Here is a 57,671-nt window from a genome sequence, read left to right on the forward strand (position 1 = left end):
AGGCACGGCGCGAACGTCCACGGGACGCCCGTGCCGCGCACCTCATGCGCGGTGACCTGCTGGACGCGCTCGACGAGGTCCGCGTCGCGCGCCGCTCCGAGACCGGTGTTGTGCGGGAAGATCGTCGCTCCGACCACGTTGTTGTGGCCGTGCACGGCGTCCACGCCGTACACGATCGGGATCTGGAGCCGGCTCGCGAGCGCCTCGCGCTGGAAGCCGTCGACCATGTCCGCCCAGCCCGCCGGCGTGTTGTCCTGCGGCACCGAGCCGCCGCCCGAGAGCACCGAGCCGAGGCCCAGCTCGCCGATCTGCGTCGACGACCGAAGGCCCAGGCGCTCGGCCTGCGTCATCTGACCGACCTTCTCCGCGAGCGTCATGCGGCCGAGCAGGTCCTCGACGCGCTCGGCGGTGGGCCGGTCGCGGTCGAGGTACGGCGCGCCGACGGCGTTGAGCACGATCCGCGGGTTCCGGTCGACCGCGGCGCCCGTCGCCGTGAGCGCGAGCTCGAGCGTGCGGGCGTCGTCCTGCGCGGCCGTGGCGTGCGTCGTGACGTCGACGGTCTGCGTCGTGCCGGACGGGGTGCCGGCGGCGAACGTGAGGGTGCCGTCGGCGGCGTCGTAGTGCTCGCCCGCCGTCGCGGTCCCGTTCGTCGTGGCGTAGGTGAGGGTGACGTCCTCCGGCAACGGTGCGCCGTCGGTGGTGGTCAGGGTGAGCGGCACCTGCGCGGTCTCCCCCGGGTCGACGAGGACGACGTCCTGCGCGGGCGTCACCTCCGCCGTGGGGGCCGGGACGGCCGAGCCGTAGAGCTGCACGTCGTCGACGGCCCAGCGCACCGCGTTCGCCGTGTTCGGCACGAACGTCAGCGCGTAGCCCCACGCCGACGTCAGGTCGAGCGTGCCGTTGCGGGTCGCCTCGTCACCCGGCTGGTAGCCGCCCAGCGTGAACTGGTCGAACGGCAGCTCGACGAGCTTCCAGCGGCTGCCGTCGGGCGACCAGTTGTCCTTGAACGTCGTCGCCCACAGCTCGGAGTGCTCGCCGTCCGGACCGCCGTCCTTGAGCTCGACCTTGATGTCGTCACCGGCCGTCGGCGACGCGGGACGCGTGTCCTGCGACGCGTACCAGAGCAGCCGGATGCCGCGGAACGACGACCAGTCCTGCGCCGCCGCGAGGTTCTGGCTGAAGCCGCCCCAGCCGCCCGACGGGATCAGGTACTCGCCCGACAGGACGTGGTTGTCCGCGGGGCCGCCCTCGCGGTCCTGCTGCGTGACGTCGAGCGAGACCTCCGCGCCCGCCGAGCCCCACGTGAACAGGCCGACGGTCGTGCCGGGCTCCGCGATCGGGACGTCGCCCTCGGCGTCCTCGATCGTCGTCACCCGGTCGTAGAGGGCCACGTCGTCGAGCTGCCACGCGCCCGCGCCCAGGTCCGTGAGGGTGACCGCGAAGCCCGTCGACGCCGTCGGGTCGAAGCGCGCGTCGCTCGCCGGGTCGTTCTTCAGGCGCAGGTTCGCGAACGCGACGCTCACCTGCCGCCAGCCCGCGGTGTCGTCGACCACGCGCTCCTCGAACAGCTGCCCGCCGCTCTTGAGCTCGTAGCGCAGCAGCCCGCCGTCGCCCGTGCCGCGGAACCAGAACGTGAACCCGTCGTGGTCCGACCAGTCCGTCGGCGCGAGGTCGTGCGTGAAGCCGAACCAGTCGCCCGGCGCGGGCGTGCCACCAACCGTCGCGACCAGCACGTCGCCGCCGTCCGGCCGGTCGCCCGGAGCCGTCGTGAGCACGGGCGTGACGGGCGCGCTGATCCCCCACGTCGTGTAGCCCTGCGGCACGCCGTCCTCGTAGTCGTCGAGCACCGTGACGGCGCCGACGTCGGGCAGGGAGCCGTGCGGGGTGATCGTGAGCGTCGTCGTCGCGCGGCCGCCCAGGACCAGGCCGTCCGACGCGTCGCTCAGCGTGAGGACCACCGTCCGGGCCGGGGCGAGCGGGCCGTGGTCGACCGTCGCGACGTCGACCGTCGCGCTGGTGGCGCCGGGCGCGAACGTGACGACCTGGTCGACGGCGGCGTAGTCACCGCCCGCGGTCGCCGTGCCGCCCGTGCTGGTGACGCGGACGCGTCGCTCCGCGTCGGCCGCGGTCGCCAGGACCACCGGCACCTGCGCCGTCTGGCCGGCAGGGACCGTGGCCGTCGACGCGCCGAAGGCCACCGGGACCGCCTCGGGCGTGCCGAACACCTCGACCGAGAACAGCGAGTAGCCGTACCAGTGCAGGACCGGCGCCTCCCAGTCGAAGCTCGTGCGCTCGTTCATCTGCACCCGCACGTAGCGGGCGTCCGTGGGCGTGGCCAGCGTGACCTCGTCGGTGCCGCCGTCGCCCGCCGGCTCGGTGTGCACCGTCGTCCACGACGCCGGGTCGTCGGGCGCGGTCGTCGCGACCTGCACGTCGTAGGCCGTCGCGTATGCCGCCTCCCACGCGAGCACCACGCGGTCGACCTCGGCCGTCGTGCCCAGGTCGACCTGCAGCCACGCCGTGAACTCGACGTCCTCGTCCGGGCCGTTGCCGCTCGCCCAGCGCGTCGCCGGGTCGCCGTCGACCGCCGCGGACGCCGGGAACGTGCCGTCCGCGTCCGCCTGGGACTGCGACGCCGTCGCCGTGCCGGTGTGCGCGAGGTCGCCGGGCGTCGCGGCCGCTGCTGCCGGCGGCGCGACCGCGGTGGCGGTGACCGTCGCGACGAGCGCGAGCGGGGCGGCCAGGGCCAGCGCCGCGAGGGCGGCTGTCAGCGGGGACCGCTGCGGGCCGGAGCGGACGCCGGTCCGCGTGGCGCCGAGCGGGTGGGCGGGGGCCCTGCGGGTGCGCAGGGTCGGACGGGCACGCAGCACGGTCACTCCTTCGTGACACCACGGCCGGGCCCCTGACCGGCCGGAGACCGCGGCCTGCCGTCGACGGGCTCCCTCGCCCGCCCGGCATCGCGTACGCCCGCGGCTGGCCTCAGTCGACCACAAAGACTTACAGGGCAGTAAGTGCAGAAGGTCACGATTCGGTCACGACGCCGCGCCGCCCCGCGCGCCCGCAGCGGCCACAGCAGGACCACCTCACGCTCCCCCGCCACCCCGCCGGCAGGCAGGATGGGTGGTCGAGCAGGAGGAGGGGCAGGCAGGAAGAGTGGTCAGGCGGCAGAAGGGAGCAGGCAGGACGAGTGGTCAGGCGGGGAGGACGCAGGTGGGCGACGGAAGGTCGAGGGTCGAGACGACCTCGCCCGAACCGGCCAGCACCACCAGGCGGTGCGCGCGTTCCAGGGCGACGACGACCCACGGGCCGACGACCGCGAAGTGGCGCGGCCAGTGCCCGCCGAGCGGGTGCGAGCGGCCGTCGGACAGCTTCCCGTCCGGCCCGATCGCGTACCGCGTGAGGACGTCGGCGCCGCGGACCGTCACGAGCAGCTCGTCGCCGTCGACGGCCAGGTGGGACGGCAGAGCACCCGCGGGGTGGCGCACCGGGTCCGTCCGGCCGGTGTCGTCGCCGGTCGCCGCGCCGACGACCGCGGGAACCGTCTGCTTCGCGGTGCCGGTCGCGGTCTCGGGGTCCCACGTCAGCACGTGGACCTGCACGTCGAGCTCCCCGGCGACGTACGCGGTGCGGCCGTCGGTGGCGAAGCCCACGTGCCGCGGGCCGGTCCCGGGCGGCAGGGTCGCGGCGATCCCGTCGGGCTCGACCCCGCCGTCGACGACGCGGTAGCGGCGCAGCTCGTCGGTCCCGAGGTCCGCGACGAGGAGGTGCCGCCCGCCGGGCGCGAGGATCGCGTAGTGCGCGTGGGTGCCCTCCTGCCGGTCGGTCACCGGGCCGCTGCCCTCGTGGCCGTACGCGGCCGGTGCGGCGTCGTCGTCCGACGGTTCGGCCGCGAGCAGCCCGAGGTGGCCGGACCCGTAGTTGGCGACCGCGACGAGGCCGTCGACGTCGGTCGACACGTGGCACGGGTAGGCGCCGCCCGACGCTCGACGCGACCGCTCGGTCAGCCCGCCGTCCTCGTCGACCGCGAGCGTCACGACCTCGCCGTCCTCGACCTCCAGCGCGGCGTGCAGCGTGCGCCCGTCGGGCGAGGCCGCGACGAACGACGGCGACGGCAGCGTGACCACGAGCGACGCGTCGCCGAGCGCACCGGTCGCGTCGTCGAGCGTCACCCGCCAGATGCCCTCACCGAGCCCCACGGGGGTGCCGGCGCCTGCCTCGGGGTACGTGCCGATCCAGAGCTGAGTCACGGCCGTCGAGCCTAGACCTGGCCGCAGCACCGCACCCGACGACGTCCGCGCCCGAGCGGTGGCGACGCCGACGGCCGGTCGGCGGCCTCGTCAGGCGAGGACGGAGGCAGCGGTCGCCGTCCGGCGGAGGCGGCGCGCGCGGGGCGTCGCGGTCAGGCGGGGTCGGTACCGTCGACGAGCCAGGCCGACGGGTCGGAGACGACGGCGCGCAGGACCGTGAGGGCGGCGCCCGTCATCGCGGCGTGGTCGCCGGCCCGTGCGACGTCGACCGTGGGCTCGGCCCAGGGGGCGCCGATGACGTGCCGGTGCAGCGCGGCGAGGACGGGCTCGCGGACGTGGTCGGCGAGCGACGCGTACGTGCCGCCGAGGACGACGTGACCGACGTCGACGAGGTTGACGACGTTGGCGAGCGCCGCGCCCAGGACCGCGCCCGCGGCGGTCAGGGCGTCACGCACCCCCGGGGCGTCCGCGGCGGCCGCGGCGACGAGCGCGTCGAGGCCGTCGTGCGGGTCCAGACCCGCGGCGCGCAGGAGCGCGTCCTGCCCGGCGACCTGCTCGAGCGTGCGACCGTCGCCCACGAGCGTGTGGCCGAGCTCGCCCGCCCAGCCGTGGCGTCCGCTGAAGAGGTCGCCGTCGAGGACGAGCGCGCCACCGACGCCGATCTCCCCGGAGACGTAGACGAACGACGGGCGCCGGCCCGGCGCGCGGCGGACGTCGGCCTCGGCGCGCGCGGCGAGGTCGGCCTCGTTGGCGAGCCGGGGCGGGTGGGCGGCGAAGGTCCGCGAGGCGCGGGCGGCGAGCGTGGCGACGTCGACGTCGCGCCAGCCGAGGTTGGGGGCGTAGCGCAGGGCACCGCCGCGCGCGTCGACCAGACCCGGCAGCGCGAGGCCGACGCCCGCGAGCCGGAGCGGACCACGCGGCTGGTCGGGCTCGCGTGCCACGGCGAGTGCGGCGAGCTCGTCGACCGCGGCATCGACGAGGGCACCGAGGCGGGGAAGGACGTCGGTCGGGTGGCTCCCCCGGAAGTCGCCGTGCTCGACGTGCTCGACGAGGACGCCGCGGGACAGGTCGAGGACGCGGACGCCCAGGTAGTCGACGTTCACCTCGGCCCCAAGGGCGGCGAGCGTGCCGGCGGCGGCGGTGAGCGGGACGGCGGGACGACCCGCGCGCTGCGTCGGGACGGGGTCGAGCTCGGCGACGAGCCCCCCGGCGACGAGACGGTCGACGAGCGACGAGACGGTGGCCCGGGTCAGTCCGGTCGCGGCGGCGACGTCGGCGCGCGACGGTGGGGTGGCACCGGTCGCCGCCGCGTCGAGCACCTGGCGCAGCACGAGCCCGAGGTTGTGCTCGCGCAGGCTCCCCTGCCGCGCCGCCGTCGCCTTCACGGGGTTGACCCTAGCCGGGATCCGCCATAAGTTCATCCATACAACAAATCTCGTGCGGCAGACCCCGCCGCGCGAGGGCACTCGACGACGAGAGGTCCGTGATGGTCCGCAAGCCCACCCGCGACGACAAGTTCTCCTTCGGCCTGTGGACCGTCGGATGGAACGCCCAGGACCAGTTCGGCAGCGCCTCGCGGCCGTGGCTGGACCCGGTCGAGTCGGTCCACAAGCTGGCCGAGCTCGGCGCGGCGCACGTGACGTTCCACGACGACGACGTCGTGCCCTTCGGCTCCGACGCGGCCGAGCGCGACCGCATCCTCGACCGCTTCAAGCAGGCGCTGTCGGACACCGGCATCACGGTCGAGATGGTCACGACCAACACCTTCAGCCACCCGATCTTCAAGGACGGCGCGTTCACGTCGAACGACCGCCGCGTGCGCCGCTACGGCCTGCGCAAGGTCGTCCGCAACGTCGACCTCGCCGCCGAGCTCGGCGCGTCGACGTTCGTCATGTGGGGCGGCCGCGAGGGCGCCGAGTACGACTCGGCGAAGGACCTCAAGGCCGCGCACGACCGCTACGCCGAGGGCATCGACACCGTCGCCGCGTACATCAAGAGCAAGGGCTACGACCTCAAGATCGCGATCGAGCCCAAGCCGAACGAGCCCCGCGGCGACATCCTGCTGCCGACGATCGGCCACGCGATCGCCCTGATCGACCGCCTCGAGAACGCCGACATCGTCGGCCTCAACCCCGAGGTGGGCCACGAGCAGATGGCCGGCCTCAACTACACGCAGGGCATCGCCCAGGCGCTGTGGGCGGGCAAGCTCTTCCACATCGACCTCAACGGCCAGAAGTCCATCAAGTACGACCAGGACCTCGTCTTCGGCCACGGCGACCTGTTCTCCGCGTTCGCGACGGTCGACCTGCTCGAGAACGGCTTCCCGGGTGGCGGCCCCCGCTACGACGGCCCGGTCCACTTCGACTACAAGCCGTCGCGCACCGAGGACTTCCAGGGCGTGTGGGACTCGGCGTCGGCCAACATGGCGACGTACATCCTGCTCAAGGAGCGCGCGCAGGCGTTCCGCGCCGACCCCGAGGTGCAGGAGGCGCTCGAGGCCGCCGGCGTGCTCGAGCTGTCGCAGCCCACGCTCGCCGAGGGCGAGACCCTCGACGACCTGCTCGCCGACACCTCGTCCTACGAGGACCTCGACGTCGACGCGGTCGCCGAGCGCGGCTTCGGCTTCGTCCGCCTCAACCAGCTCGCGCTCGAGCACGCGCTCGGCGCTCGCTGACCCGCGCGACGGCGCCCGCCCCGGCTCCGCACCGGGCGGGCGGCGTCGTCGGCCGTCCGGACGACCCGGCCCCGTCCCCCGGGGTCGGGTCGTCGCGGCACCGGCCCCTCGCTCCACCCCTCACCCGGCCCCGCTCCCGGACCGCGCGACGTCGCCGGTCCGCCCGCCGAAGGAAGCCTCATGACGCTCGTCGCCGGCGTGGACTCCTCCACGCAGTCCTGCAAGGTCGTCGTCCGCGACGCCGACACCGGGGAGCTGGTCCGCCAGGGCCGCGCCTCGCACCCCGACGGCACGTCCGTCGACCCGCGCCACTGGTGGGACGCGCTGCAGACCGCGATCGCGGACGCCGGCGGCCTCGACGACGTCGACGCGATCTCCGTCGGCGGGCAGCAGCACGGCATGGTCGCGCTCGACTCCTCGGGCGAGGTGGTCCGCGACGCGCTGCTGTGGAACGACACCCGTTCCGCGCAGGCCGCTCTCGACCTCGTCGAGGAGCTCGGCGACGGCGACGCCGAGAAGGGCGCGCAGGCGTGGGCCGACGCCGTCGGCTCGGTCCCGGTCGCGTCGCTCACCGTCACGAAGCTGCGTTGGCTGCGCGACGCCGAGCCGGAGAACGCCGACCGCGTCGCCGCCGTCGCGCTCCCCCACGACTGGCTGACGTGGCGCCTCAGCGGCAACGGCGCCGGCTCGGGCGGCGCGGGCCTCGACCAGCTCGTGACCGACCGCTCAGACGCGTCCGGGACGGGCTACTGGTCGCCGGTGACGAACGACTACCGGCTCGACCTGCTCGAGCGCGGGCTCGGCCACCGGGTGCACCTGCCCCGCGTGCTCGGCCCGTCCGAGGCGGGTCCGCGGGCCGTCGTCGGCGGGCGCGAGCCGGTCCTCGGCCCCGGTGCGGGCGATAACGCGGCCGCCGCGCTCGCGCTGGGTCTCGGCCCGGGCGACGTCGCCGTGTCGATCGGCACGTCGGGCGTGGTCTCCGCGATCGCCTCCTCGCCCACCGCCGACGGCTCGGGCCTGGTGACGGGCTTCGCCGACGCGACGGGCGCGTTCCTGCCGCTCGCGTGCACGCTCAACGCGTCGCGCGTCCTCGACGCCGCCGCCCGCATGCTCGGCGTCGACCACGCGGGCCTGTCCGAGCTCGCGCTGTCCGCGCCGGCCGGTGCCGACGGCCTCGTCCTCGTCCCCTACCTCGAGGGCGAGCGCACCCCCAACAAGCCCGACGCGACCGGCGCGCTGCACGGCCTGCGGCTCGCGAACACGACGCCCGCGCACCTCGCGCGCGCCGCCGTCGAGGGCATGCTCTGCGCGCTCGCCGACGGCATCGACGCGCTCCGCGCCCAGGGGGTCGCCGTCGAGCGGCTCTTCCTCATCGGCGGTGGCGCGCAGTCGCGGGCCGTGCGGGAGATCGCGCCGACGGTCTTCGGCCTGCCCGTCCACGTGCCGACGCCCGGCGAGTACGTCGCCGACGGTGCCGCGCGCCAGGCCGCGTGGGTCCTGTCGGGCTCCGCGACCGCCCCGTCGTGGACCGCCGCCGCCGAGGCGGCACTGCACAGCGCCGACCCCGTCGCGCGCGTCCGCGAGCAGTACGCCGCCGTCCGCGAGCTGACCGGCACCCGCCCGCTCTGACAGTCGCGAGCACCGACGCACGAGAGCCCGGCCCCTCCGAGGGACCGGGCTCTCGTCGTGGGGTGGGCGGGCGCCGGAAGCACGACGAGGGCCCGGCCTCTGCGGTGGCCGGGCCCTCGTCGTCCTGCGGTGCGTCAGGCCACGTGCGTCCCGCGGCGGCGAGAGCGCACCATCGCCGTCCCCGCGCCGAGCAGCGCGAGAGCCAGGAGCACGAGACCCGCGACCTGCGCGCCCGTGGTGGCGAGGCTGCCGCCACCGGACCCGCCGGTGCCGCCCGACGCGCCGCCGCCGGGAGCCGCGGCGACGACGTCGACGACCGTGGCCGCGAGGACCTGGTCGTCGACCGCGGCGGCGATGCCGTAGCGGCCGACGGCCGTGGTGGCCGGGATCCTCACGGACCCGGAGGCCCCGCCGGACGCGTCGACGGTGAAGGACCCGACGACGAGCCCGAGCGGCCCGGTGCTGCCGACGGCTCGGGCGGCCATGAGCCGTGCGCCGCCCTGGACCTGGCCGACGAGCGACTCCGCCCCGAGCACCACGTCGACGACCGTCCCGGGCGTGAACCCGGACAGCGCCACGGGCACGGTGCCGCCGCGCGCCACCTTGCCGGCCCCGAGGACGACGGTCGGCGCCGACGGCTCCGGCTCCTCGCCCGCGGCCTCGACCAGCCGGCCGACGCCCCAGCGCTCGGTCGTCTGGTAGCCGGTGCCGGTGGGCTCGGCCCAGGTGTGGATCGACGTCCGCGCACCGTCGGCGGTGGCGTCGTTGACCTGGAAGTCGAGTCCGTGGAACGTGCCGGCGCCGCCCTGGTCGTGCAGGCCGATGGCGGCCTCGACGACGTAGCCCGACGCGGTGCGACGCGTGGCGCTGGTGAGGTTGGCCTTCTGGTAGGCCTCGTCACCCGTGCCGACCGACACCACGTTGTCCGCGCTGATGCGCAGCTGCGTGTCGTCGTAGCGGTAGGAGCCGTTCTTCGCGTTGCCCGGGTCGACGAAGATCTCGACCGAGTCCTGCGTCCACGGGTCGGAGCCGGCCGTGTTGACGACCGCGTCCGTGACGGTGGCGAGGACGTAGAGCGTGTCGTCCTTCCACAGCGTCCTGACGTCCGCGACGGCACCCGCCGCGTCCGACCCGGCGCCGACGACCTTGGTCGTGCTGACCGAGGCCGCGTCGGCCCAGACCGCGTCCTCCTCGCCGTCGACCGTCGGCGCCGACGACGCCGGCGCGACCTCGAGGTACGACAGCGGCTCGACGAGCGTGAGCGTGCCGGTCGCGCCGAGCTTGTTCCAGCCGACCGTGGTGCTGCCGTCCGTCGCCGTGACGTCGAACGCGAGCTGGTCGCCGACCGCGGCGGCGTCGAGCGGCAGGTGGACCACCGCGGCCCAGCCGTCGCCCAGCTCCGTCGCGACACCGTCGACGTCGCCCGCGCCGTCGCGCCCGAACGCGTACGTCTCACCGTCGAGCGAGAACGTGAGGCCGTCCGACGCGGCCGGGGTCGCGTCCGGCACGACGACGAACGCCGTCAGGTGGTCGGCCTCCCAGCGGAGCTGGAACGCCGCCGACTCGTCCATCGGGAGCAGCGGGAGCCGGTCCCAGTCGGGCGCGGAGGTCGCGTCGTCGTCCAGCGGCACGGTGCCCTGGAAGACGTTCGCGGCCCGCATGGGAGCAGGCAGCGTCGAGGCGTCGACGATGCCGTGGTACGCCGGCTTGGCCTTGACCTGGTCGTCGAACACCAGCGGCGCGCCCGAGTCGTTGCGCCACGAGCGGCCGTCGACGAGACCCCACACGGTCGCCGAGAAGACCTGGTCGGTCTCCGCGTGGAACGCGCGGAACGCGTCGAAGGCGTCCTGGTAGTAGTAGCCCTGGTCGACCAGCTTGGCCTCGGTCACGGGGGTGCCCGTCGTGACGTCGAACTCGGTGATCGCCTGGACCTTGCCCAGGTCGGCCATGCGGTCCAGCGCTCCCGCGAGCGTGCTCACGGGCGTCGCGAGGCTCACGTGGAACTGGTGCCCGATGCCGTCGAACTCGACGCCGCGATCGATCATGCGCGCGATCAGGTCGTGGTAGCGCTGCTGCTTGCCGGCCTGCTCGGTGTTGTAGTCGTTGATGAACAGCGTCACCGGGTGCGACTGCCCGGGCGCCGCGTACGTGCCGTTGAAGGCGTCGTTCGCGTACTCGAAGGACAGGTCGACGAACTCCTCGCCGAGCACCTGGAACCACCGGCCCGTGCGCATGCCGCCGGGGGTGCCGCTGCCGTCGGAGACGACCTCGTTCACGACGTCGAACGCGTACAGCGGGTTGGTCGCGCTGCCGAACTTGCCGTACTTGTCGCTGAGGTACTGCGCGACGTTGTCGATGTGCGTGCGCAGGCGGGCCTTCAGCACCGCCTGGTCGGCAGGGCTGTCGGTGAGCCAGCGACCGGAGCCGTCCTGGAAGAACCAGTCGGGCGTCTGGCTGTGCCACACGAGCACGTGCCCGTAGACCTTGAGGTCGTGCTCCGCCGCGTACGTCATGAGCGCGTCCGCCTCGGAGTTCGTCGTGACGAACGTGTGGGTCGGGTCGTTCGCGTCGTACCACGCCTCGGGCTTCATGAAGTTCTCGGGCGTGATCTGGTCGAAGTGCTTCGTGAGCAGCCGGCCGTACGGGTCGACCGTGTCACGGGCCTGGATCGCGGCGCCGAACGGGAAGTCCAGCGTGTCCTTGATCGGCGTCAGGCCCTCCTCGATCGACAGCGGCGACGCGACCGTGACGACGATGTCGTCGACCAGGAAGTCGGACGTGTTGCCGTTGTTGTAGTCGGTCTCCAGGTAGAGCAGGTCGGAGCCCTCCGGCAGCCGGATCGACGCCGTGAGCTCGACCCACTGGCTGTTCGACTGGCCGGACACCTGCGCGAGCGTCGTGAACTTCTGCGTGCCGCCGTCGTCGTGCCGGACCGTGAGCCACACGTCGTCGGCCGGCTGGCCCGCGGCGAAGCGCACCCACGCGGACAGCTCGTAGAGCGTGCCGGGCACGAGGACGCCGTCGACGTCGAACGCGAGGCCGTGACCCTGCGACGAGCGGTTGGCGACGAGCGCGGCTTGCGCGCCGCCGTGGGCCGCGGTCGTCGTGACCGTCGCCGTCGGCGTACCGCTGCCCGTCTCGCGGACGAACCAGCCGTCCATGCCGTCCTCGAAGTCGGCGTCGATCACCGTGGACCCGACGGGCTGCGACGGCGCGAGCGTCACGGACGGGAGCGTGAACTCCCAGCCGGCGTCGAGCCGCTCCTGCACGACGGCCTTGAGCGCCGCGACGGAGTTGGCGCGGTTGCCGCCGCCGTCGTGGACGAGCACGATCTCGCCGTCCTTCATCGCAGCGCGCAGGTTGGCCTTGAGCGCCTCGACGTCGGACTGCACGGTCGCGTCCCAGTCGTTGATGAGGTTGGTGACGGCGAGCGGCTGCATGCCGAGCGACACGGCGGCTGCCGGCGTCTGACCCCACGCGCCGTTCGGCGCCCGGAAGAACGGCACCTGCGCGTTCGCGTCGCCGAGCGCGGTCCGGATCGTCGTGAGGTTCTGCGCCATCTTCTGCGCGGCCTGCGCCTGGGTCAGCCCGTCCATCGCGCTGTAGTCGGTGGAGTGGTTGCACAGGGTGTGGCCGTCGGACACGATCCGACGCAGCACGCTCGCGCCGTCGCCGGTCGTGACGTTCTGGCCGATGACGCAGAACGTCGCCGGGACGTCCTTCGCGGCGAGGAAGTCGAGCAGCTCGGTCGTGGCGGCGCCGTTCGGGCCGTCGTCGAAGGTGAGCGCGGCCCGCTTCACGCCGGGAGCGGACCCGGCCGCGGCGGTCGCGACGGGCGTCGTCGTCGGGTTGAGCGCGCCGCCCGGCGGGACGTCCGGCACCTCGCCGGGGCCCGTGGACGCCTGGCCGGTGATGACGACGTCGTCGACGAGGAACGAGGCGGTCGCGCTGTCGGACTCGACGTAGAGGTTGGTCGGCGGCGTCGCCGGGTCGACGGTGTACGTGCCGGACAGCTTCGTCCACTCGCCCGCGGTGACGGCGACGCGGCCGCCGACCCACGGGTACTCGTTCGCCGCTCCGGGCGTCTGCATGCCGAGGTTCAGCTGGGCCGGGCCCGCCTCGCCGTCGGCGAGCCGCACCCAGGCCTCGACGTCGTAGGTGCCTGTCGTGAGCAGGCTCGACACGTCGTGCTGCGCGCCGTTCCAGCCGGCGGTGCGGCCCGTGACGAGCAGGCTCGACGTGCCGCCGTGCGCCTGCGTCGTGGTGGTCGCGACGGTCGTGCTGCCGGAGCCGCGCGCGGTCCAGCCGTGGCCGGCGGACTCGAAGGTGCTGGTCAGCACGACGCTCGGACCGCCGGCAGCGGCCGGGCCGGTGATGACGAGGTCGTCGACGAGGTAGGTGTACGCGCCCGTGAGGTCACCGGTGCCGAGGTAGAGCTGGAGGTCGGATGGCGCCGTGCCCGTCGCGGGCACGGTGTACGTCCCGGCGACGGTGGTCCACGCGTCCGCGGTCATGGTCGTGCTGCCGATCCACGTGTACGCGGGCTTCATGACGAACCGCACGCCGGCGGGGCCGCCGGTGGTGCCGTCGGCGAGGCGCGCGCGCATCGAGATCGTGTACTCGGTGCCGGGCACGAGGTCGGCGAGAGCACCGGGCGCCGTCTGGACGCCCTCGTAGTCCGCCGCGCGGTTCGCGACCTGGAGGACCTTGCCGCCGTCGACGTCGACGACGCTCACCGTCGGGTTGCCGCTCTGCTGCCAGATGCCGGTCGTGCCGTCCTCGAAGGTCGTCGACGACACGACGGTGGGCGACGCCGCGGCGGCGGTGGTCGCGGTGGGCAGGATGCCCACGATCGGGGCGGCGATGACGCCGACGGCGACGATGCCGATCCCGATAGTTTCGAAGCCTCTCGGCTGTCTCATCGACGCTCCTTTGCGCAATGCTGACAGGTGACCGCGCCAACCTATGCGTCAGGCTGCGGCTCCGGTATCAGCCGGAGGAGCGAATTATCGGTTCTGTCGCCGCAAGTATCGAAACTGTGACGCGTCCGTGACCGTCCGAACGACTCCCCTCGACGATCCCGGACGCCATCGACGGGACGACGAAGCCCCCGGTGCTCGTCGGCACCGGGGGCTTCGGGAGTCGTCGCGTCAGTGCGCGGCGTCGTACGCGGACTTCACCTCGGCGGAGATGCGACCCCGCTCCGAGACGTGGTGCCCGTTGGCCTTCGCCCACTCGCGGATCGCCTGGGCGTCGCCCGAGGAGCGACGTGCGTTGCTGCTGCCGCCGCGGCCGGCGGGGCGCGCCGACGACGAACGGCCACCGACCTTGCGGGCGTGGCCGACCCACTGCGCGAAACCGTCGCGCAGCTCCGAGGCGTGCGCCGCCGTGAGGTCGATCTCGTAGGTGACGCCGTCGAGCGCGAACGTCACCGTCTCGTCCGCCGTTCCGCCGTCGATGTCGTCGACGAGCAGGACCTGGACCTTCTGAGCCATTGTTCGCTCCGGGGTAAGTGCGTGGAGGGGATTTTCTCGCTTACCCGCGAAGCATGACACCCGTACTATTCGGACGTCAAACGGTCGCGCTTCGATTCCTCATTTGTGGTGACCGCTTCCTGCTGCGCGGCGCGGCGTTCCTCGGCATCCATTCTGGCCAATGCCTGCCGTTCGGTGCGGTCCGCATTCACGAGCGCGCGGATCGCGAACCAGAAGATCAGCCCGACACCGATCGAGGGGAGGATCGCGGCCAGCGCCGCGGTGAGCCCGTCCACGCGTCAGCCCTGCGGCTTCACGAGCGGGAACAGGATCGTCTCGCGGATGCCGAGGCCCGTGAGCGCGATGAGCAGGCGGTCGATCCCCATCCCCATCCCCCCCGACGGCGGCATCGCGAACTCCATCGCGGTGAGAAAGTCCTCATCGATTCGCATGGCCTCGTCGTCGCCGCGCGCCGCGAGCGCCGCCTGCGCCTCGAACCGCTGCCTCTGGATGACCGGGTCAACGAGTTCCGAGTAACCGGTCGCGAGCTCCATGCCGCGCACGTAGAGGTCCCACTTCTCGACGAGTCCGTGCTTGCTGCGGTGGTCGCGCACCAAGGGCGACGTCTCGACCGGGAAATCGCGCACGAACGTGGGTGCCGTCAATGCGTGACCGACGTGGTGCTCCCAGAGCTCCTCGACCATCTTCCCGTGGTTCCGCTGCCCGGGAGCGAGCTCGATCTCGGCCTTCTCGAGCAGCTCGAGCAGGACCTCGTCGGTCGTGTCGTGCGTGATCTCGACGCCGAGCGCCTCCGACAGCGAGTCGTACATCGGCAGCCGGGCCCACTCGCCGCCCACGTCGTACTCGGTGCCGTCGGCCAGCGTGACCGTCGTCGTGCCGAACGCGTCACGCGCCGCCGTCTGGACCAGGTCCTGCGTGAGGTCCGCGATCGTGTCGTACGTGCCGTAGGCCTCGTACGCCTCGAGCATCGCGAACTCGGGAGAGTGCGTGGCGTCGACGCCCTCGTTGCGGAAGTTCCGGTTGATCTCGAAGACGCGCTCGACGCCGCCGACCGCGGCGCGCTTGAGGAACAGCTCGGGCGCGATGCGCAGGAACAGCGGGATGTCGAACGCGTTCATGTGCGTCTCGAACTGCCGCGCGGCCGCGCCCTCCGGGCGCACCTGGAGCATCGGGGTCTCGACCTCGATGAAGCCGCGCTGGTGCAGGTTCTCCCGGACGGACCGCAGCACCGCGGCCCGCGTGCGGACCATGTCCCGCGAGCGCTGGTTGACGATGAGGTCGACGTACCGCTGCCGGACGCGCGCCTCCTCCGAGAGCTCGGTGCCCTCGTACAGGTTGGGCAGCGGGCGCAGCGCCTTCGCGGCGACCGACCACGCGTCGGCGAACACCGACAGCTCGCCGCGGCGCGACGCGATGACGCGCCCGTGCACGAACACGTGGTCGCCCAGGTCGACGTCGGACTTGAACGCGGACAGCCGCTCCTCGCCCACCTCGGCGAGCGACAGCATCGCCTGGAGGCGGTTGCCCTCGCCGTCCTGGAGCGTCGCGAAGCAGAGCTTGCCGGTGTTCCGCAGGAACACGACGCGGCCGGCGATCCCGACCTCGTCCTGGGTCTCGGTGCCCGGCTCGAGGTCCGGGTACGCGGCGCGCACCTCGGCGATCGTGTGCGTGCGCGGCACCACCACGGGGTAGGCCTCGGTCCCCTCGGCGAGCAGGCGCTCACGCTTCGCGCGGCGGACCTGGATCTGCTCGGGGGTGTCGTCGACGGGGGCGTCGGCGGCGGCGTTCTCGGCCGGGTTCTCGGGCGCAGCGGTCACCGGGCGATTCTACCGGCGCCGCCCGACCCGCCCGGCGCGACGGCCGTGAGATGCACGACGCCCCACGGCCACGACGTGCCGGACGCGGCGACGGCGCACGGCACGTCCGCGCCGCCCCCGTCCGTCGTCAGGACGCCTGGAGGTCCAGCGCGAGGTCGAGGATCGGCGACGAGTGCGTGAGACCGCCGACCGACAGGTAGTCGACGCCCGTGCCGGCGACCTCGGCGGCCCGGTCGAGCGTGAGGTTGCCGGTCGCCTCGAGCTCGACCCGGCCGGTCGTCGGCTCGCCGGCCCGGACCGCCGCGACCACCTCGGCGAGCAGCGGCGTCGGCATGTTGTCGAGCAGCAGGAACCGCGCACCGGCGGCGACGGCCTCGAGCGCCTGGTCGAGCGTGTCGGCCTCGACCTGGATGTCGACGTCGGGGAAGCGCTCCTGCACCGCACGGACGGCCGCCGCGACCGAGCCCGCCGCGACGACGTGGTTGTCCTTGACCATCGCGACGTCGTACAGCCCCATGCGCTTGTTCGTGCCCCCGCCGCAGCGGACCGCGTACTTCTCGAGCGCCCGCAGGCCGGGCGTCGTCTTGCGCGTGTCGAGGACCTGCGCGCCCGATCCGTCCAGCACGTCCGCCCAGCGACGGGTGTGCGTCGCGACGCCCGACGCGCGCGACGCGAGGTTGAGCATGGTCCGCTCCGCGACGAGCAGCGTCTGCACGGGCCCCACGAGCACCGCGAGCACCTCGTCGCGCCACACGCGTGCGCCGTCCTCGACGGTGAGCGACACGGTCACGCCGTCGGTCCCGAGTCGCTGCGCGACCTGGTCGACGACCTCCTGGACGACGACGAGCCCGGCGACGACGCCCTCCGCGCGTGCCACGAGGTGGGCGGTGCCGACGGTGTCGGGCGGGATCGTCGCCTGCGACGTGACGTCCCGGCCGGGGGCGGGGCCGAGGTCCTCGTCGAGCGCGACCTGGACGACCCGGGCGACCCACGCAGGGTCGAGCTGCTGCTGCACGCCGCCACCCTACGGACCCCTCGGCCCTGTCGTGCGGAAGGTCCGTCACGCCGGGTGCGACGGACCTTCCGCACGAGCGCCGGGTTCCGACGACGACGGCCCCGGACGGAGGGGTCCGGGGCCGTCGTGGTGGGCACCGCCCCGCCGGGCAGGGCGGCGGGGCGGTGTCGGTCAGGAGTACGTCACGCGCACCGGGGCGCTCGCCACGGCCTCCTTGCCGACGTAGGCCTTGACCTCGAACTGGCCGGGCAGCACCCAGACGGGCACCTTGACCTTGGTGCTCGCGGCACCCGAGGCGTCGGTCTTCACCGTGCCGAGCTCGGCGTCCTTCCAGTACCAGTCGTGCACGCCCTCGACGAGCTTGCCGAACAGCCCGCCGTACGACGGGGTCGCCGGCCGGTCGCCCACGCGGTCGAGCACGAGGGTCACCTTGGTCTTGGCCGGGAAGTCGGCGAGCGCGACGGCGAGCTTCTTGCCCGGCGCGACCTTGTCCGACCCGAGGGTCAGGACCGGCCCCGGCTCGACGACCGGTGCCGCGAGCTCGAGGACGCCCCAGCGGGCGGTGCTCTGGTACGAGCGGCCCGTCGGGTCGGTCCACGTGCGGACGGAGCCGCGCACGCCGTCGGTCGCGTCGTTCACCTGGAAGTCCAGGCCGACCAGGTCGCCGGCGACCGCGTCGCGGCCCAGCGCGATCGACGCCTCGACGACGTACCCGCCGTCGATCAGCGCCGTGGCGCTGGTCAGCCGCTCACCGATGACCGACAGGTCGCCGCTGACCGACTGCGCGTTGCTCGCGCTGATCCGGTACTGCCCGTCCTGCGGGGTGTACGCGCCGTTCTTGGCGTTGACCGGGTCGACGAAGATCTCGACCGAGTCCTGCTCCCACGCATTGGTGGCGGACTCGTCGACCACCGGGTCGGCGACCTTGAGCAGCACGTCGACCGCGTCGTCGTGCCACAGCACCCGCACCTCGGCCGTGGCACCCGGGGTGCCCTCGACCTGGGTGTCCGTCGTGAGGACCGGGGCTGTCGCCCAGACGTCGTCGACCGTGCCGTCGATCGTCGGGGCGGTGGCGGCCTGCGGCGCGGAGACGAAGCCGATCGGCTCGATCAGCGTGACGACGCCGAGGCGCTCGCCGTCCTCCTGGCCGTGCGACAGGTCGTTCCACGACCGCTGCTCGCCCGTGACGCCGTCGGTCACGCGCACGTCGAACGGCACGGTGCCGCCCTCCGTCAGACCCGCGACCGGGACGGCGACCGCGAGGCGGTAGCCCGTGGCCGTGGCCTGGGCCTGCGTGCGGTTCACCGTGACGTGCGACTCGCCGGCGAAGACGTCCACGACGTCCTCGGTGCCGTCGTCGCTCGCGTCCGCGACCTCGACGTACGCGGTGAGGCCGTCGGCCGACCAGCGCAGCTGGAAGCCGGTACCGTCACCGATCGACGTCTCGGGCAGGAGCGCCCACGTCGGGTCGTCGACGCCCGTGGGCGTGCCCTGGTGCGCGTCGACCTGGCGCGTGAGCGTCGGCAGCTCCGACCGGTCGACGATGCCCCAGTAGGCCGGCTTGGCCTGCAGGTCGTCGTCGAACGGCAGCGGCGCGCCCTCGCGCCACGACCGGCTGTCGTACGGGCCCCACAGGGTCACCGAGAACAGGTCCGGGTAGTCGCGCAGCATGTCGAACACGTCGGCGTAGTAGTAGCCCTGCGCGACGAGCTTCTCCTGCGTGACCGTGCCGTCGATCGGGGCGTCGAGCTCCGTGACCGCCTGCAGCAGACCGGTCTGGGCGAAGGCGTCGATGCTCGCCTTCATCTGCGACACCGGCTGGAGCAGGTTGACGTGGAACTGGTGGCCCAGACCGTCGAGCGGGACGTCCCGGTCGAGCAGCCGGTTCACGACCGCGAGCATCGCCTGCCGCTTGGCGGGCAGCTCGGTGTTGTAGTCGTTGAGGAACAGCTGCACCGGTCCGTCGGTGTCGCCGCCGTTGAACGCCTCGCTGGCGTACCCGAACGCGAGGTCGAGGAACTGCTCACCGAGGACCTCGAACCAGCGGCTCTTGCGCAGGCCGTCGCTCTCGCTCTCCGCGATGGCCTCGTTGACGACGTCGAACGCGACGATCGGGTTGCCCGCCGTCCCGTACTCGCCGTACTTCTCGCGGTAGTGGTCGGCGACCGCCTCGATGTGCGTGCGCATGCGGTCGCGCAGGATCTGCTGGTCCGCGGCGCTGCTCGTCAGCGGCGTGCCGTCGGTGTGGTTGAAGAACCAGTCCGGCGTCTGGGAGTGCCACACGAGCGTGTGCCCGTAGACCCGCTGACCGTGCTCGATCGCGCTGTCGACGAGCGCGTCCGCCGCCTCGAAGGTGAACGTGCCCTCGGTCGGCTGGATGCTCTCGGGCTTCATCGCGTTCTCGGCGGTGATCTGGTCGTAGTGCTTGACCACCAGCTGCTCACCCGTGCCGACCGTCTCGCGCTCGTCGATCGCGACGCCGACCGGCCACGGCAGCTCGTCCTGGAGGGACGGGATGTCCGTCTGCACCGGCGGGGCGGTCGAGCCGCTCACGACGACGTCGTCGACCACGAACGACGCGAGCGACGACGCCGACTCGACGTACAGCAGCGCCGAGTCGGCAGCCGCCATCGTGTAGGACGCCTGCACGTGGGTCCACGCGTCGGCCGTGACGCCCGTCGCGGTCGTGACCGTGTCGTACGTCGACTCGCCCGCGTTGTCGCGCTGGACGGACACGCGCAGGTCGGCCGGCTCGGTCGCACCCGCGGCGAGCTTGAGCCACAGGTCGATCGAGTACGTCCGGCCCGTCTGGAAGACGTCCGTGACCGTGGCTCCGATGCCGTTCCACGCCTGCGTGCGGTCCGCGACGAGCGCCGCCTGAGCGCCACCGTGCGCGTCGTCGGTCAGCGTGACCGTGTTGTCACCGCGCGGCCCCCAGACGCCGAGGCCCTCCTCGAAGTCGTTGCTCAGGCCGGTCGGCACGGAACCGCCGTCGTCGAGCCCGCCCGTGGGCAGCGTGAACTGCCAGCCCGCGGCCAGCCGCTCGTCGACGACCGTCTGCACCGCCGCGAGCGTCCCGGACCGGTCGCCGCCGCCGTCGTGCGCGAGCACGACCTCGCCGGGCTTCATCGCGGCGCGCAGGTTCGACGTGAGCGTCGGGACGTCCTGCGTCGCCCAGTCGTCGATCGTGTTCGTCACCGCGAGCGGCTGCATGCCGAGCGCGACGGCCACGCCGGGCGTGACGCCCCAGCTGCCGTTCGGCGCCCGGAAGTACGGGACCTTCGCGTCCGGGTCGCCGAGCGCGTCGCGGATGATGCCGAGGTTCTCGACGAGGTCCGCGCGCACCTGCTCCGCGCTCCACGCACCCATGTCGGCGTACGACGTCGTGTGGTTGCACAGCGTGTGGCCGTCCGCGACGATCCGCCGCAGCACGTCCGCACCGCCGGGCGCCTGGATGTTCTGGCCGATGACGCAGAACGTCGCCGTGATGTCACGCTCGGCCAGGAAGTCGAGGAGCGCCGTCGTGGTGGCGCCGTTCGGGCCGTCGTCGAACGTCAGCGCCGCGACGTCGCCCGTGCCGCGGGCGGTCGCGACCGGGGTCGTGGTGGGGTTCACCGCGCCGCCGGGGACGACACCACCCGGGTCGGTCGGCTCCTCGCCCGTGATCACCACGTCGTCGACGAGGACGTCCGGGAACGGTGCCGCGTCGCCGCCGTCGAGGTACATGCGCGCGGCATCGAGACCCTCCTCGAACGTGTACGAGCCGCTGATCGTGGTCCACGCGTCGGCGGCGAGCGTGCTGGGCCCGCTGACCCAGGTGTACGGGTTCGACGCCGCCGGGGCGTCGACGGTGAAGTGCACGCCCGCCGCGGGCTGGTCGGCGTCGGCCAGGCGCGCGCGCATGCTCACGGTGTACGCCTCGCCCGGCTCGAGCAGCGGGACCAGGTCGAGGGCGATGCCCTGCCAGCCGGCGGTTCGGCCGGCGATCTTCAGGCTCGTGCCCGCGCCGTCCGGGTCCGGCACGAGCGTGAGGGTGGGGCTGCCGGAGGGCGTCCACGGGGCGTAGGTGCCGCCCTCGAAGTCGCTGCGGAGGATCTCGCTGTCCGCCGCTCGTGCGGTAGAGGTGGGTGCGGAGCCGAGCGTCGGCGCGGCCACCAGGCCCAGCGCCAGCACCCCGACTCCGATAGTTTCGACCAGGCCTGACCGACTCATCGACGCTCCCTTGCGCGGACGGGTCCCGTACTTCCGGGGTTCGGGATCCGACGATACGGTCACACCCGACGATCCGACCAGGGCTGACGTCCAGAAACCGCGCGGCGCAAGTATCGAAACTATCGCGTCGCAGGTCGGGGCGTCGCGACGTGCGCCGTCTTCACCCGCGGCACGCCGACGGACGCGCCCTCACGCGCGCGTGGGACCGGTCGGACGCACGTGAGGGCGCGTTCGGCGCCCGGCGCGGCGGGCGGGCTCGGAATCGCAGGCCTGGTCGCCCGCGAGCTCGCGGGCGCACGCGGCGTGCTGTTCCGCCGGGCCGTCAGCGGGCCCGTGGCGGCGGCGGTCAGTCCAGCGGGACGCGCGTCGTCGTCAGGGTGCCGTCGGGAGCCAGGGCGAGCTCGAGGCGCAGCCGCCAGGCCTCGTCACGGTCGGGGAAGTCCGTGCGGGCGTGCCCGCCGCGGCTCTCCGTCCGCTCCAGCGCCGCCGCCGTCAGGACGGTCGCGACCTGGTGCACGTTCGTCGTCTCCCACTCGGCGACCTGCGGCGCCGCGAGCGCCCGGCCGTCGTCGCGGCGCTCGTGCGCGTCGGTCGGCACAGCCGCGAGCGCGGACACCGCGCGCGTCAGCCCGTCGCCGGACCGCAGCACGCCGGGCCCGTCGGTCGCGATCCGCTGCACGCGCGACCGTGCGGCCGCGGCGACCAGCGCGGCGTCACCGGCCCGCTCCTGCGGCGTCCGACGCGGCAGCGCACCCGCCTGGACCTTCTCCGCGATGTGCCGGGCGGCCCGCGTCGAGAACACCAGACCCTCGAGGAGCGAGTTCGACGCCAGCCGGTTCGCGCCGTGCACGCCGGTGCACGCGACCTCGCCCGCCGCGTAGAGGCCCGGCACGGACGTCCGCCCGACGAGGTCCGTGACGACGCCGCCCGAGTGGTAGTGCTGCGCCGGGGCGACCGGGACCAGGTCGTTCGCGAGGTCGATCCCGTGCTCCTGGAGCCGCTCGTGGATCGTCGGGAACCGCCGCCGCAGGAAGTCCGCGCCGAGGTGCCGCGCGTCGAGCCAGACGTGGTCCGCGCCCGTCTCGGCCATGCGCCGCACGATCGCGTGCGCGACCACATCACGCGGGGCGAGCTCGGCCATCGGGTGCACGTCCGGCATGAACCGCACGCCGTCGGTGTCGAGCAGCAGCGCACCCTCGCCGCGCACCGCCTCGGAGACCAGCGTGAGCTGACCCTTCACCCCCGCGCCCAACCAGAGGACGGTCGGGTGGAACTGCACGAACTCGACGTCGCCGAGCACCGCGCCCGCCCGCAGCGCCGCCGCGATGCCGTCGCCCGTCGCCGACGCCGGGTTGGTGGACGAGCGGAACACCTGCCCGATGCCGCCCGTCGCGAGCACGACCGCGCGCCCGAGCGCCGCACCGACGCCGTCGCGCTGCCCCTCGCCGATGACGTGCAGCGTCACGCCGCACGCCGCACCGGGAGCGCCGTCAGGTCCGGGCGGGCCGGTGAGCACGTCCAGCACGAGCGCGTGCTCGATGACCTCGATGCCCGGGTCGTCGCGGACCGCCTCGATCTGCGCGACGAGCGCGCGCGAGATCTCCGCACCCGTCGCGTCGCCGCCCGCGTGCGCGATGCGGTCCGCGTGGTGCCCGCCCTCACGGGTCAGCGAGATCTGGCCGTCGGGCTGCGTGTCGAACACCGCGCCGCGCGCCACGAGCTCGCGCACGCGCGCCGGACCCTCCGTCACCAGCACCTCGACCGCGCGCGGGTCGCACAGGCCGACGCCCGCGACGAGCGTGTCCTGCAGGTGCGCCGCCGGGGAGTCCGACGGGTCGAGCGCCGCGGCGATGCCGCCCTGCGCCCACACCGTCGAGCCCGAGACCAGCGCGTCCTTCGTGACGAGCAGGACGCGCGGCACGCGCGTGCGCAGCTCCAGGGCGGCCGTCAGGCCCGCGATGCCCGAGCCGACGACGACCGCGTCCGCCTCGACCGTCCACCCCGCCGCGGGCGCGGCGAGCCGCGTCGCGAGACGCGTCGCCGTGCCGGCGCCCGGACGGGCTGCAGGCACGGGGGTCGTCGCCGGGGCGCCGCCGGCCCGGTCCGCGACCGTCGTCACCGGTCGGTGCCGGCCTGCGGGAAGGGGTGCGGGTGCTCGACCAGGTCGCGGCCCACCGCGAACGGCACGCCGCTCGACACCAGGCCCGCCTGCTCCGTCCACTCGTCGGGCACCCGGCCGGGGTCCTCGCCGAGCTCGACGATCCGGTTCTCGGCGTCGACCAGCACGACGTGCGGCTGGTACGTCCGCGCCTCGGCGTCCGACATGAGGCCGTAGGCGATGAGGATGACGACGTCGCCCGGGTGCACGAGGTGCGCGGCGGCACCGTTGATGCACACCTGGCCCGAGCCGGCCTCACCTGCGATCGCGTACGTCGTCAGACGCGACCCGTTGGTCACGTCGACCACGTCGACCTGCTGGCCGGGCAGCAGGTCCGCTGCCGCGAGCAGGTCCGCGTCCACGGTGATCGAGCCGACGTAGTGCAGGTCGGCCTGCGTCACGGTCGCCCGGTGGATCTTGCCGGTCATCATGGTCCGCTGCAGCGTCGTCATGCGCGGGCTCCTTCCTGCGCGTCCGCCCCGGGCGCGAGCACGCCGTCGGGCCGGCGGGACGCCCCGAGCGTCACCGCCGTGTTGTCGATCAGCCGCGTCGTCCCGACACGCACCGCGAGCAGCAGCAGCGCGACGCCGGCGGTGGTCTCCGCGACCGGGGTGAAGTCGTCCGGGTCGACGAGCGCGACGTAGTCGACGTCGTCGTCCGCGACACCCGCCGCCGCGAGGGCCGTGCGGGCCGCGTCGAGCACGTCCTGCGCACCCGCGCCGGCGCGCGCCCACTCGGCGCCCGCACGCAGCGCACGCGACAGGCCGAGCGCACGCTGCCGCTCGTCGGGCGACAGGTAGGCGTTGCGGCTCGACAGCGCCAGGCCGTCGACGTCCCGCACGAGCGGCGCGCCCACGACCTCCGTCGGGACGTCGAGGCTGCGGACCATCGCGCGGATCGCAGCCAGCTGCTGCGCGTCCTTCTCGCCGAACAGCGCCACGTCGGGTCGCGTGAGGTGCATCAGCTTGAGCACGACGGTGAGCACGCCGTCGAGGTGTCCCGGCCGCGCCGCACCCTCGAGCACGTCGCCGATCGGGCCCGCGCTCACCCGGACCGTCGGGTCCCCGTCCGGGTACATGACCGCGACGTCGGGCGCGAACACCACGTCGCCCGCGCCCAGCAGGCCCGGTCCCGTGAGCAGCGCGAGGTCGCCGTCGAGGTCCCGCGGGTAGCGCGACAGGTCCTCGGTCGGGCCGAACTGCAGCGGGTTGACGAAGATCGTCGTGACCACCACGTCCGCGAGCTCGCGCGCGTGCGCGACGAGCGACAGGTGGCCCGCGTGCAGCGCGCCCATCGTCATGACGACCGCGCGGCGGTACGGCTTCGTGCCGCGCGCCTGCGCGTCCTGGTCCGAGAGGGCCGACGCGAGCTCGTCACGCGTGCGCGCGAGCACCGGCCTCGTCATCGTCATCGCTCGTCCTCCTGCGGGCGGTCGGGGCCGGTCGGCCCGTCGTCGGACCCGCCCGACGGGTCGTCGGCGGGTCGTCCCTCCTGCTCCAACCATCCAGCATCCCCGGTCATGCCCGGTGCCGCTGCCGGGGTGGCGGACGTCACGTCAGGGGTGTCACCCTCGGCGAGCGCGTCGAGCAGCCGGGTCGCGGCCGCGTCGGGGACCAGACCCGCGGCGAGCGACCGCTGCGTCGCGGCCCGGGCGAGCGCGCGGTAGCCCGCCAGGACGTCGACCGCCCCGGTGCTCGCCCCGAGCGCACCGAGGACCGCGACGTGCTCGCGCACCGTGCCGTCGTCACCGCGCCGGACCGGACCGGTGAGCGCGGCGATCGCGCCCGCGCCCCGGTCGCCCGACGGGTCCGACGGCGACTCGGCGCGCAGCGCACCGTCGAGCGCGGCCTCGAGCAGCGGCCCGAGCATCCGGCCCGGGTCGGCGACGCCCGCCGCCGCGAGCGCCTGCGCCGCCTGCGCGACCAGCACGACCAGGTGGTTCGCGCCGTGGGCGAGCGCCGCGTGGTAGAGCCCACGGGCGGACTCGTCGACGACGACGGGCTCGCCGCCGATCTCCACGACGAGCGCCTGGCCGATGGGCAGGACGGCGTTCGGGCCGGTGACGGCGAACGGGCATCCGGCGAGCCGCGACAGGTCGAGCGACGTGCCTGTGAACGTCATGGCGGGGTGGATCGCGAGCGGGATCGCGCCGACCCCCCGCGCCGCGGCGAGCACGTCGGTGCCGAACCGCCCCGACGTGTGCACGACGATCTGGCCCGGCTGCCACGCACCCAGGTCACCGAGCCCGGTCACCAGGTCGGTCAGCGCGTCGTCCGGCACCGTGAGCAGCACGAGCTCCGCCCGGCGCACGACCTCCGGGACCTCGACCAGCGGCACACCCGGCAGCAGCGTCTCCGCGCGCTCGCGCGACCCCTCCGAGATGCCCGACGCGGCGACGACCGGGTGACCCGCTCCGCGCAGCGCGTTGCCCAGGACCGCCCCGACGCGGCCCGTGCCGACCACGCCCACGCCCAGGCGACCCGGACGCGTCACGCGCCCGCCCCGGGCTCGGTCCGCACAGAGCTCGCCCCCGGCCCCGCGACGGGGTCGGGCGACAACTCCGGCGCCACGGCAGGGCCGGACGGTGCCGGCTCCGCGGCGCCCACCTGGCCCGCCACCACGACGGGCGCGGCGGCCTTCCGCATCCACTGCTCCGGTCCCTCGCTCGCGCGGGCGGTGCGGGCGCGCTCGGACTGCTCGTCGAGCAGCGCGACGACGACGCCCGCGTCGAGGTGCGCGATGTCCGGGCTGACCGGGCCCGGCGTCGAGTGCACGACGAACGACGCGAGCCCGAGACGTCGCTGCAGCGGCCCCTGCTGGAGACCGAGGGACTGCGTGCGCTCGTGCGGCACGACGTCGACCTGCCGCCACCAGCGCCCGCGCCGGATGACGAGCGCGCGCTGCGTGACGAGCACGCCGTGCCGCCGCCAGCCCAGCGGGTCCACCCAGCGCGCGCGACGCGGGGCGACCGCGAACCCGTGCGCCTCGTCGGTGCCGGTCAGGGCCGCGTCGACGACGCCCACCGGGTCGTCGACGCCGAGGTCGTGCAGGACCAGCCACAGGGCGGTGCGGACCTCGTCGCGCGTCGCGACCGGGTGCAGGACGGTGTCGCGCTGCTGCTCGCCCGACGGCGAGTACCCCGCGACGTTCATCTCGACCCGCCACCAGTCGGGCCGCCGCCACCACATCCCCTGGCTGATCCGGATCGCCTGCACGCGCCCCGGCGGGACGGTCTGCGCCCGCGACTCCGTCAGGCCGTGGCGCAGGCGGATGCCGTCGGGCGACGTCGCCGCGCGGAAGCTCGCGCCCTGGTTGATGCGGGACCACACGTACGAGACGAGGCCGAAGAACATCGGCAGCAGGAAGAACACGGTCGCGAAGGTGCGGCTCAGCACGCCCGCGGCGACGGCGACGACCGCCGCGAGGACGAGGCCGACCGTCGCGCCGGAGCGCAGCGTGGCGAGGACCAGCCGGCTCATCGGCACCTCGTACACCTGGTGCTCGGGTGCGGCCTCGAAGGCCACCGACGACCGCGCGGCCGGCGGCACCGCGCCGTCGACCGTCGGGTCCGCCGCGCCGGTCGACGCGTCACCGTCCAGCGCACCGGGTGCGCCGTCGACGCCGGCCGCCACTGCGGTGGACCCGGGACGCTGGAGACCGGCGGCGAGCGCGAGCAGCTCGGCCCGCAGCGCGAGCGCGTCCGACTCCCGCAGGAACGCGAGGCTCACGCCCGACCCCGACCCGCCCGCGACCTCGAGCTTGAGCTCCGCCAGCCCCACGAGCCGCGCGAGCAGCGGCTGCACGACGTCGACGGCCTGCAGCCGGTCGAGCCGCGCCTGCCGCTGCTGGCGGAACAGGATGCCGGTGTTGAGGTGCACGGCGTCGTCGGTCACCGCGAACCGCGTCATGCGCCACGCGAGCGCCGAGTACGCGAAGCCGACGACGGCGACCGCCGCGAGCCCGCCGAGGACGACGACCCAGCGGTACCCGTCGACGAGCTCGAGCAGCCGCCGCACGTCGTCCGCCGCCTGGTAGCCCACGACGACCAGCACCGCGACGACGATCTTCCAGCCCTTGAGGGCCGGGGTCACGGGGTGCATGCGCCGCCAGTCGACCGCCGGCGGCGCGGTCGTGCCGCTCACAGCCCCGCCAGCCGCGCCTCGCCGCGGGACGCGAGCCGGTCGCGCAGCCGCGCGGCCTCCGGCGGGGGCAGCCCGTCGATGGTCGCCGTCGTCGCGGGCGACGCGGTGTGCAGCTGCACGGACGCGATGCCGAGCTTCCGCGCGAGCGGACCCGCCGTCACGTCGACGTACTGCATGCGGCCGTAGGGCACGACGACGAGCTGCCGGAACATGATCCCGCGGCGCACCAGCAGGTCGTCCGCGCGCTCGGCGTAGCGCATCGCGCGCACCTGGCGCGGCACGAGCACCGCGATCCACACGACCAGCGCGAGCACCAGCGCGGGGAACGACCAGAGCCACGCGACCTGCGTGAGGGCCGCGAGCGCGACCCCGGCCAGCAGCAGCGGACCCATCCAGATCGCGGTCACGATGAGCCGCGCCGACGCGAGCCGCGGCGACACCGGCGTCCAGTCGACACCGAGCGGGTCGAAGAGGTCGGCCGGGGCGTCCGGCTGCGTGACGTCGGTCATGCGCCCATCCTCCCACCGAGCACCCTGGTCAGGGTGCGACGGGGGCCCCTCACGCCGACGGGTCGGGCGTGGCCTCCTCGCGCCGCACCGCACCCTCGTCGGGCGGGGGGACGCGGCAGAACCGCTCCACCACCAGGCCGACGACGGCCAGCACGACCGCACCGCCGGTCGCGACCGCCGCAGCTGCGGCGCGCGACCCGTTGCCCGGCACGCCGGGGTCGGTCAGGAGCGACAGCGCCTGCCCCCCGTACCAGCCGGCGAGCAGCGCGCCCGTGTAGCAGGACGCCTTCGCGAGCACCGCGGTGCGCGCCGCGCGGATCGGGTCGAGGCCGGGGCGCTTGCCCCGCAGGAACTGCCGGACCGCCCAGCCCATGCTGAGCACGACGCCCGCGATCACGACCTCGACGGCCGCGACGAGCCACGGCACCGACGGCGTGGACGTCCCGCGGTCCGCGAGCGCGTCGAGGGCGATCCAGGTGGCGGCGGCGACACCGGCCGCGAGGGCGAGGAGCGTGGTCCAGCGGGTCGCCTGCATCACGACGACGGCGTCCGGGGGCCGTCGTGCGGTGCGCCGAAGACGGTCTCGCGGGTCGGCACCGGGCCGGACGGGGCGTCGGGCTCCACGACGGGGACCCCGCTCGTGCCGGGCACGGGCGCGGTCAGCCAGTCGAGCGCGAGCCACCGGACCCCGCCGCGGTCGGGCGCGGTCGCCGCGAGCTGCGCGACCGGTCCGCCGCCCAGTCCGGGCAGGACCGCCTCCGGGTCGACCTGCGACCACGGCTCGAGCACGAACGCGCGCTCGTGCGCGCGCGGGTGCGGCAGCTCGAGGTCGTCCGTGACCGCGAGGACCGACCCGTACACGACGATGTCGACGTCGAGCGTCCGCGGCCCCCAGCGCTCGGCGCGCTCACGTCCGTGCGCGTGCTCGACGGCCTGCGTCGCGCGCAGCAGGTCGCGCGGCGACAGCGTCGTGCGGGCCAGCACCACCGCGTTGAGGTAGTCCGGCTGCTCCGGGCCCACGGCAGCCGTGCGGGCGAGCGGCGACACGTCGGTGACCTCGATCCCGCGCGTGCCCGCGAGGTCCGACACCGCGTCGCGCAGCGTCTCCTGCGCCGAGCCGAGGTTCGCGCCGAGCGCGAGCACGACGTCGACCGGCTCGGCCGGTGCGTCGTCGAGGGTGTCCGTGACGATCTCGCCCGTGACGACCTCGTCGGGCTGACCGTAGGCGTCGAGCTCGTCGTCGTACGCGGGCACCGGCCCTGGCATGACCTGCGTCGCGGCCGGGTCCCACGCCTCGACCGCGGAACCCACCGGTCCGGCCTCGGGACCCGCGCCGACCTCGACCGGCTCGCCCGTGATCGGGCCGGGCGGCGGGGGCGGCGCACCGAAGACGGTCGTCGGCGCGTCGTCCGCGGGTCCGTGCGGCGGCGGCGGCGCGAGCGGCGCACCGAAGACCGTCGTCGGCTGGTCGTCCGCCGGCACGGGCGCCACGAGACCCCCACCCGTCATGCCGGACACCGGCAGGCCCGCGGCGGGGCTCGGCGTCCCGAGCGCGGGCGTCCGCGCGTCGGCGCCGCCCGCGTCCGCGGCACGCGGCTCGTCGTCCGGCGCGGAGGGCCCGTCCATGTCACGCGGCAGCGGGGCGACGAGCGCGGCGGCACCCGTGCGCGGCAGCGCGGCCTCGCGCAGCGGACCGGTGTACGGCTCGGCGGCCGGCAGCTTCGTGCGGTCGCGCCGGATCGCGACGACGACGTCCCCGAACGGGACCGGGATCGGCGCCTGCGGCTTGTGCACGGCCACGTCGACGGCAGCCACCGCGCCCGCGGCCAGCACGGTCGCGGCGATGCGCTCGGCGACCGTCTCGATGAGGTCGACCGGCTCGCCCGCGAGCACCGCCGCGACCTGCTGCGCGAGCCCGCCGTAGTCCAGCGTGTGCGCCAGGTCGTCGCCCGCGGCCGCCCGACGCGTGTCGAGGTGCACGACGACGTCCGCGACGAACGTCTGCCCCTCGCGCCGCTCGTGGTCGAACACGCCGTGGTACCCGGTCGCCGTGATCCCCGTCAGGCGGATCTGGTCGAGCCGCCGCCCGCTCGCGTCGTACGCCGCGCCGTTCTCCTCGTGCGTCGTCACGTGCTGCTCCTCATGCTCGCGTCCTCGTCGACCGGTAGCTCGTCGTCCGCCTCGGGCGGCGTCGCACCGGGCGGTCCTGTCGTGCCGGCGCCCGCCGCGGGGCCGGCACCGCGCGTCGCTCGATCCCCCGCCGGGCCTCCGCCCGCCGCGTGCCACGCGGCCGCCACCCGCACCGCGTCGGCCGAGCCTGCCACCTCGTGCACGCGCACGCACCACGCACCCGCCGCAGCGGCGAGCGCGGTGATCGCGGCCGTGGCGCGGTCGCGGGCCAGCGGCGGAGCGGGCGTGCCGTCGGGACGCGCCAGCAGGTGGCCGAGGAACCGCTTGCGGCTCGCGCCCACGAGCACGGGGAAGCCGTCGGCGACGAGCTCGGGCAGGCGTGCCAGCAGCGGCCAGTTGCTCGCGCCGGGCTTCGCGAAGCCCAGACCCGGGTCGAGCACGACCTGGTGGTCGGCGACGCCCGCCGCGCGCAGCGCCGCGACGCGCTGCGCGAGCTCGGTGCGCACGTCGCGGACGACGTCCCCGTACTGGTCGAGGTCGTCCATGACGTCGGCGTGCCCGCGCCAGTGCATCGCGACGTACGCGACACCCGTCTCCGCGACCGCGGCCGGCATGTCGTCGTCGGCGAGTCCGCCGGACACGTCGTTGACCAGCACCGCCCCGCGCTCCACGGCGGCCCGCGCGACGACCGCGCGCGTCGTGTCGACGCTCACCGCAACCCCGCGCGACACGAGCGCCTCGACGACGGGCAGGACGCGCGCGAGCTCGTCCTCGACGGGCACGCGCCGCGCACCCGGTCGCGTGGACTCGCCGCCCACGTCGAGCAGGTCGGCACCCTGGTCGAGCAGCTCGAGCCCGTGCGCGACCGCGGCGTTCGGCGTGAACCAGCGGCCGCCGTCGGAGAACGAGTCGGGCGTGACGTTGACGACTCCCATGACGAGCGTGCGGCCGACGTCGTGCAGGTGCGCCGGCAAGGGCGCCGGGCGGCGCGGGAGGTCCGTCGCGGTGGCGTCGGGGCGGGTCACGGTGCCGAGCCTAGGGGCGCTGCGCGAGGGGCGTCAGCGGCCGAGGACCAGGCTCATCGCCTCGGCACGGGTCGCGACGTCGCGCATCTGCCCGCGCACGGCCGAGGTCACGGTGCGCGACCCGGGCTTGCGGACGCCGCGCATGGACATGCACAGGTGCTCGCACTCGACGACGACGAGCACGCCGCGCGGCTGCAGGATCTCGACGAGCGCGTCGGCGACCTGCGACGTGAGGCGCTCCTGCACCTGCGGGCGGCGGGCATAGACGTCGACCAGCCGGGCGAGCTTGCTCAGGCCCGTGATCCGGCCGTCGGCGCCGGGGATGTACCCGACGTGCGCGACGCCGTGGAACGGCACGAGGTGGTGCTCGCACGTCGAGTACACCTCGATGTCCTTGACCATGACCATCTCCTCGTGGCCGAGGTCGAAGGTCGTCGTGAGGACGTCGGCGGGCTCCTGGTAGAGGCCCGCGAAGATCTCGCGGTAGGCGCGTGCCACGCGGGCCGGCGTCTCGAGCAGACCCTCGCGGTCCGGGTCCTCGCCGACGGCGAGCAGCAGCTCGCGCACGGCGGCCTCGGCACGCTTCTCGTCGTACTCGCCGACCGCACGGCCGGCACCCGTCACGCGACTGATCGACGACGGCACGCCGTCGACCACGTCACTCACCGTCCCGGCTCCAGCCCCGCGTGTCCGGCGTCTGCTCGGGCGGGAGCTCGACGACCTTGCGCGCCGGGTTCTCGTCGCCGACGACCGCGGCCTCGTCCTCGGGGATCACCGGGTGGCCGTTCTGCGCGGCCTTCTCGGCCGGCGTCAGCACGGGACCCTGGGTCGAGACGGCCCGCTGCTCGCTCGACAGCCACACGCGACGCGGCGGGCGCTTCACGATCGGCTTGAAGATCTCGGCGAGCTGCTCGGCGTTCAGCGTCTCCTTCTCGAGGAGCTCGAGGACCAGGTCGTCGAGGACCTCGCGGTACTCGACGAGGATCTCCCACGCCTCGTCGTGCGCGCGCTCGATGAGCGCCCGCACCTCGAGGTCGATGGACCCGGCGACGTCCTCCGAGTAGTCGCGCTGGTGGCCCACGTCGCGGCCGAGGAAGACCTCGTTCGACTCCTGGCCGAGCCGGATCGCGCCGAGACGCGCGCTCATGCCGAACTGCGTCACCATCCGGCGCGCCGTGGCCGTGGCCTTCTCGATGTCGTTGCTCGCACCCGTCGTCGGGTCGTGGAAGACGAGCTCCTCGGCGACGCGGCCGCCCATGGCGTACGCGAGCTGGTCGAGCAGCTCGTTGCGCGTCGTCGAGTACTTGTCCTCGGTCGGCATGACCATCGTGTAGCCGAGGGCACGGCCGCGCGGCAGGATCGTCACCTTCGTGACCGGGTCGGTGTAGCGCAGCGCCGCCGCGACGAGGGCGTGGCCGCCCTCGTGGTACGCGGTGATCTTCTGCTCCTTGATGTTCATGACCCGCGTGCGCTTCTGCGGACCCGCGATGACGCGGTCGATCGCCTCGTCCAGCGCGTGGTCATCGATGATCTGCGCGTTCTTGCGCGCGGTGAGCAGCGCGGCCTCGTTGAGCACGTTCGCCAGGTCCGCGCCGGTGAACCCGGGCGTGCGCCGCGCGACGGCGACGAGGTCGACGTGCGGGGCCATCGGCTTGCCCTGCGCGTGCACCGTGAGGATCTTCTCGCGGCCCTTGAGGTCCGGCGGCTCGACCGCGACCTGCCGGTCGAACCGGCCGGGACGCAGCAGCGCCGGGTCGAGGATGTCGGGCCGGTTGGTCGCGGCGATGAGGATGACGTTCGTCTTGACGTCGAACCCGTCCATCTCGACGAGCATCTGGTTGAGCGTCTGCTCGCGCTCGTCGTGCCCGCCGCCGAGGCCCGCGCCACGGTGCCGGCCGACCGCGTCGATCTCGTCGACGAAGATGATCGCCGGCGAGTTCTCCTTGGCCTGCTGGAACAGGTCGCGCACGCGGCTCGCGCCGACGCCGACGAACATCTCGACGAAGTCCGAGCCGGAGATCGAGTAGAACGGCACGCCCGCCTCACCCGCGACGGCGCGGGCCAGCAGCGTCTTGCCGGTTCCCGGCGGGCCGTACAGCAGCACGCCCTTGGGGATCTTGGCGCCGACGGCCTGGAACTTCGCCGGCTCGGAGAGGAACTCCTTGATCTCCTGGAGCTCCTCGAGCGCCTCGTCGACGCCCGCGACGTCCGCGAACGTGACCTGCGGCGACTCCTTGCTCACGAGCTTGGCGCGCGACTTTCCGAAGCTCATCACCCGCGAGCCGCCGCCCTGCATGTTCGACATGAGGAACCAGAAGATCGCCAGGATGATGACGAACGGCAGGACGATGCCGAGCAGGCTCGACCACCACGACGTCTGCGGCACCTCGGACGTGTAGCCGTCCGGGAGGTCGGCCGACGCGACGGCGTCCGCGATCGCGGGCCCCTGCGGGACCACGTAGTAGAACTGCACGCGCTCGCCGAAGTTCTCGTCGTCCTTGACGAAGTCCTCGGACAGCGTGAGGTCCACCCTCTGCTGACCCTCGGTGATCTTCGCCGACTCCGCCTTGCCGTCGGCCAGGAGCTCGAGGCCGTCGGAGGTGTCGATCCGGCTGACCTTCGGGGTGGCGAGCGCGGTCGCACCGATCCAGAGGAGCACGACGGCGAGCACGATCCACAGGATCGGGCCGCGGGCAAGACGCTTGAGGTTCATGGGCGATCGGGGCCAGGCCCCTCATCCTCCGCTCGCAGGGCTGGTGGCCTTCGAACTTACACGGCGATCCTGTGGCAACCCGCGGTGTTCGCCCAGGGCACATCACCGGCCGTGGGCGGCCCCGCGCAGGTCACGCGTAGACGTGCGGCGCGAGCGTCCCGACGAACGGCAGGTTGCGGTACTTCTCGGCGTAGTCCAGGCCGTACCCGACGACGAACTCGTTCGGGATGTCGAAGCCGACGTAGCGGACGTCGACCTCGACCTTGGCGGCGTCGGGCTTGCGCAGCATCGTCGCGATCTCGACCGACGCCGGCCCGCGCGAGCGCAGGTTCGACAGCAGCCACGACAGCGTCAGGCCCGAGTCGATGATGTCCTCGACGATCAGGACGTGGCGGCCGTGCAGGTCCGTGTCCAGGTCCTTGAGGATCCGCACGACGCCCGACGACTTGGTGCCCGAGCCGTACGACGACACCGCCATCCAGTCCATCTGCGCGGGCGAGTGCAGGCGACGCGCCAGGTCGGCCATGACCATGACCGCGCCCTTGAGGACGCCGACCAGCAGCAGGTCCTTGCCCGCGTAGTCCGCGTCGACCTGCGCCGCGATCTCGTCGAGCCGCGCGTGCAGCTGCTCCTCGGTGAGGAGGACCCGCTCGAGGTCCGCGCCCATGTCGACTGGCTCCACCGTCACCGCTCCTGTCGCTCGTCGTGCACCGGCGGGGCCGGCCCGAGGAGAAGCCTGCCACACGCGCGTGAGGCGGCGACCCCGCCCGGAAGCGGCACCGGACCCTGCCCGTGCCAGCCCGTGAGGAGCGCGTCGACGGCCAGCACGTGCCCTCGGTTGAGCGCCCCCGCGGGGCACCCGGCCTGCACGGCGGCGACCCGCAGCGCCCGCCGCCGCACGCCGACGTCGGCCCCGAGCAGCACCGCGACGTCGAGCCCGACGACGAGGCCCGGCCGGGCCGCCGGTCCCGCCCCGCCGTCCTCGGGTCGGCGACCTCCGCCCGGCACGGAGGCGCGGGTGTCGCCGTCGCGGACGGAGGCCCCGCTCGCGGCCGGGACCGGGGCACCGGCGGGGGGCGTGGCGGTGGTGAGGAGGGTGGTCGCGAGGGTGTCGAGCGTGTCGGCGTCCTCGCGGAGCTGCTCGGCGGTGCGGGCGAGCGCGTCCGCGACACCGGGTCCGAGCTCGCGCTCGAGGAGCGGCAGGACGCGCTCGCGGACGCGGCTGCGCAGCGGCGCGTCGTCGGCTGCGCCCGCGTTGGTCGGGTCGTGCCAGGGGTCGAGCCCGAGCGCGGCGCACGCGCCGACGGTGTCGGTCCGGCGCAGCCCCAGCAGCGGACGACGCAGGACGCCCCGCACGCGCGGCATGCCCGCGAGCGACCGCGCACCGGACCCGCGCGCGAGCCCGAGCAGGACCGTCTCCGCCTGGTCGTCGAGCGTGTGCCCGAGCAGGACCGCCGCCGCCCCGAGGCGCTCCGCGACGGCGTCGAGCGCCGCGTACCGCGCGTGCCGCGCCGCGGCCTCGGGCCCGCCGGGAGCGTCGACGACCACGCGCTCCACGACGACCGGGTCGAGCCCGAGGGAGCGGCACACGGCGGCTGTCCGGGCGGCCACGTCGGCGGACCCCGGCTGCAGCGCGTGGTCGACGACGACCGCACCCGCCCGCAGCACGCGCGGCCCGCGCCGCACGGAACGGTCCGCGACGAACGCCGTCGCCGCCGCGAGCGCGAGCGAGTCCGGACCACCCGAGCACGCGACCAGCACGAGCGCACCGTCCGGGAGGTCGGCGACCGCGGCCGTCACCGCGCGCCGGACGTCGGCGACGCGACGGTCCGGACCCGTCACGGCCGCGGGGCGCCCGGCACGGCGACGACGCGCTCCGCCGGTCGACCGCCGGGGCCCGTCGTCGTCCGCGCACCCGCCCGGCTCGGGACGACGTGCGGGGACGGTCGACGGCTGGCCGGCGTCGTCACCCGTGCACCCGGCGGACCCACGACGCCGGGTCGGCGATCTCGCCGGGCCGGGGCAGCGTGTCGGGTCCGGACCAGACGGCGTTGAAGCCGTCGCGCCCGACGTGTCCCTGCACGGCGCGGACGAACGCGGCGCCGTCGCGGTACTGCGCGAGCTTCTCGTCGAGGCCGAGCAGCCGGCGCAGCACGCGCTCGAACCCCCGCGCCCGTGCGCCCTCGTCGCGCTTGGCCTCGAACTTGCGGCGGATGGTCCGCACGGTCCGCACGACCTTGGGCCCGACCTGGTCCATCGCGACGTCGGCGTGGCCCTCGAGCAGGGCCATGACGGCGCCCACCTCCTCGAAGACGGTCCGCTGCCGGTCGGTCAGGACGTCGAGGACGCTGCCGCCGTCGGGACCGAGCACCGCGCGGGAGACGCGGGCGATGAGGTCGGCGGCGCCGGGGCCGTCGTCCTCACCGCCGGGCGCGGACGCGACGAGGTCGGCGAGCAGCTCGGCGGACCGGCCGCGCACGAGGTCCGCGAGCCAGGGCGCGGCGGCGAACTGCAGGGCGTGCGTCTGCTCGTGCAGCGCGACCCACAGGCGGAAGTCAGGGCCGTCGACGCCGAGCGTCCGCTCCAGGTGCAGCACGTTGGGGGCGACGAGCAGCAGTCGGCCCGGCTCGCCGGGGGCCGCGGTGAACGGGTCGAACTGGCCGAGGACCTTGCCCGACAGCAGCGCGAGCACGCCGCCGACCTGCGCCGCCGCGACCGTGCGCGCGCCGGGGGGCGGGACGAGCGGGCTCCCGTCGGGGCGGCGCGTGAGCGGCGCGGCGAGCGACGCGAACATCTCGACGTTCGCGCGGGCCCACGTCGGGCGGTCGACGACCAGCACGCGCGAGACCGCGTCCGGTGCGGTGCCGTCGACCGCGGTCAGGCCGGTGATGTCGGAGGCGTACCCGCCCGCGCGGTGCGCCGCGTCGCGCAGGCCGTCGACGAGGTCGTGCAGCTCGTCGCGGGTCGCCGTGGGCCCCGGGCGGGAGAGGCGGCCGGCGATGCGGGCGGCCGCGGTCCAGTCGACGGGCGCGGTCTCGTCCATCGGGCCACCGTAGACGTCGCACGTCCTGCCCGTCGCCGATCGCACCGAACGGCTCCAGGCGTCAGGCGCAGCCGCAGCCCGACAGGCTCGTCACGAAGCCGTCGATCGTCGCGCGCGGCCCCCACTGCCCGCCGGCCGGCGTCTGGTCGGCGAGGACGACGAAGACGAGCTGGCGGCGGTCGGCGTCGAGCACCGTGCCGGCGAGCGCGGTCACGCCCGGGAGGCTGCCGGTCTTGGCCCGGGCGAGCCCCCGCGCGGGTGACGACGTGTAACGGTCGGACAGCGTCCCCGTGAGGCCGGCGATCGGCATGCCGGTCGCGACCTCGCGCAGCCCGGGGTGCGCGGGGTCGGTCGAGCGGCGCAGCAGCGCGAGCAGCAGGTCGGGCGTCAGGACCGAGCCGGAGCCGAGGCCCGACGCGTCGGACAGGTGCGCGCCGGTCGTGTCGACACCGCCCGCGGCGACGGCGTGCAGGACGGCCTGCGCGCCGCCGTCGAAGCTCGCGGGCAGTCCGGCGTCGATCGCGACGAGCCGCGACACGACCTCGGTGATCGTGTTGTCGGACGTGTCGAGGAAGTAGTGCACGACGTCGCCCAGCGGCGCGGACCGCACCTCGCCGACGACGGGCGCCCCGTCGGGTGCGGACATGCGCGCCGGGGTGCCGGTGACGGTGATGCCGACGTCGGCGAGGCGCTGCACGAGCGTGCGCGCGGCGTGCAGCGACGGGTCGGGGTAGCGCGGCGGGTACTCGCCCTCGCGCATCTTCGCGATGTCGACGCCCAGCGCGGTGACGGGCGCGACGAACCCCGCGGCGACGTCGGCGGGGTTCCACGTCGGGCTGAGGGTCGGGCCGCTGAAGAGCGAGTCGTCGAACCCGAGCCGGACCGTCGTGCGGCCCTGGAGCGTGAGCTCGCGGGCCACCTGCGCGGCGAGGTCGGCGAGGCCGGCGTGCCCGACGGTCGCGTCGGGGTCGCCCGCTCCGGCGGCGAGCATCATGTCGCCGCCGCCGACGAGGACGAGCTGCTCGCCGCTCTGCACGACGGTCGTCGGGAGGGTGACGTCGGGGCCGAGCGCGTCGAGCGCGGCGACGGCGGTGACGAGCTTCGCTGTCGACGCGGGCGTGCGCCCCTGGTCGGGCAGGTGCGACGCGAGGACCTCGCCGGTGAGCTGGTCGGCGACGACCACGCCGACGGACGGGCCCAGCCGCGGGTCGGCGACGAGCCCGTCGACGAGGCCCTGCACGCTGGTCGCGCCGGGGACGGGCGCCTGGTCGTCGAGCGGACCGAGCACGGCGGCGGGGTCGCCGGGCTCGACCGCCCCCGGGGCGGTCGGGAAGGGTGCGGCGGGCGCGGGCGACGGCTCGAGCGTGACCAGGCCGGGCGCGACGTCGTAGGCGTCCGCTGTCCCGTACGCCGCGCCCGCGAGCACGACGACGAGCACGGCGGTGCCGACGACCCGTCCTGCTGTGGCCATGATCACCCTGTCTCTACCGGGGGCGGGGCGGGACCCCCGCGCGCCGGTGCGTCAGACTACTGTCCGAGACAAGGGCGCCCCCGACACCCCGGCGCGCCGTTCACGACGACCGACGAGTCGCCGGGTCCGCCGGCCCCATCGAGGCTGGGCGCGGACGTGGTGCTAAGGAGTGCTGTGGAGTTCGACGTCACGATCGAGATCCCCAAGGGGCAGCGCAACAAGTACGAGGTGGACCACGCGACGGGCCGCATCCGGCTCGACCGCATGCTCTTCACCTCGACCCGGTACCCCGACGACTACGGCTTCATCGAGGGCACCCTCGGTGAGGACGGCGACCCGCTGGACGCGCTCGTCCTGCTCGAGGAGCCGACCTTCCCGGGCTGCCTGATCCGCTGCCGTGCGCTGGGCATGTTCCGCATGCGCGACGAGGCGGGCGGCGACGACAAGGTCCTGTGCGTCCCGACGGGCGACCAGCGCGCCGCGTGGCGTCAGGACATCGACGACGTGTCCGACTTCCACCGTCTCGAGATCCAGCACTTCTTCGAGGTCTACAAGGACCTCGAGCCCGGCAAGTCCGTCGAGGGTGCGCACTGGACCGGTCGCGCCGAGGCCGAGGCCGAGATCGAGCGGTCGCGTCAGCGCGCGATCGACGCCGGGTACAACCACTGAGCGACGACCAGCACTGAGCCGTGACCCGGCCGCGCCACCGTGCGGCCGGGACGGACGACGACGGCCCGCCACCCTCGACGCGAGGGGGCGGGCCGTCGTGCTGCCGGGCCCGGGCGGTCGTCCGACCGCCGACCGGCGGGGTCGTCAGGGGCGACCCGCGTAGGGCATGGTGCCCGCCCAGCGCATCGCGACGAGCCGCACGGGCTTGTTGAACGTCGGGGCCTCGATGATCTGGCCGTTGCCCGCCCAGATCGCGACGTGGTGGATCGCGTCGGGGTTGTTGGGGTCCGTCGACCAGAAGACGAGGTCGCCCGGGCGCAGCTGGTCGTACGAGATCTTGAGGACCTGCTTGTACTGGTCGCGCGACGTGCGGTTGAGGCTGACGCCGCCCGCGCTGCGCCAGGACGTGCCGGTCAGGCCCGAGCAGTCGTAGCCCTCCGGACCGACGCCGCCCCAGACGTAGGGCTTGCCGAGCTGGGTCCTCGCCCACTCGACGGCGGCCGCTCCCCCGCCCGCCGAGCCGCGCGAGCGCCCCGTGCCGAGCCCGTACTGGCCGCCCGTCGCCGGGGGTGTCGTGGGCTGCGCGGTCGAGCCGCCGCCCGTCGAGCCACCGCCGGTCGAACCGCCGCCGGTCGAACCGCCACCGGTCGAGCCACCGCCCGGGGAGCCACCGGTCGAGCCGCCGCCCGTCGACCCGCCGTTCGACCCACCCGTCGACCCGCTGTTCGAGCCACCGGTGGAGCCGGTCGACCCGCCGGCGGAACCGGTCGAGCCTCCGGTCGAGCCCGTCGACCCGGACGACCCGCCCGAGGCGGGCGGGGCGACCACGGGCGGACGCAGCGCCGCCTGGCGTGCGGCCTCGTCGGCGCGCGCACGCCGGTCGGCCTCGAGGGCGTCCTGCCGAGCCCGCTCGACCTCGGCGCTGGTCTGCCGGGCCGCCGCGAGGGCGGAGATGAGCTGGTCGCGCTCGGCGGCGCCCGCGGCGAGCGCGGCGTCGCTGTCCTGCTGCGTCTTCTGCGCGGTGGCGAGCGCGGCGGAGGCGTCCTGCTCGGCAGCCTTCGCGTCGTCCTCGGCCGTCCTCGCGCGGTCGGCGAGGACGCTCGCGACGAGCTGGGCGGCCCGGAACTCCTGCACGGCCTCGTCGGCCTTGCCGGTCATCTGCTCGAGCGCGGTGGAGCGGCGCGCGACGTCGCGGAAGCCGTCGGCGGACAGCACGGCCTGGAGGGCCTCGACGTTCCCGCCGGACCGGGCGGCTTCGCGGGCCATCGCGACGAGGGTGCGGCGCGCGTCCTCGGCGCGGGCGTCGGCGTCGGCGGAGCGCTGCACGGCGTCGGCGGCGGCGACCTTGGCGGCCTCGGCGGCGGCCAGCGCGACGGTGTAGTCCTCGCCGGCCTTCTGGACGGCGAGCTGCGCGGCGTCGGACTGCGCGGAGAGCTGCGCGAGGCGCAGCTCCATCTCGGCGACCGAGCGGGACGCGGCGTCGACGGCGCGACGCGCGTCGCGGACGTCCTGGGCGGACGGGGGCGTCGGGTCGGCGGCGGCGACGTCGGCGCCGATGATCCCGGAGGTGGCGACGACGACCGCGGCGGTCACCAGCCGGAGGGTCCGCCGGGGAACCCGGCGTCGGCCCTCGTCGGCACCGAGCACGCTGTCGAACCGCACCACTGCACTTCCTCCGGACGCTCGCACGGGCCCCTCCCCGGGCCCGTTCGCGGTTCGACGCTACCCACGTGAGTCACAGAAGTGAACAGAAGTCACACGAGCAACACGAGTCACACCGTTGTGGTTAGGGACGTATCGGACGTACGCTCACCCGTTCGGCCGAGATCGTCCGGTCGCCGACGTCGGGCCGCTGTTCCGGCTGTCTCACATCACGGGACGGCTGTGTCATCCAGCGGATGGTCGCTCGTACTCTCGGTCGCATGACCCGTCGAATGTGTCGCTGACCAGCGCACGTTCGGCATGCCCGCGGACAGGTGACCAGCCCCGGCCACACCCGCGACGAGCCAGACGCTCGACACGTGCGCCCCTCCCACCCCTTTCCGCGGGACGGACGTCGGCTGCCCGAGCTCCCCGCGGACCGAGCACCACGGATCCCCGAGAGAGAGCAGACCGATGAGCAACGAGAGCTGGAGCTTCGAGACCCGCCAGATCCACGCGGGCCAGGCCCCCGACGCGAGCACGGGCGCGCGCGCCCTGCCGATCTACCAGACGACGTCCTACGTCTTCGACTCCGCGCAGCAGGCCGCGGACCGGTTCGCGCTCAAGGAGCTCGGCCCGATCTACACGCGCATCGGCAACCCGACGACCGAGGTCGTCGAGAACCGCATCGCGAACCTCGAGGGCGGCGTCGGCGCGCTGCTCGTCGCGTCGGGCCAGGCGGCGGAGACGTTCGCGATCCTCAACATCGCGGAGGCGGGCGACCACGTCGTCGCGAGCCCCTCGCTCTACGGCGGCACGTACAACCTGCTGCACTACACGCTGCCCAAGCTCGGCATCGAGACGACGTTCGTCGAGGACCCGCACGACGCCGAGTCGTGGCGCGCGGCCGTCCGCCCGAACACCAAGCTGTTCTTCGCGGAGACGATCCCCAACCCGAAGTCCGACGTCCTCGACATCGAGCTCGTCGCGGACGTGGCGCACGAGAACGGCGTGCCGCTGGTCGTCGACAACACCGTCGCGACGCCGTACCTCATCAACCCGCTGCAGTGGGGCGCCGACGTCGTCGTGCACTCGGCCACCAAGTACCTCGGCGGGCACGGCTCCGCGATCGCCGGCGTGATCGTCGACGCGGGCCGCTTCGACTACACGGCCGACCCGGAGAAGTTCCCCGGCTTCAGCAAGCCCGACCCGTCGTACCACGGCCTGGTCATCGGCGAGGCGCTCGGCAAGGACGGCGTCTTCGGCGTCAACCTCTCCTACATCCTCAAGGCGCGCATCCAGCTGCTGCGCGACCTCGGCGCGGCGGCGTCGCCGTTCAACGCGTTCCTCATCGCGCAGGGCATCGAGACGCTGTCGCTGCGCGTCGAGCGGCACGTCGCGAACGCGCAGAAGGTCGCCGAGTGGCTCGAGGCGCGCGAGGACGTCGTGACGGTCCACTACGCGGGCCTCGAGTCGTCGCCGTGGCACGCCAACCAGCTCAAGTACGCGCCGCGCGGCGCGGGCGCCGTCCTGGCGTTCGAGATCGAGGGCGGCAGCGAGGCCGGTCAGGCGTTCGTGTCGGCGCTCGAGCTGCACTCGAACGTGGCGAACATCGGCGACGTCCGCTCGCTCGTCATCCATCCCGCGTCGACGACGCACAGCCAGCTCACGCCGGAGGAGCAGCTCCGGTCCGGCGTGACGCCGGGCCTGGTCCGCCTCGCGGTCGGCATCGAGCACGTCGACGACATCCTCGCCGACCTCGACGCGGGCTTCCGGGCCGCCAAGGGCGCCTGACCCGTGCCCTCGTCCCCGCCGCCGCCCGGCGAGCCCGCCCACGGCTCACCGGCCGGGCGCGGCGGGGACGACCCGGCCGTCCCGAGCCGCGAGACCGCGCCCGGGCACCCGTCCGACCCGCCCGTAGATTGGGATCTCGTGCCCGACGACACGTTCACGTTCACCCCGTCGAGGGCGCACGCGCGCACGCTCGCCAGCCGCGTGCCGCTCCCCGAGCGGCCGCCCGTGCGCGCGTCGTCGGCCTGGCGCGAGGGCGACCCCGTCGGGCGGCGGCAGTTCGCCGACCTCGGTCCGTTCGCGCTCGAGTCGGGCGGCCGGCTGCCCGCCGTGCGGCTCGCGTACGAGACGTGGGGCACGTTGAACGAGGACGGCAGCAACGCGGTGCTCGTCCTGCACGCGCTCACCGGGGACTCGCACGTCACCGGGCCCGCGGGCGACGGGCACCCGACCGCCGGCTGGTGGCAGTCGATGGTCGGGCCCGGCGCCCCGATCGACACCGACGAGTGGTTCGTCGTCGCGCCCAACGTCCTCGGCGGCTGCCAGGGCTCGACGGGCCCCGCGTCGACCGCACCCGACGGGCGGCCCTGGGGCGGCCGCTTCCCGCTGCTGACCGTCCGCGACCAGGTCGCCGCCGAGGTCCGCCTCGCCGACCTGCTCGGCATCGACTCGTGGGCCCTCGTCATCGGCGCGTCCATGGGCGGCCTCCGCGTGCTCGAGTGGGCCGTCACCGCGCCCGAGCGCGTCCGCTCGATCGCCGCGATCGCCACGGCCGCGCAGACGTCGGGCGACCAGATCGCCGGGTTCCACACGCAGCTCGCCGCGATCCACGCCGACCCGCGCTACCGCGACGGCGACTACTACGACGCCGCCGACGGCGACGGCCCGCACGTCGGGCTCGGCATCGCCCGGCAGATCGCGCACCAGACCTACCGCAGCGCCGCCGAGCTCGACGAGCGGTTCGGGCGCATCCCGCAGGGCGCCGAGGACCCGCTCGAGGGCGGCCGGTTCGCCGTGCAGTCCTACCTGGACCACCACGGCGACAAGCTCGCCCGTCGGTTCGACGCAAACACCTACGTCGCGCTGACGCGCACGATGATCACGCACGACCTCGGCCGCGACCGTGGGGGCGTCGCCGCGGCGCTCGCACAGATCACCGCGCGCGCCCTGGTGATCGCGGTCGACTCCGACCGGTTGTTCCCGCCCGCGCAGTCCGAGCGCATCGCCGCGGGCATCCCCGGCGCGGGACCCGTGCGCACGGTGCGCTCGCCCTACGGCCACGACGGGTTCCTCATCGAGGAGGACCAGGTCGGCGCGATCGTCTCGGAGTTCCTGACCGACGAGGTCCGCACCCGCTGAGCCGCGAGGCGGGTGCCGTCGCCGTCTCCGCGTCCGCCCCCGTCCCTCCGCTGTCCCCGACCGACGGGCACCTGCTCGTGGCCACGCGGCGTCGACGTCCTGGTCACGCGGACGCGTCGACGTGTCACGACCACCGCCCGCGGTCCGCGGCCGCGGAATGACAGGTCCGGGCGACGGGACTGCGGCACGATGGACGGATGTCCTCCACCGACCTCGCCGCCGCGTCCGCCGCCCTGCACGGTCAGTGGGACCGCCTGCGGTCCTGGGTCGCGGAGGTGGTCGACGACGACGTCGTCGACGCGCCGTCCGTCCTCGACGGCTGGTCGGTCGCCGAGCTGGTCGCGCACCTCGGCCGGGCGTTGGACGCGCTCGCCGTCTGCACCCCGCTGCCCGACGGGACCGTCCCGTACACGCTCGCCGAGTACGTCGGGACGTACGTCGCGCGGGCGCAGGACATCGCGGACACGACACGTGACCTGGCGGAGCAGATCGCACCGAACCCGCTCAAGGCCGTCGACGCGATGGCGGCCGCCGCGTTCGCCAACCTCGACGCGCTGGGGCCGTCCGACCGCGTCGTGCAGGCGCGCCGCGGGCCGGTGATGCTCTCGACGATGACCGTGTCGCGCGTGCTCGAGCTCGTGGTGCACGCCGACGACCTCGCCCGCTCGGTGCGCCGCGCGCGCGGCACCGGCGCCGGCCCTGACCCGATCGACCCCGCCGCCCTCGCGCTGGTCGCCGACGCGCTGCTCGACATCGTCGTCGCTCGCGGCGGGTGGAGCCTCGAGGTCGCCGACGCGCGCCGCTGGGTGCGCCTCGCGGCGGGCCGCACGCCCTACGACGTCGACGAGCTGGCCCGCGCCCTGCAGCCCCAGCACACGTCGGAGGCCGTCCCCGACCTCGGCCGGATGCTCCCGCTGCTCTGACGACGCGACGTCAGGGGAAGCGCGTGAGGAGCTGGCGTCCGACGAGCCCGACCGTCCGCGCGAGCGTGTCGCGGACGGCGGCCGCGAGCGCCGTGGGGCCCCGGACCTCCCACAGCACCTGCGCGGACACCCAGGCGGCGTCGCGCGCCTTGTCGATCGAGAAGTTCGTGACGAGGTCGGCGAGCGGCGACAGGGCGCCCGCGTGCTGGACGACGCACGCGTCGAGGAACGACTGCCGGATCGGCCGGACGACCTCGGCGAGCACCCGGTTGACGCGCTCGAAGTCGGCGTGCACGTCGCCGTCGTCCGGGTCGCATCCGCGCGCCCGGCACGTCGCGACGACCGCGAGGGCGAGGTCGAGGTTGATGTGCGCGTTCATCCCCGCGAGCGCGAACTGGACGGGTTCGATGCCGCGCAGAGCCCGACGCTCGACGAGCGGTGCCCAGGCGCGGGACACGGGCCGCTGGGCGGCGACGTCGGCGGGGACGTCGAGGAACAGGCGCGCGAACCGCACGTCGAGGTCCTCGACGAACGACGGGTCGCGGAACGTGCCGTCGACGACGCGCAGCGCGACCAGCGCCGTCACCCGCCGGTAGACGTCGAGGAACACCCCGAGCCCGTCGTCGCGCGCCCACCCGGCGCGCAGCGCGTCCATCTCGGCCACGACCCGCCCGATCGCGACCGACCCGCCGCCCGGCACCACGACTGCCCCCATGACGGGAGCATCCCGAAGCCGCACCCGGTCCGTCATCACCCGCTCGCGCGCTGACGCCCCTCCCGCGATCCCCGCTGCCTCGGGCGGTCGGGGGGTGGGGCGACGGCAGGCGACGAGGACGGACGCGGGCCGGGAGTGGGGTGGTGCGCCCCCTGAGGTGCGCGGACGGCCGGCGGTGGTCGCTACGGTGGCCGGGTGATCGCCGCCTACGCCGCCCGCTTCTCCCCCGACGACCCGCTGGCCGCGCTGGAGGTCGGCGAGCAGCCTGCACCGGAGGCCCGTGACGGCTGGACGGTCGTCGACGTGCGCGCCGCCGCGCTCAACCACCACGACCTGTGGTCGCTGCGCGGCGTCGGGCTGCGCGAGCAGCAGCTGCCGATGATCCTCGGCACCGACGCGGCGGGCGTCACGGCGGACGGGCGCGAGGTCGTCGTGCACGGGGTGGTCGGGGGTGTGCCCGGGCAGGACGAGCCGCGGTCGCTGCTGTCGGAGAAGCACCCGGGCACGCTCGCGGAGCAGGTCGCGGTGCCGACGTGGAACGTCGTCGACAAGCCCGCCGAGCTGTCGTTCGTCGAGGCCGCGTGCCTCCCGACGGCGTGGCTCACGGCGTACCGGATGCTGTTCACGACGGGCCGCGCGACGCCGGGCCAGCGCGTGCTGGTGCAGGGTGCGGGCGGCGGGCTCGCGACGGCCGCGGTCGTGCTCGGCGCGGCGGCGGGGCTCGACGTGGTCGTCACGTCGCGGTCGGCCGAGCGTCGCGAGCGGGCGCTCGCGCTGGGGGCGACGGCGGCCGTCGAGACCGGTGCGCGCGTGCCCCGCGTCGACCTGGTGCTGGAGTCGGTCGGCCGTGCGACGTGGTCCCACTCGGTGCGGTCGGTGCGCCCGGGCGGCACGATCGTCGTCGCCGGCGCCACGAGCGGCGACGCCGAGCAGGCCGAGCTGCAACGCATCTTCTTCCAGGAGATCTCCGTGCTCGGCACGACCATGGGCAGCCGCGACGACCTCCAGCACCTGCTCGCGTTCCTCGCCCGCACCGGTGTGCGGCCCGTCGTCGACGCGACGTTCCCGCTGGTCCGGGCCGCGGACGCGCTCGGCCGTCTTGCGGCCGGGGACCAGTTCGGCAAGATCGTCCTCGAGCCCTGACGACGGGAGGCGCACGTGAGCGGGTGGGCGCCCGACGTCCTCGGTGACGACTACCGCGTCCGCACGCTCGACCTGCGACCCGACGACGAGGGTGCGGTCGTCGCGAGCCTCGTGCGGTACGCGCCGCCGACCGACGAGCCCGTCCGCCCGTCGCGCGCCGTCCTCTACGTGCACGGCTGGTCGGACTACTTCTTCCAGACGGGGCTCGCGGAGCACTGGCACTCGCGTGGAGCGGCCTTCTACGCGCTGGACCTGCGGAAGTACGGGCGGTCGCTGCGGCCCTGGCAGACGCCCGGCTACGTCGACGACCTCGCGACGTACGACGAGGAGATCGAGGCCGCGCTCGACGTGGTGCGCCGCGACGTCGGCGCGTACGGGCGCGTCATGGTCATGGGCCACTCGACGGGCGGGCTGGTCGCCGCGCTGTGGGCCGACCGGCACCCCGGCGAGCTCGACGGCCTGGTCCTCAACTCGCCGTGGCTCGAGCTGCAGGGGTCGTCCGTCGTGCGGCACGTGAGCGGGCCCGCCATCGCGCAGCTCGCCCGGTTCCAGCCGAAGGCGCCGCTGCCGAACATCGACCCCGGCTACTACGCGCGAACGCTGTCGGCCAGCAGCGGCGGCGAGTGGACGTACGACCTGCACTGGCGGCCCGTGCCGTCGTTCCCGGTCCGCGCGGGCTGGCTGCGCGCCGTCATCGCCGGCCACGCGACGGTCGCCCGCGGGCTGCACGTGACCGCGCCGATCCTCACGCTCGCGTCGTCGCGCACGGTGATCAGCCCGCGCTGGAGCGAGGACATGCGCTCGGCGGACGTCGTGCTGGACGTCGAGCTCGTCGCCCGCCGCGCGGTGCAGCTCGGACCGCTCGTGACGGTCGTGCGCATCGCCGGCGGCGTGCACGACCTCACCCTGTCGCCGCAGCCCGTCCGCACCCGGTTCTACGCCGAGCTCGACCGCTGGACGGCCGCCTACGGCTGGGGCTGAGCGCGACGGCGGCGCCGCTCGAGGCGGCGACGCGTGCGGTCCGTGACGCGTGCGGTCAGTACGGGCGCTCGACGCCCGCGGCCTCCGCGAGGGTCGGACCGCCGTCGCCGAGCCGCCACGCGCGCCAGCCGTCGACCGCGTAGTCGACGCCGATGACCGCGGCGGCCGCCTCGTCGGGGTCGGCGAACACCTCGCCGTCCTCGAGCTCGACGAGACCGTCGGGTCGCAGCATCGCCTCGAACCGCTGGCCGCGGCGCTCGCGCACCCACACGAGGGTCGTGATGACCCGGCGACGCTTCGCGAGGATCGCGAGCTCGGGCAGCGGCTCGTCGAACGCGGGCGCGGCGGCCGGCTCGTCGAGGTCCGCGGGGTCGAGCACCGCGGTGGGGGCCGTGACGGCGGCCTTCTCACGCGCGACGTCGAGCCGGTACGCGACGGGCGACGGCTCGGGCGTGACGGGCGTCGTCGGGGGCACGGCCGTCATGGGCGGCACGAGGTTCGCCGGGCTCAGCGGGTTCGACGCGGGGGCGAGCGCCGTCGGCGCACCCGTCGCGGCGCCGTCCGCCGGCGTCGGGGCGTCCAGGTCGGTCGTCCCCGTCGTCGGCGGCGCGGCGGGCGCCGGGGGCGCGGCCGGGGGTGCCGTGACGGCCGTCGGTGCGGTCGACCCGTCGCGGGGCGGCGCCTCGGCAGGGCGCAGCGGCGCGTCGCCCGGGAGGAAGGGGCGCGGGCCGTCGACCTGCGGCGGCTCGGCGGCGGTCCGCGGGCGGATCTGCTGCTCGGACGCGGTGCGCAGGCCGTAGATCGGCGTGAGCGTCATGGGCGCCGGGCCGGTCGTCGTGGTCGCCGGCGTGGCCCGGGTCGGCGGGTTGACGTTCGACGGCGTGCCGGGGCGGCCCTGGTTCTTGGGCTCGCGCGCCGGGCCGAACGGCAGCGGCGTCGGCTCGGTGACGGTCGTGCGGCGCGCGATCGGGGTCGGCGGCGGCGGCGTCGGGCGCGGCGGCGGGGTCACCGACCGGAGCTCGCCGGTCATCGGACGCGTGCCGCGGTTGGTGCGCTCGGCCTCGTACGCCATCGCGGTCGCGAACGCCTCCGACGAGCGCACGAGCCGCAGCGCGGTCGGCTCGACCGGTCGGCGCGCGCCCTCGTGGATCGCGAGCGGCGACACGTCGAGCAGGCGCGAGTCGTCGACGCCGCGCACGACGCCGACCTGCAGCACGTCGACCTGCCGGCCCGGACCGCGCAGGAAGCCGAGGGTGTCGGTGGCCTCGGCGGCGACCTCGGAGCACAGGATCACGAGGCGGACGCCCTCGCGGCGGCTCGCGACGGTGCCGCCCGCGACCTGCTCGCGGAACGCGGCGAAGTCGACGCCGAACCGGCTGGGGTCGGCGTGGTAGGCGCGGGCCAGGTCGGTCGTGGTCATGCGGCCCGCGGCACCCGCGTGGCGCAGCGAGGCGACGACGGCGTCGTCGTCGACGACCTGCACGACCTCGACGACGACGGGACGGCCCGTGGCGTCGAGCGCGAGGAGCTCCGGGAGGTCGGCGTGGTCGGGGGCGCTGGCCCGCCAGCGCACGGCGAACAGGGACTCGCCCGCGACGGCGCTGAGATGGTGGGTGAGGACCGCGGAGCACTCCTGCGCGAACGACCCCGCGAGGGGCTGCATCGGCTGGACGAGGCGCGGCCGCCCCTCGTCGAGCTCGAAGATGGGCATCGCGGTCCCGGCCTTCCTGGGCACGCAGCGGCCGACCGCCTGCCCCGTAGATCGCGCGCACACCCCCGACCGGATGTGCGTGCGTCCACACTTTCCCACAGCCGGGCGGCCCCGTCAGCCCGTCGAACGGGTGGTGCGGCGTGTTTCCGCCCACCCGGGCGGTTTCTCCCGGTGCGTTCTTGGTCACCCGTCCGAGTGGTGGGCATCCGTCCGGGTTCGACCGCCCGTCCCGCCCGCCCGCGCGCCGACGCGGGGGGGCGCCCCCGGTCAGTCCGACGCGAGCGCCGCCTCGACGCGCTCGACCTTGCCCGTGAGCTCCCCTGAGCGCCCCGGCCGGATGTCCGCCTTGAGCACGAGGCTCACGCGGTGGCCGTGCCGGCCGACGGCCTCGGTCGCGCGCTTCACGACCTCCATCACCTCGTCCCACTCCCCCTCGATCGTCGTGAACATGGCGTCGGTGCGGTTCGGCAGCCCGGACTCGCGCACGATGCGGACGGCGTCGGCGACGGCCTGCGTGACGGACTCACCCGCACCGAGCGGGGCGACGGAGAAGGCGACGAGCATGCGCCAACCCTGGTCGCCGCACGTGCCCGATGTCCACCCGGCGAACGGCGCCTCGCGACGCGTCCGGGTCCGTACGCTCGGCACGTGCGGAGGATGACGAGGCGGTGGGCCGTGGGCGCCGGCGCGGTCGTGCTCGTCGCGGGGCTGGGCGGGTGCGGCGACGGCGTCCCGGCCGGGCCCGTCCCCGGAGCGGCCGAGGCGGCGGAGCGGTGGGCCGACGGCGGTGTCGACTCCTACGCGTACTCGCTCACGTCGTCGTGCGGCGAGCGGCTGCTCATCGGGTCGTACCGCGTGACGGTGACCGACGGCGCGGTCACGGCCGTCGAGGGGCTCGACGAGGTCGGGCGACGCATCGCGGGCGAGGCGCAGGACCTCGTGTCCGCGGTCCCGACGATCGCCGCACTGCTCGACCGGGTCGTCGACGCGGACGCGAGCACCGTCCCCGAGGCGACGTTCGACGACGCAGGCGTGCCCACGGCCGTCACGTTCGACCCGTCGCCCGGGGTCGACGACGAGGAGTGCTACGCCGTCGCCGACGTCGAGCCGACGGCCTGACACGCCGCCGCTCCGGACGACCCGACGGACGGGCCGACCGGGCGACCCGACTCGGCCGTGTCGCAGCGGACCGGTCGCCGTACCGCGCCGACCTCAGAGGCGCGACGCGAGCAGCTCCGCGAGGTGGAGGCCCTGGACGCCCGCGAGCTGGTCGGCCTGGGTGCGGCAGGAGTAGCCGTCGGCCAGGTAGACGTCACCGGGGGCGGCGTCGCGCAGCGCGGGGAGCAGGGAGTTCTCGGCGACCGCCACCGACACGTCGTAGTGGCCCTTCTCCATGCCGAAGTTCCCGGCGAGGCCGCAGCAGCCCGCGAGCGCCGAGAACTGCGCGCCCGCGTCGGTGAGCAGCCGGCGGTCGGGCGTCCACGTCATGACCGAGTGGTGGTGGCAGTGCGGCTGGACGACGGCGGTGACGTCGGACAGGTCGGGCACGGTCCAGCGGTCGCCGGGGCCGATCGGTGCGGGGGCCGTGAGGAGCTCGGCGAGGGTGCGCGTCTCGCGGGCGACGGCCACGGCGCGCGGGTCGTCGGGCAGCAGGTCGCGCAGGTCGCTGCGCAGGACGGCGGTGCAGGACGGCTCGAGGCCGACGATGGGCACGCCGTTGACGGCGAACGGGCCGAGGACCTCGAGCAGGTGCGTGAGCTGCTTGCGGGCGCCGTCGAGCTGGCCCGTGCTGATCCAGGTCAGGCCGCAGCACGCGTCGTGCTCGGGCACGAGCACCTCGTAGCCGGCGGCACGCAGGACCTTGACGGCGGCGTGCGCGACGGACGGCGAGAGCGTGTCGCTGAACGAGTCGACCCACAGCAGCACCGGCGGACGCGTCTGGGCCGCGACCGACCCGGCCGTGGACCCGTCGTCGCGCGGCGCGGCACCGGAGCGCTGTCCGTCCGTCGTGGACCGCTCCTCCCACCCCGCACCCGAGGTGACCGTGACCGCGTCGCCCGCGCCGTGCCGGGCCCACGCCCGGAAGGGCGTGCGCGCGAACGTGACCATCTTCCGGCGGGTGTCCATGCCGCCCGCCGCGAGGACGGCCTTGGCGACGGGTCGGACGCCGAGGACCGCGTTGACCAGCGACGACACCCCGGGGACGGCCGTGACGAGCCGAGCCCACCGCGGCAGCCAGCCGAGCGCGTAGTGGTTCACGGGCCGCAGCCGCCCGGAGTAGGTGCGGTGCAGGACCTCGGACTTGTACTGCGCCATGTCGACGCCCGCGGGGCAGTCCGACGAGCACGCCTTGCAGGACAGGCACAGGTCGAGGACGTCGTGCACCTCGGGGGACGTCCAGCCACGGTCGACGAGCGAGCCGTTCGCCATCTCCTGCAGCACGCGCGCGCGGCCACGGGTGGAGTCCTTCTCGTCCTTCGTCGCGAGGTACGACGGGCACATGAACGAGCCGGTCTCGCGGCCGTCGGCCCGGCACTTGCCGACGCCGACGCAGCGGTGCACGGCCGTCGTGAAGTCGCCGGCGTCGTGGGAGAACGAGAAGCCGGAGCCCGCGAGCAGCGAGCGCGCGGCGGGACGGCGCAGGTCCGCGTCGAGCGGGCGCGGGCGGACCAGCACGCCGGGGTTGAGCAGGTCGCGCGGGTCGAGCAGGTCCTTGAACGCGCCGAACAGGTCGATCGCGCGTTCCGAGTACATGACGGGCAGCAGCTCCGAGCGGGCGCGGCCGTCGCCGTGCTCGCCCGACAGCGACCCACCGTGCGACGCGACGAGGTGCGCGGCGTCCGTCATGAACGCGCGCAGCGGGTCGCCCGAACGCTCCATCGGGACGTCGAGGCGCAGGTGCACGCACCCGTCGCCGAAGTGCCCGTACGCGAGCCCGTCGACCTGGTGCGTCGCCATGAGCGCCTCGAGCTCGCGCAGGTACGCGCCGAGCCGCTCGGGCGGGACGGCGGAGTCCTCGAACCCCGGCCACGCCTGCTCGCCCGACGGGGTGCGCCCACCGAGGCCCGCGCCGTCCTCGCGGATGCGCCACATGGCGACGGCCTCGGGTCCCGGTGGGAACAGGCCGACGGCGGTCGTCGCGGCGTCGGCCGCGAGCGCGCGGGCCCGGTCCAGGGCCTCGTCGAGCGTGTCACCTCCGACCTCGACCATGAGCCAGCCGCCGCCCGGGGGCAGGTCGGGCACGGCGGCCGCGCCCTTGACGCGCCGCACGACGTCGACCAGCCGGGAGTCCATGCCCTCGATCGCGAGCGGGCCGTGCGCCAGGAGCGCGGGGACCGCGTCGGCGGCCGTCGGCATGTCGGGGTAGCCGAGCACCACGAGCACCGGGGCGGCAGCGACGGGGACCAGGCGCACGGTCGCGCCGAGCAGCGTCGACACCGTGCCCTCGGTGCCGACCAGGGCCTTCGCGAGGTCCGTCCCGCGCTCGGGGAGCAGGTGCTCGAGCGAGTAGCCCGACACCTGGCGGCCGAACCGGCCGAGCTCCGTGCGGATGACGTCGAGGTTGCTACGGACGAGCGCGTCGAGACCGGGGACCGCGTCGAGGGCACCGGCGCCGCTGCGCGCCTCGAACCGGCGGCCCGTGCCGTCGATCGCGTCCAGCGCGAGCACGTTGTCCGCGGTCCGCCCGTAGGCGACCGCGCGGGGGCCGCACGCGTTGTTGCCGATCATCCCGCCGAGGGTCGCGCGGGTCCACGTCGACGGGTCCGGTCCGAACCGCAGCCCGTGCGGCGCCGCCGCCTTCTGCACGGCCGCCATGATCACGCCGGGCTCGACGCGGGCCGTGCGCGCCTCGGGGTCGATCTCGAGCACCCGGTTCACGTGCCGCGAGAAGTCGAGCACGATCCCCGTGCCGACCGAGTTGCCCGCGACCGACGTGCCACCGCCGCGCGACGTCAGCGGGACGCCCAGCGTGCGGGACACCTCGGCGGCCGCGAGCACGTCGTCCACGTCCCGCGGGAACGCGACGACCTGCGGGACCACCCGGTAGTTCGACGCGTCGGTCGAGTACTCCGCGCGGCGGCGCGAGGTGTCGTCGACGTCGCCGCGCAGGGCGGACCGCAGGGCGTGCACGACGTCGTCGGTACGCACGGCGGAGTCGGTCGTGGCGGTCACGGGTGCAGTGTCGCACCGCGTGCGCGGGACCCCGCGCCCCGCCCCGCAGGCTGGGACGGGGCCGGGGGCCGACGGTCAGTCGAGCGCCGCGTCCAGGGTGATCTCCGTGCCCGTCAGGGCCTTGCTCACCGGGCAGCCCGTCTTGGCGGCCTCGGCGGCGCGCTGGAACCCGTCCGCGTCGAGGCCCTCGACCTCACCGCGGACCGTCAGGTGGATGCCGCTGATGCGGAAGCCGCCCGCGGGGTCGGGGCGCAGCGTGACGTCGGCCGTCACCTGCAGCGCGACGGGCGTGCCGCCCGCCTCGGCGATGACCGCCGACAGCTGCATCGCGAAGCACGACGAGTGCGCGGCGGCGATGAGCTCCTCGGGGCTCGTCGTGCCGCCCGCGTCCTCGGCGGCGCGCTTGGGGAACGAGACGTCGTACGTGCCGACGCCCGAGCTCGTCAGCTCGACCTGGCCGCCGCCCTCCATGAGCGTGCCGTTCCAGGCGGTGCGTGCGGTGCGCGTGGGCATGCGGTCTCCTCGGTGTCGTGGCTCGGTGCACCGGCCCGGCGCACCGCGTCCCACGCTAGGAGCCCGGGCCACGGACCGCGCGCGGTCCCGACCTCCGGCACGCCGGTGCAGGTCAGCGCGCCCGTTCGAGGTGCCCGGCGACGATCTGCGTCGGCGCGCCCGCCTCGCGCAGCGCCCACGCGGCCCGGGCGTGCACGGCACGTCGGCGCGGCTCGTCGAGGCTCGCGTACAGGGCACCGCGCACGACGTCGTGCCGGAAGACGAGCCGGTCGGCGCGCGCGTGCACGAGCCCGGCGGCGAGCGCGACGCGCAGGGTTCGCCAGCAGTCGGCGACGGGGCGGCTCACGAGCGACGCGAGGTCCGTCACGACGAACGACGTGCCGAGCACCGACGCGTGCGCGAGCAGGTCGAGCACGTCGTCGTCGAGGTAGTCGAGCCGGGTGCGGACGAGCGTGTCGAGCGCGGCGAGCCACGCCGCACCGTGCACGTCGACGACACCGTCGCGCGCCTCGAGCGCCCCCGCGGACCGGGCCGTCCGCACGACGTCGGTGACGAACCGCGGGTTGCCGCCCGTCGTCGCGAGCGCACCGCGCAGCGCGGGCCCGACGGCGCCGCCGACGAGGCGCTGCGCGAGCTCGACCGTCGCGGCGGGCCCGAGGGGACGCAGCTCGACGGGCCGGGCGCCGGCCCGGACCCACGCGTCGACGACCTGCGACAGGTCGGCGCGCACGGGCACGGGACGGAACGTCATGACGACGAGCGCACCCGGGACGTCCCCCTCGTGCGCGAGCGCGCGCAGCACGTCGAGCGACGCGGCGTCCGCGTCGTGCACGTCCTCCAGCACGAGCACCCACGGCCCGCCGTCGCCGCGTCGGCGCAGCAGAGCCGCGAAGAGCTCGACCGCGCGCGCGCGGCGCTCCTCGGCGAGCGCGGCCCCGCGGACGGTCGCGCGGCGCACGTCGGCCCGCTGCGCGTCGACGAGGTCGGCGAGCTCGGACTCGACCGGCCCGCGCGCGACGCCCGGCGGGTGCGCGAGGAGCGCGTCGGAGAGCAGCGCGTACGGCTCGGGCCGCTCGGGGGTGGCGCGTGCGGTGCGCAGGCCCAGGCTGAGCAGCCGTGCGCTCGACGCGAGCGCCTCGACCAGGCCGGTCCGGCCGATACCGGCCTCGCCCTCGACGAGCACCGTCGCACCGTGCCCGCCCGCGGCCGAGGCCAGCAGGTCGTCGAGGTCGTCGAGCTCCGCGGCCCGCCCGACCAGCGGCCACGTGCGGCCAGGCTCGGCCGAGGTGCTCATGCGCCCGATCGTAGGGCGACCGGGGCCGTCGCGGCGGGACGGTGGCACGACGACGGCCCGGGTGCGCCAGGCGCCCGGGCCGTCCGTCGTGCCGTGCTGGCGTGCGGTGACGTCAGCCGACGTACTCCCAGTGCCACGCCTCGGGCTTGCTGCTGCCGCGCTCGGCCCAGGACGGGTGCGTCCAGGAGAACTGGTCGGCGTTCGACTTCATCCACGCGTACTGCGTGGTCCCGAAGGACTCGATGCCGCCGCCGAAGTCGATCGCGACACCGGTGCCGTGGTTGGACGTACCGGGCGTCGCGCAGAGCCAGCCCTTGGTCCGGCGGCACGCGACCTGGCCCGCGTAGGAGCGGTACGAGTCGGAGATGCTCATGTTGGTGCCGAACGCCGCGACGTAGGCGGCGTTGAGCTGCTCGAGCGCCTCGGCGGCGTCGCAGCGCAGCTGCACCGCGGAGTCCCACGAGACACCGCAGAGCGCGGCGGCGGGGATCTTGCCGTTGGCGTAGCCGAGGAGCGACTGCTTCCACGCGGCGCGCTGGGCGGCCTGCTCGGCGGCGACGCGCGCAGCCTCCGCGGCCGCGGCGGCCTCGGCGTCGGCCTGGGCCTGCGCGGCGGCGGCCGCGGTGCGGTTGGCCTCGGCCGTCGTGCGGATCTCGTCGGTCAGCGCCGAGACCTCGGCGGCGGCGTCGCGGATGGTCGCCGGGCTGGCGTCGTCCACGTCGGCCCGCTCGACGGGGGCCTCGGTCGTCGCCGCGGGGGTGGGGCTCGCGGTGGTGCCCGGGGTGCCCTGCGTGGCCGGGTCGGTCGCGGTGGGCGTCGGCTCCGCCGCCTCGTCGGTCGTGGCGGGGGCCTCGGTGCCCGAGCGGTCGGCCGCGCGCGACGTGCGCTCACGCTCGGGCCGGACGTCCTCGGGGAGCGCGTCCACGAGGGCTTCGAGACGGTCGGTCGCAGCCTGCAGCTCGGCGAGCCGCGCGGTGTCGACGGCGGCCTGCTGCCCCTCCGTCTGCGCGGCGGTGCTCGCCTCGATCGCGTCGTCCGCGAGACCGACGGCCTGGTCGACGGCGCGCGCGTGGGCGGCGGCGTGCGCCTGGCCGGTGGCCTGGTCCGCCTCGGCCGTCAGGGCGGCCTGCTGCTCCTCGCCCTTGGCGGAGGCGGCGGCGGTCACCGTGCCGCCGAGCCCGATCGCGAGCACCGCGACGACGGCACCCTGCGCGACGCGCGCGGACATGCTGCCGCCTCGGGGCAGGATGTGCGCCCGTGCGCGCGGGGCACGGTGCAGGACCGCGCGGGTCGCGCCGGTGTCGGCGGACACGCGCGCGGTCGTGCCGGTGCCGGCGGGCACGCCGACAGCCGTGCCGGTGTCGACGGACGGGCGCACGGTCGCGCCGGTGTCGGCGTACGTGCGCGGCGTCGGGCCGGTGACGACGGGGGTGTGGTCGGTCCGGGCAGCGGTGCGGTCGTCCCGGGGACCGGAGGGGACGACGGGGGTCGCGGCAGTGCGCGGGGCGACATGCTTGCCTCCCCGCGACCGACGCGCCGGGATCGGCAATCTGTCACTCACGCGCTTCACGTTAAGTGAGTCGGACGGCCGTCCCGGACACTTGAGACGTAGATCATGTGGTGATCCCGTCACGTCTCCGTCACAGAATTCACAGGGAGAGCTCCAGCAAGCGCGTTCCCGCTGGTCACAGCGTCGCCGGCCACCGTTTCGGACACTCCGGACACACCCGTTCGGCCGCTGTGCGCTTCGTCACGCAAGCGCGACACAAGTCCTCCGTGGAGCGACCGCTACGCTTCCGAGCGTGCCAGCCGACGACCCCTCGACGACCCCCGCCCCGCGCGGGCTCGACGACCTCTACGACATCAGCCGGCTGGCCGCGCGGCTCGGCGTCGAGCACTCCACGATCCGCGTCTGGCTGTCCCGCAAGGTGCCGTGGCTGCCCGCCCCCGACGGCCGTCTCAACGGCGGCGCCGTCTGGCGCGCGACCACGCTCGAGGGCATCGAGCAGCGCCGCACCCCCGGCCGCCCCGGCCGCAAGCCCGGCTTCGTCCCGTCGCGCGCCGCCGCCGACGTCGCCCGCACCAGCCCGTCCGTCCCCACCACGACCGGCGCGCTGCCCGTCGTCACGAGCACCGACGCGCTGCCCGTCGTCGCCACCACGACCGGCGCCCTCCCGCTCGTCGCGACCGGCGCCACCGCCGTCGTCGCCACGACCACCGGGCCGCTGCCCGTCGTCGCCACGACCACCGGCGCGCTCCCGCTGCTCGTCACCGGCGCCCTGCCCGTCGTCGCGCCCGCCGCCGACGCGCTCGCCGCGGCGGCCGTCGCCGAGACGACGCCGCCCGCGCTTCCGTCGCTCGTCGAGACCCCCGCCCCCACGGGCGCACCCGCCGTCCCGGCCGCAGCCGCCGCCCCGGCCTTCTAGCCCACGCCGACGTCCGCGCTCGACGCGCGACCCCGCCGTCGACGGCTCCGAC

The 57,671-nt window shown here is 75.0% G+C and carries 42 protein-coding genes (1 of these 42 running past the window's edge); 10 read left to right on the forward strand and 32 right to left on the reverse strand.

Annotated elements, in window-relative coordinates; all coding sequences use genetic code 11:
• The 3 genes from KOV94_RS04700 to KOV94_RS04710 all read right to left on the reverse strand — a co-directional run.
• Positions 1–2,870: the 5' portion of a glycoside hydrolase family 3 N-terminal domain-containing protein gene (locus KOV94_RS04700; RefSeq protein WP_218051337.1), read on the reverse strand. 2,314 nt of this gene lie to the left of the window's left edge; the window shows 2,870 of its 5,184 coding nt (coding positions 1–2,870); it begins with the start codon at positions 2,868–2,870; the stop codon falls past the left edge of the window.
• Positions 2,871–3,191: 321 nt separating this feature from the next.
• A complete protein-coding gene (locus KOV94_RS04705) occupies positions 3,192–4,247 on the reverse strand; it encodes a lactonase family protein (protein WP_218051338.1) in 1,056 nt (351 codons plus the stop codon).
• Positions 4,248–4,399: 152 nt separating this feature from the next.
• The gene (locus tag KOV94_RS04710; protein ID WP_200829648.1) at positions 4,400–5,632 is read right to left on the reverse strand and encodes an ROK family protein; all 1,233 of its coding nucleotides are present in this window, start codon (positions 5,630–5,632) and stop codon (positions 4,400–4,402) included.
• Between the two features lie 101 nt (positions 5,633–5,733).
• Between KOV94_RS04710 and xylA the strand changes: the two genes are divergently transcribed.
• Together xylA and xylB are read left to right on the forward strand one after the other, a co-directional pair.
• Entirely contained in the window at positions 5,734–6,921 is a 1,188-nt protein-coding gene (xylA, locus tag KOV94_RS04715) for a xylose isomerase (RefSeq protein ID WP_124342035.1), read from the forward strand.
• Positions 6,922–7,101: 180 nt separating this feature from the next.
• Entirely contained in the window at positions 7,102–8,550 is a 1,449-nt protein-coding gene (gene xylB, locus KOV94_RS04720; RefSeq protein ID WP_124343192.1) for a xylulokinase, read from the forward strand.
• 134 nt (positions 8,551–8,684) lie between these two features.
• On the opposite strand, the gene KOV94_RS04725 is transcribed toward xylB, so the two are convergent.
• The 21 genes from KOV94_RS04725 to dacB form a co-directional block, all read right to left on the reverse strand.
• On the reverse strand, positions 8,685–13,472 hold the full coding sequence (locus KOV94_RS04725) for an endo-1,4-beta-xylanase (RefSeq protein ID WP_218051339.1): 4,788 nt from the start codon (positions 13,470–13,472) through the stop codon (positions 8,685–8,687).
• A 228-nt stretch (positions 13,473–13,700) separates the two neighbouring features.
• Positions 13,701–14,045, reverse strand: coding sequence for a histone-like nucleoid-structuring protein Lsr2 (locus KOV94_RS04730; RefSeq protein ID WP_124343194.1), 345 nt, complete (start codon positions 14,043–14,045; stop codon positions 13,701–13,703).
• A 65-nt stretch (positions 14,046–14,110) separates the two neighbouring features.
• Positions 14,111–14,320 (reverse strand): hypothetical protein, encoded by a 210-nt coding sequence (locus KOV94_RS04735; RefSeq protein WP_124343195.1) that lies wholly within the window; start codon positions 14,318–14,320, stop codon positions 14,111–14,113.
• A gap of 3 nt (positions 14,321–14,323) precedes the next feature.
• Positions 14,324–15,862 carry a lysine--tRNA ligase gene (gene lysS, locus KOV94_RS04740; RefSeq protein WP_124343196.1) on the reverse strand — a complete coding sequence of 513 codons (1,539 nt, stop codon included), beginning with the start codon at positions 15,860–15,862 and terminating at the stop codon, positions 14,324–14,326.
• A 127-nt stretch (positions 15,863–15,989) separates the two neighbouring features.
• Positions 15,990–16,877, reverse strand: a complete 888-nt coding sequence (gene nadC / locus KOV94_RS04745) for a carboxylating nicotinate-nucleotide diphosphorylase (protein WP_218051340.1) — start codon at positions 16,875–16,877, stop codon at positions 15,990–15,992.
• 171 nt (positions 16,878–17,048) lie between these two features.
• Positions 17,049–21,089 carry an endo-1,4-beta-xylanase gene (locus KOV94_RS04750; protein WP_218051341.1) on the reverse strand — a complete coding sequence of 1,347 codons (4,041 nt, stop codon included), beginning with the start codon at positions 21,087–21,089 and terminating at the stop codon, positions 17,049–17,051.
• A gap of 346 nt (positions 21,090–21,435) precedes the next feature.
• On the reverse strand, positions 21,436–23,160 hold the full coding sequence (locus KOV94_RS04755; RefSeq protein WP_218051342.1) for an L-aspartate oxidase: 1,725 nt from the start codon (positions 23,158–23,160) through the stop codon (positions 21,436–21,438).
• Between the two features lie 44 nt (positions 23,161–23,204).
• The gene (gene panD, locus KOV94_RS04760) at positions 23,205–23,699 is read right to left on the reverse strand and encodes an aspartate 1-decarboxylase (protein ID WP_124344437.1); all 495 of its coding nucleotides are present in this window, start codon (positions 23,697–23,699) and stop codon (positions 23,205–23,207) included.
• Complete coding sequence (panC, locus tag KOV94_RS04765; RefSeq protein ID WP_218051343.1) at positions 23,696–24,658, reverse strand: pantoate--beta-alanine ligase; 963 nt, start codon at positions 24,656–24,658, stop codon at positions 23,696–23,698. The genes panD and panC overlap by 4 nt, the downstream gene beginning before the upstream one ends.
• Complete coding sequence (locus tag KOV94_RS04770) at positions 24,655–25,740, reverse strand: Rossmann-like and DUF2520 domain-containing protein (protein WP_218051344.1); 1,086 nt, start codon at positions 25,738–25,740, stop codon at positions 24,655–24,657. The genes panC and KOV94_RS04770 overlap by 4 nt, the downstream gene beginning before the upstream one ends.
• A complete protein-coding gene (locus KOV94_RS04775) occupies positions 25,737–27,389 on the reverse strand; it encodes a PH domain-containing protein (protein ID WP_308160364.1) in 1,653 nt (550 codons plus the stop codon). Before KOV94_RS04775 ends, KOV94_RS04770 begins: the two co-directional genes overlap by 4 nt.
• Positions 27,386–27,898 carry a PH domain-containing protein gene (locus tag KOV94_RS04780; RefSeq protein WP_218051345.1) on the reverse strand — a complete coding sequence of 171 codons (513 nt, stop codon included), beginning with the start codon at positions 27,896–27,898 and terminating at the stop codon, positions 27,386–27,388. Before KOV94_RS04780 ends, KOV94_RS04775 begins: the two co-directional genes overlap by 4 nt.
• Before the next feature lie 49 nt (positions 27,899–27,947).
• Positions 27,948–28,433, reverse strand: a complete 486-nt coding sequence (locus KOV94_RS04785; RefSeq protein ID WP_218051631.1) for a DUF3180 domain-containing protein — start codon at positions 28,431–28,433, stop codon at positions 27,948–27,950.
• Positions 28,433–30,028 (reverse strand): 2-amino-4-hydroxy-6-hydroxymethyldihydropteridine diphosphokinase, encoded by a 1,596-nt coding sequence (folK, locus tag KOV94_RS04790; RefSeq protein ID WP_218051346.1) that lies wholly within the window; start codon positions 30,026–30,028, stop codon positions 28,433–28,435. Before folK ends, KOV94_RS04785 begins: the two co-directional genes overlap by 1 nt.
• Positions 30,025–31,053 (reverse strand): dihydropteroate synthase, encoded by a 1,029-nt coding sequence (gene folP, locus KOV94_RS04795; protein WP_372449442.1) that lies wholly within the window; start codon positions 31,051–31,053, stop codon positions 30,025–30,027. The genes folK and folP overlap by 4 nt, the downstream gene beginning before the upstream one ends.
• 33 nt (positions 31,054–31,086) lie before the next feature.
• On the reverse strand, positions 31,087–31,686 hold the full coding sequence (gene folE / locus KOV94_RS04800; protein ID WP_124344582.1) for a GTP cyclohydrolase I FolE: 600 nt from the start codon (positions 31,684–31,686) through the stop codon (positions 31,087–31,089).
• Between the two features lie 25 nt (positions 31,687–31,711).
• Positions 31,712–33,766 carry an ATP-dependent zinc metalloprotease FtsH gene (gene ftsH, locus KOV94_RS04805; RefSeq protein ID WP_124344579.1) on the reverse strand — a complete coding sequence of 685 codons (2,055 nt, stop codon included), beginning with the start codon at positions 33,764–33,766 and terminating at the stop codon, positions 31,712–31,714.
• Positions 33,767–33,896: 130 nt separating this feature from the next.
• On the reverse strand, positions 33,897–34,433 hold the full coding sequence (gene hpt / locus KOV94_RS04810; protein ID WP_210728474.1) for a hypoxanthine phosphoribosyltransferase: 537 nt from the start codon (positions 34,431–34,433) through the stop codon (positions 33,897–33,899).
• A gap of 17 nt (positions 34,434–34,450) precedes the next feature.
• Positions 34,451–35,608 (reverse strand): tRNA lysidine(34) synthetase TilS, encoded by a 1,158-nt coding sequence (tilS, locus tag KOV94_RS04815; RefSeq protein ID WP_218051347.1) that lies wholly within the window; start codon positions 35,606–35,608, stop codon positions 34,451–34,453.
• Positions 35,609–35,732: 124 nt separating this feature from the next.
• Positions 35,733–36,809 (reverse strand): Rv3626c family coenzyme F420 biosynthesis-associated protein, encoded by a 1,077-nt coding sequence (locus KOV94_RS04820; RefSeq protein ID WP_218051348.1) that lies wholly within the window; start codon positions 36,807–36,809, stop codon positions 35,733–35,735.
• 61 nt (positions 36,810–36,870) lie between these two features.
• A complete protein-coding gene (gene dacB / locus KOV94_RS04825) occupies positions 36,871–38,280 on the reverse strand; it encodes a D-alanyl-D-alanine carboxypeptidase/D-alanyl-D-alanine endopeptidase (RefSeq protein ID WP_218051349.1) in 1,410 nt (469 codons plus the stop codon).
• Between the two features lie 174 nt (positions 38,281–38,454).
• Between dacB and KOV94_RS04830 the strand changes: the two genes are divergently transcribed.
• Positions 38,455–38,949: an inorganic diphosphatase gene (locus tag KOV94_RS04830; RefSeq protein WP_124344043.1), complete on the forward strand. Its 495-nt coding sequence runs from the start codon at positions 38,455–38,457 to the stop codon at positions 38,947–38,949.
• A 144-nt stretch (positions 38,950–39,093) separates the two neighbouring features.
• On the opposite strand, the gene KOV94_RS20940 is transcribed toward KOV94_RS04830, so the two are convergent.
• Positions 39,094–40,542, reverse strand: a complete 1,449-nt coding sequence (locus tag KOV94_RS20940; protein ID WP_308160365.1) for a C40 family peptidase — start codon at positions 40,540–40,542, stop codon at positions 39,094–39,096.
• Positions 40,543–41,064: 522 nt separating this feature from the next.
• Between KOV94_RS20940 and KOV94_RS04840 the strand changes: the two genes are divergently transcribed.
• From KOV94_RS04840 to KOV94_RS04850, 3 genes are all read left to right on the forward strand, one after another.
• On the forward strand, positions 41,065–42,384 hold the full coding sequence (locus KOV94_RS04840; RefSeq protein ID WP_218051351.1) for a bifunctional o-acetylhomoserine/o-acetylserine sulfhydrylase: 1,320 nt from the start codon (positions 41,065–41,067) through the stop codon (positions 42,382–42,384).
• Between the two features lie 138 nt (positions 42,385–42,522).
• A complete protein-coding gene (metX, locus tag KOV94_RS04845; RefSeq protein WP_371852388.1) occupies positions 42,523–43,740 on the forward strand; it encodes a homoserine O-acetyltransferase MetX in 1,218 nt (405 codons plus the stop codon).
• Positions 43,741–43,937: 197 nt separating this feature from the next.
• On the forward strand, positions 43,938–44,663 hold the full coding sequence (locus KOV94_RS04850) for a maleylpyruvate isomerase N-terminal domain-containing protein (protein WP_218051352.1): 726 nt from the start codon (positions 43,938–43,940) through the stop codon (positions 44,661–44,663).
• A gap of 10 nt (positions 44,664–44,673) precedes the next feature.
• Here the strand turns inward: KOV94_RS04850 and KOV94_RS04855 are convergent, their stop codons facing one another.
• Positions 44,674–45,378, reverse strand: coding sequence for a DUF5995 family protein (locus KOV94_RS04855; protein ID WP_218051353.1), 705 nt, complete (start codon positions 45,376–45,378; stop codon positions 44,674–44,676).
• A 195-nt stretch (positions 45,379–45,573) separates the two neighbouring features.
• Here KOV94_RS04855 and KOV94_RS04860 point away from each other — a divergent pair, with 195 nt between their 5' ends.
• Together KOV94_RS04860 and KOV94_RS04865 are read left to right on the forward strand one after the other, a co-directional pair.
• On the forward strand, positions 45,574–46,521 hold the full coding sequence (locus tag KOV94_RS04860) for a zinc-binding dehydrogenase (protein WP_218051354.1): 948 nt from the start codon (positions 45,574–45,576) through the stop codon (positions 46,519–46,521).
• A 15-nt stretch (positions 46,522–46,536) separates the two neighbouring features.
• Entirely contained in the window at positions 46,537–47,502 is a 966-nt protein-coding gene (locus KOV94_RS04865) for an alpha/beta hydrolase (protein ID WP_218051355.1), read from the forward strand.
• Positions 47,503–47,557: 55 nt separating this feature from the next.
• On the opposite strand, the gene KOV94_RS04870 is transcribed toward KOV94_RS04865, so the two are convergent.
• Positions 47,558–49,213: a restriction system modified-DNA reader domain-containing protein gene (locus KOV94_RS04870; protein ID WP_218051356.1), complete on the reverse strand. Its 1,656-nt coding sequence runs from the start codon at positions 49,211–49,213 to the stop codon at positions 47,558–47,560.
• Positions 49,214–49,480: 267 nt separating this feature from the next.
• The gene (locus tag KOV94_RS04875; protein ID WP_218051357.1) at positions 49,481–49,777 is read right to left on the reverse strand and encodes an MTH1187 family thiamine-binding protein; all 297 of its coding nucleotides are present in this window, start codon (positions 49,775–49,777) and stop codon (positions 49,481–49,483) included.
• 93 nt (positions 49,778–49,870) lie between these two features.
• On the opposite strand from KOV94_RS04875, the gene KOV94_RS04880 reads away from it, so the two are divergent.
• Positions 49,871–50,332 (forward strand): DUF6174 domain-containing protein, encoded by a 462-nt coding sequence (locus KOV94_RS04880; protein WP_218051358.1) that lies wholly within the window; start codon positions 49,871–49,873, stop codon positions 50,330–50,332.
• 93 nt (positions 50,333–50,425) lie between these two features.
• Here KOV94_RS04880 and KOV94_RS04885 read toward each other — a convergent pair whose 3' ends face one another.
• The 4 genes from KOV94_RS04885 to KOV94_RS04900 form a co-directional block, all read right to left on the reverse strand.
• Positions 50,426–53,386: an FAD-binding and (Fe-S)-binding domain-containing protein gene (locus KOV94_RS04885; protein ID WP_218051359.1), complete on the reverse strand. Its 2,961-nt coding sequence runs from the start codon at positions 53,384–53,386 to the stop codon at positions 50,426–50,428.
• A gap of 75 nt (positions 53,387–53,461) precedes the next feature.
• The gene (locus tag KOV94_RS04890) at positions 53,462–53,899 is read right to left on the reverse strand and encodes an OsmC family protein (protein WP_124343217.1); all 438 of its coding nucleotides are present in this window, start codon (positions 53,897–53,899) and stop codon (positions 53,462–53,464) included.
• Positions 53,900–54,011: 112 nt separating this feature from the next.
• Positions 54,012–55,193 carry an AAA family ATPase gene (locus KOV94_RS04895; RefSeq protein WP_124343218.1) on the reverse strand — a complete coding sequence of 394 codons (1,182 nt, stop codon included), beginning with the start codon at positions 55,191–55,193 and terminating at the stop codon, positions 54,012–54,014.
• A gap of 112 nt (positions 55,194–55,305) precedes the next feature.
• On the reverse strand, positions 55,306–56,754 hold the full coding sequence (locus KOV94_RS04900; RefSeq protein WP_218051360.1) for a D-alanyl-D-alanine carboxypeptidase family protein: 1,449 nt from the start codon (positions 56,752–56,754) through the stop codon (positions 55,306–55,308).
• Positions 56,755–56,995: 241 nt separating this feature from the next.
• Here KOV94_RS04900 and KOV94_RS04905 point away from each other — a divergent pair, with 241 nt between their 5' ends.
• Complete coding sequence (locus tag KOV94_RS04905) at positions 56,996–57,619, forward strand: hypothetical protein (protein WP_124343945.1); 624 nt, start codon at positions 56,996–56,998, stop codon at positions 57,617–57,619.
• The last annotated feature ends 52 nt before the right edge of the window (positions 57,620–57,671 follow it).

This window comes from Cellulomonas algicola, assembly GCF_019024305.1.
Lineage (GTDB): Bacteria > Actinomycetota > Actinomycetes > Actinomycetales > Cellulomonadaceae > Cellulomonas > Cellulomonas algicola.

Excerpts from the sequence above, each read along its gene's own strand:
- xylA (WP_124342035.1), top strand. The coding sequence starts at position 5,734 with ATGGTCCGCAAGCCCACCCGCGACGACAAGTTCTCCTTCGGCCTGTGG.
- xylB (WP_124343192.1), top strand. The coding sequence starts at position 7,102 with ATGACGCTCGTCGCCGGCGTGGACTCCTCCACGCAGTCCTGCAAGGTC.
- KOV94_RS04725 (WP_218051339.1), bottom strand. The coding sequence starts at position 13,472 with ATGAGACAGCCGAGAGGCTTCGAAACTATCGGGATCGGCATCGTCGCC.
- KOV94_RS04730 (WP_124343194.1), bottom strand. The coding sequence starts at position 14,045 with ATGGCTCAGAAGGTCCAGGTCCTGCTCGTCGACGACATCGACGGCGGA.
- KOV94_RS04750 (WP_218051341.1), bottom strand. The coding sequence starts at position 21,089 with ATGAGTCGGTCAGGCCTGGTCGAAACTATCGGAGTCGGGGTGCTGGCG.
- panD (WP_124344437.1), bottom strand. The coding sequence starts at position 23,699 with ATGACGACGCTGCAGCGGACCATGATGACCGGCAAGATCCACCGGGCG.
- panC (WP_218051343.1), bottom strand. The coding sequence starts at position 24,658 with ATGACGATGACGAGGCCGGTGCTCGCGCGCACGCGTGACGAGCTCGCG.
- KOV94_RS04780 (WP_218051345.1), bottom strand. The coding sequence starts at position 27,898 with ATGACCGACGTCACGCAGCCGGACGCCCCGGCCGACCTCTTCGACCCG.
- KOV94_RS04785 (WP_218051631.1), bottom strand. The coding sequence starts at position 28,433 with ATGCAGGCGACCCGCTGGACCACGCTCCTCGCCCTCGCGGCCGGTGTC.
- ftsH (WP_124344579.1), bottom strand. The coding sequence starts at position 33,766 with ATGAACCTCAAGCGTCTTGCCCGCGGCCCGATCCTGTGGATCGTGCTC.
- hpt (WP_210728474.1), bottom strand. The coding sequence starts at position 34,433 with ATGGGCGCGGACCTCGAGCGGGTCCTCCTCACCGAGGAGCAGCTGCAC.
- KOV94_RS04820 (WP_218051348.1), bottom strand. The coding sequence starts at position 36,809 with ATGGACGAGACCGCGCCCGTCGACTGGACCGCGGCCGCCCGCATCGCC.
- dacB (WP_218051349.1), bottom strand. The coding sequence starts at position 38,280 with ATGGCCACAGCAGGACGGGTCGTCGGCACCGCCGTGCTCGTCGTCGTG.
- KOV94_RS04840 (WP_218051351.1), top strand. The coding sequence starts at position 41,065 with ATGAGCAACGAGAGCTGGAGCTTCGAGACCCGCCAGATCCACGCGGGC.
- KOV94_RS04850 (WP_218051352.1), top strand. The coding sequence starts at position 43,938 with ATGTCCTCCACCGACCTCGCCGCCGCGTCCGCCGCCCTGCACGGTCAG.
- KOV94_RS04855 (WP_218051353.1), bottom strand. The coding sequence starts at position 45,378 with ATGGGGGCAGTCGTGGTGCCGGGCGGCGGGTCGGTCGCGATCGGGCGG.
- KOV94_RS04870 (WP_218051356.1), bottom strand. The coding sequence starts at position 49,213 with ATGCCCATCTTCGAGCTCGACGAGGGGCGGCCGCGCCTCGTCCAGCCG.
- KOV94_RS04875 (WP_218051357.1), bottom strand. The coding sequence starts at position 49,777 with ATGCTCGTCGCCTTCTCCGTCGCCCCGCTCGGTGCGGGTGAGTCCGTC.
- KOV94_RS04880 (WP_218051358.1), top strand. The coding sequence starts at position 49,871 with ATGACGAGGCGGTGGGCCGTGGGCGCCGGCGCGGTCGTGCTCGTCGCG.
- KOV94_RS04890 (WP_124343217.1), bottom strand. The coding sequence starts at position 53,899 with ATGCCCACGCGCACCGCACGCACCGCCTGGAACGGCACGCTCATGGAG.
- KOV94_RS04895 (WP_124343218.1), bottom strand. The coding sequence starts at position 55,193 with ATGAGCACCTCGGCCGAGCCTGGCCGCACGTGGCCGCTGGTCGGGCGG.